The organism is Pantoea sp. AN62, assembly GCF_050432985.1.
GTDB classification, from domain to species: domain Bacteria; phylum Pseudomonadota; class Gammaproteobacteria; order Enterobacterales; family Enterobacteriaceae; genus Pantoea; species Pantoea brenneri.
Genome location: NZ_JBNPYB010000024.1, coordinates 1 through 55,999, shown reverse-complemented (window position 1 = coordinate 55,999; position 55,999 = coordinate 1). Strand labels below are relative to the sequence as shown.

Here is a 55,999-nt window from a genome sequence, read left to right as displayed (position 1 = left end):
GCCGGTCAACCGGGTCAGCGAGCTGCTACCCTGGCGCATCACACTGCCAACTGAATAACACATCCCCGTCAATACGGTTCTCGCTGTACGCTTACTTTTGTACTGACCGATCATGATTAAGTGACACCTCTTCGAAAAAGAGAGCGCGATGAGCGATTAATATATGGCTCGAAAGACAATTATGTTGGGCTTTTATGACCGCTGTCAGAGGTATTATCTTACCCGGACGGCAACAGGGTCGGAATGTCATCAGCGGCACTGTAACAAGCTATCCGCCATCTTAAATATCTGCAGGTCCTTGCACCGAGTATGCACACCAACCGACAGAGTGATTTGACCCAAACTGGTGGATATTTTGCAAAACTATTAGCCTCTTATGACCGGTCTGCAGCCTGATATTGAGGAATTAGTGCGCTTTCATGGAATGCCTGCCGGGATCGCAAGTACGAACCCCCGGTACTGTTACACTGAATGTGCTCAGTCCTGTATCAGATTGTATTTTTCAGCAACTCAAGAACAACCCTTATTTTATCATTGTCACGTTTGTAGTACGTCCAGGGACCGATGCGCTGAGAAGTAACAAGTTGTGCCCGTTGAAGAGCTGAGAGGTAAAGAGAAACGGTAGACTGTGAGAGCCCGACCTTTTCCTGAATGATACTGACACACACACCGAACTCGTCCGCATCAGCATAAGGCTGATGGAAGTGTATTTTCGGTTCCTTGAGCATATGCAGAATTTTTCTTCTAACAGGGTTTCCCAGCGCCTTAATCACGTCATTCAAATCAATATCAGGCATAAACTCTGTCACTTGTCGCATTGAGGAATTGCAATGTTACGATACTTCTCTACGTTAAGCATCAGCTTTTGAAAAGCTGATGCTCATAAGAATGGTTAGCCAAAGGCGGGATAATCTGTGTAGCCTTTTGCCGTTCCACCATACATGGTTGTTGGATCGACCGGATTCAGTGGCCATTCATGATAAAGGCGCTGCGGTAAATCCGGATTAGCTATGAACGGGCGGCCAAATCCGATAATGTCTCCCCAGCCAGCACCGATAATCCGTTCGGCTTTTTCTTGCGTATATCGCCCGGCATACATAATTACACCGCTGAATAACTTACGGACTTCAGCTCTGAATGCTTCAGGCAATTCGGGAGCATCATCCCAGTCGGCTTCAGCAAGAGAAATATAGGCTATTCCGATTTCTTCAAGAATTTTAACGGCTTCGGTATAGGTTTCATGGGGATCATCTTCCACCAGGCCAAGATAGACCCTTACTTCATCCGTGGTCTGAAAGAGCGGAGCAAAACGGACTCCCACACGGTCTTTACCGACCACATCAGCGACAGCCTGCGTCACTTCGCGCAGAAACCGCAGCCGGTTATGTAATGAGCCACCATATTCATCCTCTCTTTTGTTGCTATGGGATGACATGAACTGGTTAACCAGGTATCCATTTGCACAGTGAATTTCCACACCGTCAAAACCGGCATCAAGGGCGTTCTGAGCTGCCCCGGCGTACATCCTGACAATCTCACTAATTTCCTCTTTTTCCAGTGCGCGGGGGCAGGAAGCGGTAGCCAGCGCACCCTCTCCCGGCCCGGTTTCGATGAATACCTTAACGTTTTCCCCTGCCGGTATCGCCGACGGAGCGACAGGCGAGGCGTTACATGGCTGCAGGGAGTTATGGGATACTCTTCCGACATGCCAGAGCTGGGCAAAAATGATGCCTTCTTTTTCATGCACTGCCCGCGTCACTTTCTTCCAGCCTTCCACTTGCCGTGAGCTGTAGATCCCCGGGGTCCACGCATAACCCTGCCCACGAGGTTCGATTTGTGTTCCTTCGGTCACCATAAACCCGGCACTGCTGCGCTGTGCGTAATATTCAGCCATCAGTTCGTTCGGAATATCACCCGGTTGTGAGCTCCGTGAGCGGGTTAAAGGCGGAAGTACAACACGATTCTTCAGGGTGTAGGGACCTAGTCTGGTGGGAGAGAACAGGTTTTTCGTCTTCATTACATATCCTGATATAGCGAATTTTCAATATCACTGAAACGCCATGTCTCAGCATTTACGACCTGGCATGTCGTCGTTCGGCCGATGTAGCCGCAGAACCACGACACTTTATTCCACATATTGAGATTTACCAATATCTAGATTTATAAAAATTATGATCGGATGAGCGGAACGGGGGGGTTGCCTGATGGCTCACAGAATCGGCATCATGAACCTAAATGGTTCTGATAATGTTATCGGAGATCCTGAACGGGAACGGTATGCGTCACGATTTTAATGACTATGTTGCATTCATGGCAGTAGCACAGGAGTGCAGTTTTTCACGGGCTGCTGTCCGCCTCGGGATCTCGGCATCCACGCTTTCACACACGATACGTCGTCTCGAGGAGCGCGTTGGCATGCCGTTACTTATGCGTACAACCAGGCGGGTGGCTGTCACCGAAGCCGGTAAACAATTATTACTGACGCTTGAACCCGGTCTTGCGCGCATTGAAGCGGGCGTGACAGCTCTTCAGAGACTGCGCCATACACCGGCTGGGCTGGTCAGACTTACGGTATCAGATCACATGATTCATGAATGTCTCTGGCCACGATTGTCACCGTTACTAAAAAAATATTCGGATATCAAGGTGGAAATGTCGCAGCAGAACGGTTTTGTCGACATTGTTGAGGGCAATTTTGATGCCGGAGTCCGAATTGGTGATGACATATTAAAGGATATGGTGGCCGTCCGAATCGCACCGGACATACGGTTTGTCGTCATTGGATCGTCCACCTATCTTGCAGAAAGAGGTCTGCCGCTACATCCCTCTCAGCTGGAAAAACATGACTGCATCAATATACGTCTGTCACCCACAGGCCCGCTGTATGGCTGGGAATTTGTCAGGCAGGGGGAGATTGTGAAAAAAGTGGACGGGCAGCTTACTTTTTCAAGCATTTATCCAATGCTTCAGGCAGTAAAAGATGGCTACGGCCTGGCCTACCTGCCGGAGTCTTCTGCCCTGGCGGGGATTGAGGCGGGACACTATTGTCGGGTGCTTGAGGACTGGTCAGAGGCTTTTCCCGCCGACATGATAATTCCAATAATGTCCATTACAGGCTCCGGTAAAGATAATACCGACACCTTACATGAGAAAGGCAAAAGCAATATAACCTGCTGTGCTCCGGATTTTAAGAATGAGCGGTTTACGTAGCAGGATGAGCAGTTCGAACCAGAAATTTCGTTACTATTGCTAAAGTAAAACCTGATGACCTCTAATCGTAACGGAGACCAATATGACTTCACAACTGAACTGGCAGGCCCCGGCTATCAATCGCAAAAAAGTAGGTGACATGACTGTGACCATGCTGAGTGATGGCTATCTGGACGTATCTTTTGAGCTGCTGTCTGGTATTGACGGCTCACGTGCCGAGGATTTACTGCAGAAGCGCGGTGTGCCAGCAGTACCCCGTATTAATATCAACGTCTACGTTATCCAGACGCCTGAGCGAACCATCCTGATTGACAGTGGTGCCGGAGGTATCAATGGCTGGGGCGGTCGGCTTCAGGTAGCCCTGGCCGCGGCAGGCATTGACCCGCTTCAGATTGATACCCTTCTCCTGACTCACGCGCATCCTGACCATATCGGCGGGCTTGCAGGCCCCCTGCAGACTCCCGTTTTCCGCAATGTTCAGCAGTTGTTTGTGCATGAGAAAGAACTCGCTTTCTGGCGTGATGAAACCATTTCCGCTGGCGCGCCTGACGCATTCAAGCCGTTCTTTGAAGTAGCAAGGAACGCCTTCAGCGCTTATGACGACAAACTGGTGCCATTCCGCGAGGAAGCGATTTTACCAGGTATTCAGACTGTACCGCTGTTCGGCCATACACCAGGACATACCGGTTATCTGCTGGGTGATGAAAAAGAGTCGCTGCTCATCTGGGGTGATATTGTTCACTTCCCGCACATTCAGGTTGCTCAGCCTGACGTTACTATCGCGTTCGACAGCGATCCTGCGGCGGCGGCGGCCATCCGTAGCAAAGTGCTTGACCGCGCAGCGAGCGATAACCTGGCTGTCAGTGGTATGCACTTCAACCTGCCTACTACCGGTAAGGTTATCCGTGAAGGTAACAGCTTCGCACTGAATTACGACCTGTGGTCACCCGCAGTCTGATCACCTTCCTTCCCGGTGCACACAATAGTGACCGGGAAGATCCCCTTTCATATCGCCCGACAAGAACCCACCTGCAATACTATGAATATCACTGCCTCACAAAAAAATGGCTCATTACTCTTGCGCCCTGGCTTTTTGTATTCCTCTGGAGTCAGGGTTTGTCGCAGCCAAATTTACCGTGCAGTACAGCGCGCCGTTTCATCTTTTATTCCTGCGTGGCGCATTTTCCTGTCTGGTCCTTCTGCTGCTTACACTGGGGTTCAGGGCCCGTTTTCCGTCCGGCAGAGGAATGGTTCGCAACCTGATTGTCGGACTTTTCCTGCAGAGCTTCTTTCTGGGCGGATGCTTTTATGCCATCCATCGTGGCATGCCGTCAGGCATTGTGGCGCTCATCACCGGCCTGCAGCCGGTACTGACTGCAATACTGGTTTCACTCATGCACCGTCAGTCCCTGCATCCCCGGAAATGGCTGGGTATTGCGATTGGCTTTGCGGGCGTTTTCCTGGTGCTCTCGCCAGGCCAGCATAGTTTTGCACTGGATCCTGTGGCTTTTGGGTCGGTCATGCTGGGGTTATTTGGCGTAACGATCGGAGCGCTTTATCAGCGCCGTGCTCAGGGAGATGGACATATCTTTGCGAACACGTTTTTACAGTACGTCACTTTGACAATATCGATGGGTGCAATTAGCCTGATGTTCGAATCTGCTCCGACGCAGTGGAGCTTATCATTTGCGCTGGGTCTGGGCTGGCTGGTTATTGGCGTATCGGTTCTGGCGATTATGTTGCTGATTTTTATGATACGAAGCGGTGAAGCAACCAAAGTCGCTACTTACTTTTACCTGGTTCCCATTCTCACGGCAGCTGAAGCGTGGTTGCTGTTTGGAGAGGCCATTACATTGCCCATGCTTGTGGGTATGGCAATAACTATAATCGGCCTGATTTTTGTCATCCGGGAATAGACAACCGCACGCGTCGCTGTATGCTTTTGTATATGGCGACGTATAATAGCGGTCAAAGTCAAATTCCGGATGAATATGCAAACAGTCAGCTTTTCCGATTCTCCCGTTGATGATCTCCTCGCTGAGCTTCTTACCCTGGCACGCTCCCGTTTTCCACTTCCCTGCGATTGCCTTCGCGCAGAACAGACGCATCAGGTAAAGAAGTTCGAGGTGGAAGGTGCGACCCTTTCCTTCCCGCTGGAAGGAGAATTCCGGTATCGTGAAAATGAGAAATGGCACCGGGTGATCCCGGGCGAGATTATGGTCGTCCCGAATGCCCGTAGCATCGATATAGAATATGCCCCTTCAGAACAAAGTGGTGAGTTTGTTGCCCTGAGCGTGGTGCTCGCGGAGGAACAGCTTGAAGCAGCCAGGCTGTTACTTGCCGCACCACCACCACAGGACACCGGCAGCATCGCAGCCATTTCCGTATCAGCTCTTCTTTCACCCCTTAACCGCTGGACAGCCGCAATGCGGGAAGGGAAGCGTCCGCTTTCCCTGCACGCCATGGTTGAAGTGGTGCTCTGGCTTTATGGCATGGGATACCATGCTTTGCTGCGAGCCCGGCAGCCAAGTCTGGCCATGAAAATCCGTCAGATGGTAGCGGACAAACCGGCTCATCCCTGGAGTGCTGCTGAAATTGAAGATCTGACGGGACTCAGTGGCCCCACGCTTCGGCGCCACCTGGCCAGTGAGTCAACCAGCTTACGCTCAGTTATCGCCGATGCATGTATCGCGGAGGCTCTCCGCCTGCTGATGACATCGACGCTGCCGGTAAAAACGGTCGCGGGGCGGGTGGGTTACAATTCACTATCGAGCTTCAGCAAGCAGTTTTCTGAACGCTATGGAATCGAACCTTCAGGGTTCCGCTGACTTCAGTTCGTTCAAGGTACACATTGCGTCCCTCGCACTTCAGTAACTTGCGTGGATCTTTCGAATATAACGGAAGATATTGGCCGGCATTGCGTGTAACCGGTTCAGGAGTTCTCATCGTGACGGGAGAGCTAAATCGGTACGGCTGTTGTTCTCAGCTATAAGAACAACTGAGTATCTGACCAGCTGTCTGGTGCTGGCAGCAGCATGCAGTGCAATCGGTCAGGCTCAAAGGAACTGACCTGATGTCAGGTTATAATTTCGGACACATCATAACCCCAGAAGGAGACAACTGTGGTTCATGTTTTCATTATCGGTGGTGCAGGCAAAATCGGCCAGCGTCTGTGCAGGATCCTTTCAGGTAGGGGGCATGCTGTTCGTGCCCTCTACCGTAAGCCAGAGCAGCAGGCATTGCTAGGCGAGCTGGGTGCTGAGCCCGTCAGTGGGAGCCTGACAGAGCTGGATGCAGCTGCGCTGGCGATGCACTTTGCAGGTAGTGATACAGTGGTGTTTACTGCCGGTGCCGGCGGTAAGGGGGGACAGGAGATGACCAATGCGGTCGACGGCGAAGGGCTGAAAAAGTCGGTAGCTGCCGCCCTCAGTGCCGGTGTGTCTCGCTTTCTGCTCGTTTCTGCATTCCCGGAGTCCGCACGGGGAGAAACCACTTCTGAATCATTCGAAAATTATATGCGTGTTAAAAAAATGGCCGATGTGGAACTAGCACAAAGCGAGCTTGACTGGGTGATCCTGCGCCCCGGCGCGCTGCAGGATAAGACTGGTACGGGTTATGTACGTGCCGGCCTGGCCATCCCGTATGGTAACGTGCCCCGTGATGACGTGGCGGCTACGCTGGCTGAACTCATTGAGCAACCTGCCGTCAGCCGCGTCATCATTGAGCTGACGTCTGGCGATGCTCCTGTCCGTGAAGCCATACAGAAGCTGGCGGGCCGATAAAAGGCAGCGCACGTACCAGCAGGCTGCAGGCCCCCAGGCGTTTACAATAAACTTTCCAGCCAGTCGGTAAACGCCCGTACTTTTCGGGAGAGATGGCGGTGCGGATACAGAAGTTACAGTTTGCGATTCGGGGACGTATTATCTGGCAGAACCTCTACCAACAGCCCGCGATCGAGATAAGGCTGCAAAAAAATATTCATGCCCTGTAGTATTCCCAGCCCCGCCAGGCCTGCTGCAATGTAGGCTTCTGAGTTATCCACGACAAGCCTGCCTGGAAGTTCAATTTCGGTGGAGCCCTCTGACGTCCCGAATGTCCAGGGCATAACTTGTCTGTTGCTGCTGTTAATCCAGTTGACGGCCTGATGCTGCTGCAACTCGTCCATTGTTTCCGGGGTGCCGTGTTGATCAAGATACGCAGGACTGGCGCAGGTCGTCATTTTAACGGTTCCCACCTCCTTTGCGATATAGTCGCCATCGTCCAGCTCCCCCACCCTCAGTATGCAGTCCAGGCCATCATGCAGCATATTCCGTCGGCGGTCTGAGCTGCTCAGGATAATTTCAATTCCGGGATGCTGGCGATAAAAATCAGGCAGGTTGGGTATAACAAGTAAAGCCGCAAACGCGACAGGCATATCTATGAGCGAATAGCGGGCGTCAAAATGATAGCGACAGGAAAGTTCTGCCATATTAAACATAACAACCCTTGGGCGCACCGCCGCAGGCGCCCTCAGCACGTTTCTGCGGCCTCCCGCCTGTTTCCGGCACCTTTCAAACGCCCCTGATGATTTCTGCGCGTCTGCATGGCTATGCAGTGAGATCTGCTCTCCACCGATTAGTGCATGCAGATTTTGGAAACGTCCAATTCTGGCACGAAGCGGTCACCCCGGCGGGGTGCAGTCCGCTGTCAGCGAAAACGGACATTGAGCCAATCAAATAATCTGTGCCAGAATTTGTCATTGAGGCTAGTACTTTCGAGTAGATCTATTTCCCGCCCGTACTCTTAAACTCATCTATCTCATCCTTCTACGACTTATTACCGGGAATATAAAACCCCGCCGAAGCGGGTTTGGTAATTTGAGTTTTTCTCAGGCGGCCATCTTTCTGCATTGTTCGGCGCAGTGATGACAAGCGCTTGAGCAATCCTGACAATGGTCATGTTCATGCTTTCCACACTCGTCACCGCACTTCTGACAAACATCAGCGCAAAGACGGCAAAGATCCTGGGCAGACCCGCTATTTAGTGTCATGAATTGAGCTGCAAGACGGCAGATATTTGCACACTGCATATCCAGTTTTATGCACTCGCGCATCATCTCCAGATTCTCTTCGTCGAGACACGAAGCCGCACAGTTATCACATGCCGTTGCACATAGATAACAGGCTTCGATGCATTTTTTGTATTCGTCTAACATAATTTCTCCTTAGCTAAGGTTACGTATTAAGCATGGAAGAGATAACTGATTATTCAAATTTTGAATTAGTTAATTACCTTTTCAGCATTTCATATCATTGATTCAAAGTGCATCTCTAGGGTTACCTAATTCACCTATGTCTACTTCTGGCACAATGCAGAAATGAGATAGATTTACTTTATCCGCTTCTCGCTCAAAGCTGTCCGAAATCCCTTGCCTGCTTAAAAAAACCGGATTAACGTGTGATGTTTTTACGTTTTCCAGGCAGCCTTCATCGGTAAGTACCTGTCTTACAGACTTCAATGCACTTAGTTAAGAAACATCCTAATCGTCCTTTCGCCGATCGCGAGATCTGTTATGGCAGCTAAACTCGATTGATACCCCAATCCGCGGGGCAGCATTTCCTTTCCGCACGCAAGAAGGAGAAGATCATGAAAGCAGTAATTTACAACGGTCCTTATGATGTAAAAGTAAAAGACGTACCGGATGCGAAAATTGTCCGCCCCACGGATGTACTCGTCCGCATCACCACCACCAACATTTGTGGGTCGGACTTGCACATGTATGAGGGCCGGACCAGCTTTGAACAGGGACGGATTCTGGGTCACGAAAACCTGGGTGAAGTGGTCGAAATTGGCTCAGGCGTTGAACGTATTAAGGTGGGCGACTATGTTTGTCTGCCGTTTAACGTGGGATGTGGTTTTTGCGAAAACTGTGAAAAAGGTCTGACCGGCTTTTGTCTCACTACCAATCCGGGTACGGCAGGCGCAGCTTATGGTTTTGCTGAAATGGGTCCCTGGGAGGGAGGTCAGGCGGAACTTCTTCGGGTGCCATTTGCCGACTTTAACTGCCTTGTTCTTCCCCCTGATGCGGCAGAAAAAGAAGATGATTATGTGATGCTCTCTGACATTTTTCCTACCGGCTGGCATGCAACAGAACTTGCCGGATTGAAGCCTGGTGAAAGCGTGGCCATTTATGGCGCGGGGCCGGTCGGTTTGATGGCAGCTCATTCGGCGATCATTAAAGGTGCTTCACAGGTGTTTGTGGTTGATACGCACACAGACCGGTTGGCTCTGGCTGAAAAAATGGGGGCGACGGGCATCAATGCTACTGGCGATGAAGCTGTACAAAAAATTCTCGACCTGACGGATGGACGCGGTACGGATTGTGGCTGCGAATGTGTTGGCTATCAGTGCTGTAACAAACATGGCCATGAAGATAACTCTGTTACCATGAACAGTCTTGTTGCGTCGACGAAAGCAACCGGGGGAATTGGTGTGGTTGGCGTCTTTATTCCTCAGGATCCGGGGGCTGAATCGGAGCTTGCCAGAGAGGGTAAGATGCCATTTGATTTTGGGAGTTTCTGGTTTAAAGGACAGGCAATCCGTACCGGCCAGGCGAACGTTAAGGCCTATAACCGTCAGCTGTCTCGCCTCATCCATCACGATAAAGCCAGTCCGGGCAAAATAATTTCTCATCGTCTTTCGCTTGAAGAGGCTCCTGCCGGATATAAGCACTTCGATGAGCGGGATGAAGGATGGACGAAGGTTATCCTTAAGCCTTAAATAGAGTTATCCGGTATGAGAAAGCAAAAACCGGGAAAGAATGTATGACTTTTGACAGGGTGCAATAAAATATCCTGTCAGGGCGTTATTATTCATACTTTCAGCTGCCAGGCGCTTCCATATCCAGACTTGTTCCCTGATTTTGCCGACGAGATAGCAAAATTAATACATTCAGGAGGAGGCATCTGCGGTTGATCTGTTCCGTATTTATTAACGCCCTGTGCTGTAAGTATTGTCTGCCTCTACCACATAGCAGACATGTGCGCAGGAACGGTCCGCTATGAGCGAAAAGCGGACTTCCGGTCCTTGCGCAAACTCCCGTTCCGAGAAGTTGCAGTTCACAAATCACCTGTTAAAGAAGGTATGGTAGCCCACAGCATTAATTTTGCTTCCATCTTCAGTCAGACTGGCCGGTACCGGCTTCCGATAAGTTTCGTCGGCTGAGGCCCGCTAAAGTAGAGAGGTCAAAAAATAACCTTGACGTACAATAATTTTCGATATCCAAACTGACCCCTAATTAGGTGGACACCTGATGACTGACTTAAAATTTCTATCACGCCAGCGTTACACATCCGCAGTCGCATCTTGCGGGGTTCAGCGGGGTGTTGCAGGCGGACGTGCACGTGCGGACGCCCTCTGACACCACGACCGAAGCGCTGTGCCGTATCGGCGAGCTGTATGGCATCGAGGCGGGCATCCGGGGCAAAAGCGCGGCGGAACGGCTGGCCATTCGGCAGGAAAAAGCGGTACCGCTGCTGACCGCGCTGGAGGGCTGGCTGCGTGAAAAGCAGAAAACGCTGTCACGGCACTCGGAGCTGTCGAAGGCGTTCGCGTACGCGCTGAACCAGTGGGATGCGCTGAAATTATACCTGCGGGAGATTACTGATACAGAACACGCCGGGAATGTGCCGCCATTGACGCAATGACGACACAGCCCTTTTTAACCGTTCCGTGAGAGTTCCCTGGCAATATACTGTGCGGTACGGCTTTCTTTGACCTGCGATACCTGTTCGGGAGTTCCTGCGGCAACCAGGCGTCCTCCCTCATGTCCCGCTCCAGGACCGATGTCGATAACCTGGTCTGCCTGAGTAACCGCCCGCATATCGTGTTCAATCATTATCACCGTATTTTCTGCATCAACAAGCCGCTGCAGCTGCACAAGGAGGCGGTCGGCGTCTGAAGCATGCAGGCCGGTTGTCGGTTCATCTAGGATATACAACGTGTGGCCACGTTGGCTACGTTGTAGTTCGGTTGCCAGCTTGATCCTTTGCGCCTCCCCTCCGGATAACTCGGTTGCTGGTTGTCCCAGACGCAGGTAGCCCAGACCAATTTCACTCAGCAGACGGAGGGGACGAGCCACTGGTTCTTCAGTCGCAAAGAACTGACTGGCTTCATCCACCGTCATATGCAGGACCTCCGCGATATTTTTGTCCTGCCAGCAGATCCTGAGAGTATCCCGGTTATACCGCGCGCCATGGCAGGTCGGGCACGGTGCATACACGCTCGGCATAAACAACAGCTCCACGCTGACGAATCCTTCACCTTCACAGGTTGCACAGCGGCCTTTTGCCACATTGAAAGAGAATTGACCCGCATCGTAATGATGGAGTTTGGCGTCAGTCGTTCCGGCAAAGAGCTTACGAACAGGATCAAACAACCCGGTATATGTCGCCAGGTTTGAACGGGGGGTCCTGCCTATCGGTTTCTGGTCAACCTGAACCAGACGCTTTACCAGTCCGGTATCACCGGTCAGGGTACCGTACGTTTTCTCCGTTACGGATGGCCCCTCAGCGTCGCTGGCTTCGGAAAGCACGTCTTCTGGCTCACCGCCAAGTGAAGAAAGCACCAGTTCCGGTAAGGCCTGGGCAATCAGACTGGATTTACCGGAGCCAGAGACTCCCGTCACGGCTGTCAGCACACCCAGAGGAATATCAACATCGATCCACTTAAGATTGTGGCGATGGATCCCCTGCAGTTTCAGCCACCCGGATGGGATACGGGCAAAAGATTGTGGTGGCCGGACTTCATCAAATAAATAACGCGCGGTACGAGATTGGGTGACGGCTTTCAGATCTTCAGGAATACCACTGTAGAGAACATGTCCTCCCTGTTCACCAGCCGACGGTCCCACATCAACAAGCCATTGCGCCCGTCGCATCAGGTTAAGATCATGTTCAACGACAAACACCGAGTTGCCGGCATCACGAAGGTTCTCAAGCGCATCGTAAAGCGCTTTACTGTCTGAGGGGTGCAGACCCGCAGACGGTTCATCAAGAACATAGACCACACCAAACAGCATCGAACTGAGTTGCGTGGCAAGACGCAGTCGCTGAAGCTCTCCTGCAGATAGAGTTGGGGTTGCTCTGTCCAGCGTAAGATAACCCAGCCCCAGCTTCTGCAACTGATACAACCGGGCCATGACACCACCGGTCAGCCGTTGTGCCGCCAGTCGTTTCTCTTCCGATAACGCCGATGTCCGGCAGACATCGGCGTTATCGGAATGGACCGCTTTTCCGGATGCAGCACGCTCTGTCAGATCCCGACGGGTGATATCCCTGTCGGCATCTGCGCCGGCGTGGTGGGCACTGAAATCCCCCCGGGAGATTGGAAGGAGCAATTCCGCCAGCTGGTCTAAGGGCATCTGCATAAATTCACCAATGTCCACACCGGCAAAGGTGACGGACAATGATTCTGACTTCAGTCTTTTCCCGTGACAGACCGGACACAGCTTGCCTTCCATAAAACGGGAGACTCGTTTTCTCATCAACGCGCTTTGCGTGCTGGCGAAGGTATGTAGCACATAACGACGTGCCCCGGTGAAGGTCCCCATATAACCCGGCGTCATTTTTTTCCTGACGGCTTCGCGCGTATCTTCCGGACTCAGTCCCGGGAAAACCGGTACAGTGGGGGTGTCTTCGGTAAAAAGGATCCACTGACGGTCTTCCGCTGGCAGATTTTTCCAGGGAGTGTCGATGTCATACCCCAGCGTCACCAGAATATCCCGCAGATTCTGTCCGTGCCAGGCCGGGGGCCAGGAAGCAATAGCCTTTTCACGGATACTAAGTGAGGGATCGGGCACCATCAGTGTTTCAGTTACCTCATAGATATGGCCCAGACCATGGCAAGAAGGGCATGCCCCCTGCGGCGTGTTGGGAGAAAAATCCTCGGCATACAGCATCGGTTGTCCGGCAGGATAAGCGCCCGCCCGTGAGTACATCATTCGCACCAGACTGGATAAGGTGGTCACGCTGCCGACAGAGGAGCGCGCGTTACTGGCACCGCGTTGTTGCTGAAGCGCAACGGCTGGCGGCAGTCCGTCAATGGCATCCACATCCGGAACCCCGACCTGATCAATGAGGCGACGAGCGTAGGGGGCAACCGATTCAAAGTAGCGCCGTTGCGCCTCAGCATAAATGGTGCCAAAGGCCAGTGAAGACTTACCCGAGCCTGACACACCCGAAAAAACAACCAATGCGTTGCGCGGAATGGAAACATCCACCTCTTTAAGGTTGTTCTCGCGAGCACCGCGAATCACAACTGAATTGTTGTCGTCAGTCAGGATGGGATGATAACCGAAAAGTTTCTTTGCCATAGAATTTCCTGTGCTAGGTGTGTCCGCTCTTAATAAGGCCACCTCTTGTGACGGTATCTGGTGTGCCGGACCGCTCGATCAGAAAGCCCGTCGAAAAAAGCGTTTGTGTGACTGGAAACAGATTGCTGAAGCTGGGCCCGGTGGTACCATGTGGGACACCGCTGAAGTTTCAGCGGTACCCTGCGGATCCGCCTTCTGTATGAGAACTGGCTGGCGGCGTACCCGGGACCGGAGATTTGGCTCCCGTGATAATGCGGGCTCCCCGGTACGCGACGCTGTGGTTCCAGACCCAGCTGATGGCGACACTCAGGCGGTTTCGGGTACCAATTAAAAAATACAGATGAATAATGCACGTGATTTCATATGTCATTTCCTTTCATTACAGTTTTAGACCCCATCAGACATCTGCCTGGCAGAGTTAACGGAGATAGGAGCGGACTATCGAAATGGTGTCGTCGATTGACCTCTTCTGCGACTCATTTCGTTTGCCCGTATCGGGGAATTCCTCCCGAAGATAGCTTTCCAGAACAACCGCCATCAGGTCGTTAACGGCTCCCTGGACTGACCCCGCCCCGGTAGACGATCCTGCCCTATAGTTTGAGTATAGGAGGAGCGTATGGGCACACCACGATTTACACCTGAATTTAAGGAAGAAGCCGTCCGTCAGATAACGGAACGCGGTTATTCCGTCGCCTAAGTATCTGAGCGTCTGGGCGTCTCTGCACACCGCCTCTACAAGTGGCTACGGGCTATCAAACCTGATAACAGCGAGCAGCATGCCCGGGATTTACTGGAAGCTAAAAGCGAGATCCTGAAACTCCGGGCGCAGCTAAAACGCACCGAAGAAGAACGGGATATCCTGAAAAAGGCCGCGCGGTACTTTGCAAAGGAGCCCGACTGAAGTACCGCTTTATCAATGAGCACCGAACTGTATGGGGTGTGATGACGATGTGTCGGGTACTGAATGTCGCCCGGGCCGGGTTCTATGCGTGGCTGCATAACCCTGTCTCGGCGCGTGATAAAGATAACCAGCGCCTGCTGATGCTTATCCGCGACTCATATTCCCTGAGCGGAGGCGTATACGGTTACCGGCGGGTTCATGGCGATCTGAACGAAATCGGGGAAACCTGTGGTAGAAACCGGGTGGGTCGGATCATGCAACTGGACCGGATTAAAGCTGTGCGCGGCTATAAAGCGCCACGTCGTATCGCTGGCAGGCCTTCAGTCGTTGCTCCTAATCTCGTGCAGCGGCAGTTCACCGTTGTCCGGGCCACCCAGGTCTGGGTCACCGATATTACTTATATCCGCACCTGGCAGGGCTGGCTGTATCTGGCGGTGGTTATCGATCTCTTCGCCCGTAATGTGGTCGGCTGGTCGATGAAACCCACTCTCTCACGCGAACTGGCGCTCGACGCGCTGATGATGGCGGTCTGGCGCCGAAAACCAGACAGCGAGGTTATCGTACATAGCGATCAGGGCAGCCAGTACGGCAGTGACGACTGGCAGCGCTTCTACCGGGCCAATAACCTGGCGCCGAGCATGAGCCGGCGTGGCAACTGCTGGGATAATGCGGTGGCCGAATCGTTCTTCAGTTCGCTGAAAAAAGAACGGATCAGAAAACGCATATATAAAACCAGGGATCTGGCCCGGGCGGATCTTCGATTACATTGAAGTCTTCTATAACCGGTCCCGGCGCCACAGCCACCTCGGCGACGTCAGTCCGGAGGCCTTCGAACAGGCCTCGTCGTGAGGACAGGATTTGTCTACAGGCGTGGGGTCAGTCCAAACTATAGGGCAGGATCGTCTACCGGGGCGGGGTCAGTCCATCAACGGCTCGGAAGTGTCTAGATTATCCGTGGCGATTCAGTTACAGTACATCTCAGGTCTGCAGGGTTCAGGCCCTGTTCAGGCCTGAAAATTAAGCACATTTTCTGAGGCTGGAAATCAACTCATGCTGACAGCCTGAGCCTGTTGGCATGGTAAGCAATGTGCTCACCAATAAAGCTGGAAATGAAATAATAGCTGTGGTCGTATCCAGTATGATATCGGAACGACGCATTGAGGTTCATCTCATTGCATACTCTCTCAAGGATTTTGGTGCGCAGTTGCTCTTCATAAAAGGCGTCACTCAGCCCCTGATCAATGAAGATTTCTGGTAATTTTTCACCCTGTAAAATGAGGCTGACTGGATCGTAGGCTTCCCACGTTTTTCTGTTTTCACCCAGGTAAGCGCTAAATGCCTGTTGCCCCCATGGCACCTGAGAAGGCGATACTATCGGGGAAAATGCTGATACGCTCACATATTCACCAGGATTTCGCAGAGCCAGCACCAGAGCACCCAGCCCTCCCATAGAATGACCGGATATAGATTTTCTTGCCGTTGCAGGAAAATGATTCATGACGACATCCGGAAGCTCTCTGAGAATATAGTCATACATCCTGTAATGAACATTCCACGGCTGTTCCGTCGCGTTCAGATAAAAACCGGCCCCCTGGCCAAGATCGTAACTGTCGGCATCCGGGACATTATTACCCCGGGGACTGGTATCCGGGACAACAACGATGACGTTATGCCGGGCTGCATAATGCTGCATACCTGATTTGGTGATGAAATTCTGCTCAGTACAGGTCAGGCCCGACAACCAGTATAGTACCGGCAGTTTTTCTGTTACTGCTTTGGGAGGAAGATACACACCGAAATTCATTTCACAATTAAGGGATTGTGAATAATGCCGGTACACGTTTTGCCAGCCGCCAGAGCTGGCATGCTGCTCAATGAGTTCCATCAGCCGTTATCTCATGGTTATTTCCCCTGACCGAAGCCAGGGGAAGTATCTTTAAATCCGGACGTCAGATAAACGTATACGCCGTGATTTTGTTACCCGCCGGATCCCGCAGGTAGGCAGCATAGGCCCCGGGAAGGTGACCACGCGGGCCAGGTTGACCTTCATCAGCTCCACCGGCGGCAAGGCCGGCAGCATGGAAAGCATCAACCTCTTCCGGGGTGGCAGCAGCGAAGCCGACAGTCACCCCGTTAGCGGAAGGTGCTTCACCGTTGCCCGGACGGGCAATGATAAATGCCGGCTTTTCGCGGCCATAGAGTACCCAGCCGTTGCCAAACGGGCCGAGGTTATTGATACCAAGCGTGCCCAGGACGACATCGTAAAATGCGGAGGATTTCTCGACATCGGCTGCGCCAATGAACACATGAGAAAAGATGCCGTCACCAGAAATTACCGGAGTTGTCATTTTCCACTTCCTTCAGTTTGAGTTGATTAAAATTCTGATGGGATCAGTAATGAATCACTGTCCGGATAGATTTGCCTTCATGCATAAGCTCGAAGGCGTCATTGATTTCATCCAGTGTCATCGTATGGGTTACAAATGGCTCAAGGTCAATATCCCCCTTCATGGCATCCTCGACCATACCGGGGAGCTGAGTGCGGCCTTTTACTCCGCCAAACGCGGAACCTTTCCATACGCGCCCGGTGACCAGCTGGAAAGGACGGGTGGAAATCTCCTGTCCGGCCCCTGCGACACCAATGACAACGGACTGCCCCCACCCACGGTGAGCACTTTCCAGCGCTGCACGCATGACGTTAACGTTACCGATACATTCAAAGGTATGGTCAATACCCCACTTGTTGATATCCAGCAGAACATCTTTAATCGGTTTGTCATAATCATTCGGGTTAATGCAGTCAGTGGCCCCGAACTGACGGGCCAGGTCAAATTTTGTCGGATTAGTATCGATAGCGATAATACGTCCCGCTTTTGCCTGACGGGCCCCCTGTACCGCAGCCAGACCAATTGCCCCCAGACCAAAAATGGCAACTGAATCGCCCGGCTGCACTTTAGCCGTGTTATGGACGGCGCCAATACCGGTAGTCACGCCACAACCCAACAGGCAGACGTGTTCATGGTTCGCCTCCGGGTTAATTTTTGCCAGAGAAACCTCGGCCACAACGGTGTATTCACTGAATGTGGAACATCCCATGTAGTGGTAAAGAGGCTGACCGTTGTATGAAAAGCGAGTGGTCCCGTCAGGCATCAGTCCTTTGCCCTGAGTCTCGCGAACCGATACACAGAGGTTCGTTTTACCGGACTGGCAGAATTCACACTCCCCGCATTCAGCGGTGTAGAGCGGAATAACATGGTCACCCGGCTTCACACTGGTGACGCCTTCACCAACTTCAACGACGATACCGGCTCCCTCGTGGCCGAGAACCACCGGGAAAACGCCCTCAGGGTCATTCCCTGAGAGGGTAAAGGCATCGGTATGGCAGACACCTGTGTGGGTGTTTTTAATCAGCACCTCGCCTTTTTTAGGCGGAGCAACATCAATTTCAACAATCTCCAGGGGCTTCCCTGGTGCAAATGCAACAGCGGCACGTGATTTCATACGTAATATATCCTCAATGTAATAATGGCCTCACCTATTTAAGATAGGCACGAACCAGCTCAATCGTATCGTCAACTGATTTACTGACTTCATGACTGTAGCTGTCATTCTGGTCAAAGGTTTCCCGTATGTGGCTCTCCAGCACCTCTGCCATCAGTCCGTTAGCGGCGCCCCGGACGGCGGCGATTTGCTGGAGAACGGAACGGCATTCAGCGCCACTTTCAAGTGCTCTTTCCAGAGCATCAATCTGACCCCGGATACGGCGAACCCGGGTTAGGACCTTTTTTTTCTCTTCAGGAGTACTGGGCATTGCTTACCTCACTGCTCTGTATTTCTTATACTATAGGGGAGTATTACATTAAGATCAACACATACCCCACTATAGTATAATAAATATATCAGAGCACCGGTAATGACTCCAACTTACTGATAGTGTTTTATGTTCAGATAATGCCCGATGACTTTGTCATGCAGCTCCACCGATTTTGAGAACGACAGTGACTTCCTGCCCAGCCTTGCCAGATGCTGCCTCAGATTCAGGTTATGCCGCTCAATGCGCTGCGTATATCGCTTGCTGATAACGTGCAGTTCTCCCTTCAGGCGTGATTCATAAAGCGGCCAGCCATCCGTCATCCATACCACGACCTCAAAGGCCGACAGCAGGCCCAGAAGACGCTCCAGCGTGACCAACGTGCGTTCACCGAATACGTGCGCCACAACCGTCCTCCGTATCCTGTCATACGCGTAAAACAACCAGCGCTGGCGTGATTTAGCGCCGACGTAACCCCACTGTTCGTCCATTTCCGCGCAAACAATGACGTCACTGCCCGGTTGTATGCGTGAGTTTACCGACTGCGGCCTGAGTTTTTTAAGTGTCGTAAAATCGTGTTGAGGCCAACGCCCATAATGCGTGCACTGGCGCGACATCCGACGCCATTCATGGCCATATCAATAATTTTCTGGTGTGTACCGGGCTGAGAGACGGTGTAAGTGAACTGTAGCTGCCATGTTTTACGGCAGTGAGAGCAGAGATAGCGCTGATGTCCGGCAGTACTTTTACCGTTACGCACCACGCCTTCAGTAGCTGAACAGGAGGGACAGCTGATAGAAACAGAAGCCACTGGAGCACCTCAAAAACACCATCATACACTAAATCAGTAAGTTGGCACCATTACCCGAATTACCAGCGTCTGCTCTTGGCACGGAGCGGACCTATTTACTGAGCCGAAGGTCCGCTCAGACTAACTCATTAAAGCCTGGTTGTTTTATCGCATCATCAGCCGTGTTCTGAAGCATTAGCTATGTATCTTCAGGGATGCTGATTTTCCCTCTGCACCAGATAAACCAGAATACAGTTTGATGTCGGTCAAAAAAGACAGCTTTAAGTGCATGAAATGAATAATGTTTCTTGAATGCTGGCAAAGCACTGGGATAGTAGTGTTGATTATTAGACGATCGGTCAATATTATTTATTGACGACTTAATGACTGAACGGTAAACGCCCGGACAAACGAGGTGAACGTGTTTAAATCTTTATTAATCAACAAAACAGATGGACGCTATAGTGCGCAACTTGCTGAAATCGCTGAAAGTGAACTACCGCAGGGGGATGTGGAGGTCAATGTTGACTATTCATCCATCAACTACAAAGACGCACTGGCCATTACGGGCCGGGGCCCAATCGTCCGACGCTTTCCCATGGTGCCCGGCATTGATTTTACCGGTACAGTGTCCGCCAGTTCACATCCCGAATATCAGGCCGGAGATAAGGTTCTCCTGACCGGCTGGGGTGTTGGGGAAAAACACTGGGGCGGACTATCCGAAAAAGCACGGGTAAATGGAGACTGGCTGACGCCGCTCCCGGCTGGCGCTAACGGCAAACACGTAATGGCAATCGGAACAGCTGGGTTTACCGCGATGCTGTGCGTAGACGCACTTCTGAATCATGGTATTAAGCCTGAAGATGGTCCGGTACTTGTTACCGGTGCCAGCGGCGGCGTCGGGAGCATTGCGGCCATGATCCTTGCATCAATGGGGTACCGCGTTACGGCGTCTACTGGACGCCCGGAAGAGGCTGCCTGGCTCTATAAAACGGTCGGTGTGGACGAGATTATTAACCGTTCCGAGCTCTCCTGTCCCGGAAAACCGTTACAGAAAGAACGCTGGGCTGCCGCCATTGATACAGTCGGTAGCCATACGCTCTGCAATGTATGCGCCGGGGTGCGTTATGGCAGTATTGTTGCAGCCTGCGGCATGGCACAGGGGATGGAACTAATGGGGAATGTGGCTCCGTTTATCCTGCGTGGCGTCACGCTGAAAGGGATTGACAGTGTCATGTTCGCGAAGGAAAAAAGAGCGGCGATCTGGCAGCAGGCGGTACAGTATTTACCGGAGTCCAGACTGGATAGCCTGACCACCGTTTATCCGCTGAGTGATGCCATCAATGTGGCCGAAAAACTTCTGAGTGGCGGAATTCGTGGCCGGGCAGTAATTCAGTGTAGCTAATGAAGTGGAAGCCAGGCTCAGCCTGGGTTTGATAATTATTATCAGGGGCTGCGGCCCCTTTTTTACTTTTCAACAGCCGTGTCCTTAGAGGGCTGATAGCGTACTGACTTTTTGAAATAGCTCCAGAAGTCGTACACAGGCTGGGTTGAGCAATAAAGTTTGGCACGCATTACGGCACCCTCCCAACTGCTCCAGAAAATGGCCGCCAGTTGCGTATTATTCATATCGGAACGGATTTCGCCCGAAGATAACGCGTCGGACAGACAGCACGCCACAAGCGCCTGCCAGCGCTCAAGTATTTCGTGGAGCTGTTTGATAAAGGACAGTGGAAGACCCGGACTCTCCTGCATCATATTGCCAACCAGACAGCCCCGGGTGAAATTGTACTTTTTAATGCCGTCGCAGGCATCGTCGATGAAATTTTCCAGACGCATCATTGGTGTGAAGGATGATTCATACAGATGTTTTTGGAGTTTATGCACAAAGAAACTGTCATAGGCGCTCAGAACAGTCTGGGCATACTCTTCTTTGCTCTTGAAATAGTAATAAAATGAGCCTTTAGGAACACTGGCATTTTTGACAATGGCATCGACTCCCGTTGAAAGAAAACCATTCTGCGTGAGCAGTTCAAGCCCGCTTCGGATCAGGTCATTACGGGTATCTGTATAGGTACTCTCTGTTTTTCGTGGCCTGCCTCGCCCACGAATTTCGCCAGTCATGACTTTGCTCCTGCATTTTATTAACGGAAAAGAATAAGTGATTTTGCGCGGAGGCTTCAATCAGTTTATCCCCGGCGGTGACGAGGTGGCCACCTATGCCGACTGGACAGGGGACTGACTATTGCCATAACGCCATCGCAGGTTGCTTCAGTAAACCTGCTAATCCCGTACAATGGCGAATTCGCTATATCCGCTTCTCGCACTTAGCTGCCATAAATCGGCCAGGCAATCACAGGTCATTTCTGTCTCGCAAAGAAGGTGCCGTTTCTGCTTTGCGTTGACACCCCTAAATATTAGAATTAAAAGGAGAGAGTTACTGGAAAAAGGCAGCGGAGGCAGTGACAATCGTGGCTTGAAGCCACTACTCGATGGATGCGGACATGTAGTTGGCGTCATTCGACAAAACTAGCAAACTTCTAATAGTCACCATTTCTCCCGTCTGGCGGGAGTGCTGTCAAATGCCCCCCTCATCTCTGTGTGGGAAATGAAGGGTGAAGGGGAAATAGATGACAGCGTTATTTCTACGCCCAGAATACTGAATACCTTGTACAGACGATCAATACTGGCGCTAGCAGGGTTTGCTTCCAGGCGGGCATAGGTTTGCTGCGTTACGCCAAGCCTCTCAGACACATCTTTTTGCGTGAAGCCCTTGATTTTGCGAAACCCGATTAGCACAGGTCTGAGCTGGTTCAGCGTTTTTATCGGGAACTGATTATTCATAAGTGACCTGCCTCGCAGACTGAGTAGGGAGTACCGCCCTGTAATACAGCAGGTAAGGTGTATTTTGTGTTATACAGACTATAGGCTGTAAAACCTTTATTGAAAAGATGCTGATGTTCCAGGGGCATGCCGAGCATGGACGATTTTCTGCGGGGCGGTATTTCGCTACGGGGGAGATTGCGTTCGGGCAATGTACCGGTGTAAAAAACGTCAATTTTTCAAAACCGCTGTTATCGGGATAAGCTGAAAACTCCGAAGGCAGACACAGCCACGAATAATGTCAGACTTAAACTCTGTAGCTGTCTTCTTTTGCCTGTAAATAACGTCTAGTTTGACTCTGATGAAGGCTGTACCAGGCAGAGAACATGTCACTCTCGGGGCCGGATGATAAAATGTGTTCAACTGGCTGGGCAGGGTAATAGCGAAGAACGTTCTCTGAAATTCGATTCAGCTCAGCGTAACGTGCGCTGTAGGTATGTATAATCCATTGCATCAATTTTGCATCCGTATTATTCGCAGATTACACACAAGAAGCTTAACAATGGCTGAAAGAGTGAGCAGGGATATGTAACAAAAACAAGGGCTTCAAGATGAACTGGATAAAACCGGAGCAGAGCAAGCCCTGTTCCGGTTTGTCAGGCTTTGGAATTTCTTCCAGGCCCCTGCAGCTAGTCACAACAAACACATTAATGTTTTCATTGCTTCAATTCAATATTATTGTGTGAAAGGGATTCCATCGAAATCGGCTTATGCATGCTTAAAACTAAACTGCCCCGGCTGCAGTCATTTGGTTGCTGTGGGCTCTGTACTGTGTCTAATAGTGAAAGAATCTTACGTTATAACGAAGGAAATTGCTGAATGACTCTACGATTGCAGACGGAATCACCCGCTGACCAGGATATGTTTAGAGGCAGCAGTCATGAAAAAGTTGCAGAGAATGTGGCTCAGATCATCAGGACACCTGATGTCAATATTATTGGTCTGGAAGGTGAGCTGGGTTCAGGTAAGTCAACAATATTGAAGTTCCTGCAGAAAAAGCTTAAAGATGATTTTACGTTCATTAACTTTGATGCAGAACGTTACCATCATGGCTCAACTAAAAAAGCGCTTATCGATGTCATCCACCACGGGGTCAGCCTACAATGTCCGGGCTCCCGGGATGTGTTGGATAAGTATAAAAATCTGGCTCTGGGTAACATCGTTGAATACGACAAGAGGGTCAGCAGCAGGCTAAGCTGGTTGACCGTCGTTTTTATTTTACTGTCATTGCTTTCCGTGCAGATGCTTCGTTATGTGCTAACAGACCTTAATCAATATTTTACTAACAAGGAGTCATTATTAGGGTGGCTTTTTTATGTTGAGGTGGCCGCGTTTCTTTCTCCTGCCATTATGGTCGCAGGACTGGCATGCCTGCAGAACATGGAATGGTACAGAAAGAAAGGGTATTCGAGTATTGGTGATTTGTTCAAACGCAACAGTACTGACAGGATTGAAGAGACTTGGCTAGTTAATAAGGAGGTCGGAGCTATTGAGCTGGCTGAAGCTCTGCAGGGATTTACCTCCAAAGAGGTCATTTCCCATGGAGATCGCTTCATCCTTATCATTGATAATCTGGACCGAATCAGTGCAGACAAAGTGAAAGAGCTCTGGAGTGATATGGAGCTTATTGCCGGAGCCACTCATGAACACTTCAGGATAGTGGTGCCCTATTCGGCAAGACAGGTTTCAGCCTCACTTTCTGTGGCGGGTTTCAGCGGGCGTGAGTTTATTGCAAAGCGGATTCCTGTAAGTTTTCAGGTTCCTCCTCTTATTTCGGCAGGATGGCAGGAAGCGTTAAGGCAGTACTGGAAAGAAACAGTAAATGAGGATGCAGGGATAGCGTGCCGGGAAGCAACGGTGTTGCTTGAGCGCTGGAAACCCTCTGAGTATCCTCGTATCACACCGCGATTAATGAAGAAGTTTGTTAATGATATTCATATTCTGAACCTTACCGTTCCTGCAACAGAAGATCATCGCCATATTCTTATTGCTCTCTACTTACTGGTGGTCAGATACGGGGAGCGAGATATTAAAGTATTACTTCGCGATCCCAAAGCTAGTCAGACCGAACCCGGTATTGCTCCGGATGATTTTGACGAGATGCTCTCGCTAACTTATCAACAAATATCCCGAATTTTTAATAACGATACAGAAAGATGGAGCGAATTTCTGATGAGCATCCACTATCAGTCCACGGTGGAGCTTGCCAGGAGCGAGTTGCTTGATACGCCTCTTAAAGACGCGATTGGTGCTATAAATATCCCACGGCTTGAAGAACTGACGGCCTTGTGGGGTTTCGCTGAAGCATGGCAGCGAGTGGCACCACATATTCAGATGCGAGACTGGCTGGTTTCTTATAGCCGGATGGATGAGAAGTGTCAGGCTCTCGCCGAACCGCAACTCAAAGTCGCAGTGCAAATGCTGAATCAGAGTTATGCTGTTTCACTCAGAGAAAAGAATGATGAAGGTTTCGTATTGAGTCTGCAGAAACTGATGGCTGACGGGCGGATAAGCCTAGAGCCTTTCGTCGAAAGGCAAATATCGTTTATTGTGAGTAAACTTGATGAAATTCAGGATTCAGAAAAATTGGAGGCTGAATCCACGCAGACGTTGCTGCAGGAAGCTGATTCATACTCTGTTCTGGCCGGTGAATCACTACTGAATAAAATGGAGAATTTTGTAGATGGCGTATTTTATGTGGAATACCTTGTCAATAATGAAGAGACCTTGTCAAACCTGAAAATTGGCACACTAGATATCGGAAATCACGGTCGGGAGGAGATGTTACGCTATGGAGCTGAGCAACCTCAGATAGACCTTTTTAATCCGGGAATTATCCGGCATATCAATATTGCATCGAAGGCGGTACAGAACGTAATTGGAAAGAATGATGGTACAGGTGGGGCTCAGGTTAGCTCTGCAATAATGACGCTTAAAAATCGTCAGGTTGTTGAGGACGTTATCCATTTCAGAAAAATTGTTCTGAGCCCGGACTGGAATAATAATGTTTTAAATCAATATTATCTTAATAATACGGCGACGAGGAATCTCTTCCCTGCGGAATTTGCTGCACAGGCTGTTGCTCACATGGTGCTCCATGGTAACTATGCCGGTATCGAGTCGTACAGTGAACATATTGGTGAGGAACGGTTTGACCTGGCTTTGGCTGCATATCTTCGTTATCTACGTACTGCCGAGAGTATCTTTATAGCACTTAAGGATAAAAATGTTCTGCCGTACATCAAAAATGCTGTTGGCAGGATTGTTGATTTAGGTCTTCTGGTGAATATACCTGTCCTGAGCTTTGTTAAAGGTCAGTATGACGTCATCAAAGAAGCTACAAATGCAACCTCTCTTTTAATATTTGTGCGAGAGCGTCAAAAAGCACTGTCAGAGAAAATAATTGAGTCTGATGTGAATGCTATGGGTCCAGTATTTCTCCATGACGTATATCAGTCAGGTGAGCAGTTTGATATTTTGAAGAAAAAGCTGAACGCCCTGGCATGTGGAGTATTTAGTTCTTCTGAAAGGCTTATTGAGTGTTTTACGGTTCTTCCTGTGAACATGCGCTTTATCCTTGAACAAATGCAACTTCAGGGGCAGCATATCCGGATGGAAGGTAGTGTGGGTATCTTTGCATCATGGTTCCGTGATGCAGAGCCAGACGTTGTCACAAATGCCGAGAACATTCATTTCCTGTGGTCTTGCCTCGACGATACCCAGAGAGAGACTGTACTTGATGAGTTGCACGATGTCTTACTTGAAAGACATATTCGTATTGACAGCCGTATTGCGATTATTACCCGTTTTCATAATGAGTTGTCGTTTATTGAACCTGAGAAGGCCGTTGAACGCAGGGCTATTGCGGCGCTGTTTAGCGCTTCTGTTGATAATGTATTATTGTCTCAATGGCTTGACCGTCAGACGTTTTCATTTTCATCATGGTCTCCGGAGGACGCCCGTACGGCAACGAGTTGTATAATGAATAACTCGGAGATTTTTCCTCTCATCTGCAGGAATTCACAGTATATTAAAAACAGAATGTTACCAGAGAAAGCGGACGTTACAGAAGATAGTGATACGTTTCCGGACTGAGTTCGTTCTTTAAATCCTATACCTGAAGACCACAGCGGTGGTCTTTGGGAGTTTTTTTATTGCCTGATATACATTAAGCATGTTATATCTTGCTAAGAAATAATCATTCAGGGATTAATCATAACTACTGAAGTTATGTTGTGTTCTTTTCTTTTAAAAATAAATTATTCAGATTTATTTTCTATTGATTTAATGAGGTAGGGAATGACAGAAAGTGCTTTGCTTTTGCGAGAGGCATTTAATGAATCGGTTAACTATATGACATGGTCTTTTTATTCACTGATAACTGCTTACGTTTCGATGGCTTTTTATGATAGAGTTGAGGTTAAGACCCGAATAAATAATTATCTGAATAAGTTACTTTTCGTGATTGCTATGTCCGTTTTTATCCCAAATATGTACTTTGTTTCAATGGTGTTCAGTCAGAAGTTAGGCACCGCAGCTGGCGTTGCGTCATTCATTATTGGGCTACTTTTCATGATGTTAAACTCGGCGCCTGTAATTACTGGTATCGTACAGCAGCGCAAAGATTGAGTTTTATGAGTATAGTCAGTTGGGTTTTCATCTGTTTTATCAGACTTAGAAAAATGAAATCTTTCAATTCATTGATTTTAAACGCAAAAAAATTTCTAAATGATCAGAATTATAGGGTGCTCGCTTTGCGCAATGTGGCAGCGATATCCCCGACCAGCTCGGCGTCCGGCAGATAGCGGTTGTCGGTTTCGGCGGGCATCACGTCAATATGGATCAGGGTGGCGTTGCCGGTGTTCCACATTGCCGGTTCATATTCCACCGGGCTGTAACCGATGGTGATAATCAGATCGGCCTGTTGCAGCAGCCGGTCGCCCGCCTGGTTGTTGAACAATCCGACGCGTCCGGCAAAGCGGGAAAAATGTTCCTGTCGGACCGCGCCTGCCGCCTGATAGGTGCTGGTGACCGGAATATGGCTGCTGTTTAGCAGATGGTGAATCGCCTCGCTGTTTTCTGGCTGGCTCGCCATCAGGCCCAGCAGGATCACCGGGTTTTTCGCCGCGGCAATGGCCTGGCCGACGGTGTCGATCATCGCATCAGGCGCTGCGCCAAGCACCGGGCGGCCTTTGCTGCTGAGCGCCTTACCGGTGACCGGCTGATCAACGATATCCTGTGGCAGGCTGATGAACGCACCGCCGCCGCGGCCATGTTCGGCGTGGCGAAACGCATTCGACAGACATTCAGACAGCGCGGCCGGGTCGGTTACCTCAACCGCATATTTGGTGACCGGACGAAACATCGAAACGGTGTCCATGCTCTGGTGCACCTGCTTGGCGCTGTCAGAACGCTTCACGGCACCGCCAATCGCCACCACCGGATCGCCTTCGCTGGTGGCGGTTGCCATGCCGGTGATCAGGTTAGAACAGCCGGGACCGGAGGTGACCAGCGCGACGCCAGCGTTGCCGGTCAGCCGGCCCACCGCTGCCGCCATAAAGGCCGCATTGGCTTCATGGCGCACCGGGATGGTCTGAATCGAGGAATCCAGCAGCGAGTCGAAAACTTTATCGATTTTTGCGCCGGGAATACCGAACACGTGGCTCACGCCCTGTGCTTCAAGTTGCGCCACCACCAGGTCGGCACCGCAGGTCCAGAGTGTGTTATCGGTTGGGTTTTTCATCTTCATTCCTCTGTTTAGCTTTCAACTGCACGAATGGCGGCGTCAAGATTGGCGGGATTCAGGTTGGCATTAAGAAAATCGCTGTCCTGCGGCAAATCAACCACCAGCTTGCTGATGGCGCCAAAGGTCAGGGTGCCTTTTTCCAGCGCATAATCGAGAATGTGGCCGCCGCCTTCGCGATCGTCAGTAATGAAATGTTCGTGATAGCCCGCTACGTTGATGCCCTGCATATACTGCGGCGTGCGGAAGCCAATCAGCTCGCCGCCGCGCTGGCTGAAGGTAAAGGTCGGCTGATTGCCAAGCACTTCCGGCATCGAACGGTAAGGGCGGCACTGGCAGGGCACGGTGCGGGTCTCGACGCGGCTAAAGCGTCCGCTGATCCGCAATGCGCAGAACTGGTTATCAGAAGTGATTTCGCTGTCGATCACCCGGTGAATCTCTTCACGTGAGACCGGCCGTTCAAATTCGTACAGATGCTGCGGTTTGAAAAAAGTCATTACCGCAAACGGGGTTTTTTGTTCCGGATCGGCAGGGTGCGCCGTGCCGTCTGAATGCAGCTGATAAACCTGGCTGTCAAAGGCGATCAGTTCGCCATCCAGCCGGTTAAAGGTGCCCAGACCGAAATCCCCCTTGCGCAGCAGATCGGCAATCCGGGTGCTGCCATCGTAAACGCCGCTCAGCAGGGCGCTCATCAGTGAGGTCTGATAGATAACGCTTTCTGGTGCATCCTGTGCCAGTTTTCGCACGGTATGCTTTAGTTGATCCTCACAGGAACAATCAGTTACATAATTGCTCATTTGGTGCCTCATCAGTTAACCGTTAAGCCGTGTTAACCTAAGGTTGAACCGATTCAGTCGGTGGGTCCAATAGCAAAACCTGTTAACTTTGAGACGTTTTTGATATGGAACTTCGCCATCTGCGTTATTTCGTCGCCGTCGCCCAGACGCTTCACTTCACCCGGGCTGCTGAAATGCTCGGGATATCACAGCCGCCACTGAGTCAGCAGATCCTGCGGCTGGAGCAGGAGATCGGGACGCCGCTGCTGAAGCGGCTGACGCGCGGCGTTGAGCTTACCGAAGCGGGTGAGGCTTTCCTCGAAGAGGCACAGCAGATTGTCCAGCTGGCCGATCATGCGCTGGAAAATGCGCGAGGCATTGCCCGGGGGATCAGTGGACAGATGTCGCTGGGGTTTGCCAGTTCGGTGGCGTTTAATCCCCGCATATTTGCGCTGATCCGTCAGTTCACCGCGCGCTATCCGGCAATGGAGCTGCTGACGCGTGAAGAGAACATGGCGCTGCTGATGCAGGATTTACAGGAAGGCTTGCTGGATGCGGCGTTTATCCGCCTGCCGTGCGAGAGCAGCAAGGCGTTTAACCTGCGGGTGATTTCCACCGAGAAAATGCTGATCGCGCTGCCGCGCCAGCACCCACTCAGTCAGGCTCCGGCGGTGGCGCTGTCGGCACTGGCACAAGAAACGCTGGTGATCTTCCCGCGCGAGGTGGCACCCAGCCTGTATGAACTGATCGTCAGCGCCTGCCTGCGGGCCGGCTTTTCGCGCCAGGCTTTTCAGCAGGCACCGCAGATAACCTCTTCACTGGGAATGGTCGGTGCCGGATGCGGCATCGCGCTGGTGCCGGAGTCGATGCGCTGCGTTGATAATCCCCAAATCTGCTTCTGCGAAATCGAAAATAACACCTTATTCACCGACGTGGCATTCGCCTGGCGGCGCTACCATCCGTCAAAAGCGGTGCTGCATTTGCTGTCGATGCTGGCGGAAAAACCACCGGTCTGAGGCGAAGCGGCGTTGATAAGCGCAGGCTATTGAACTGAACACAATAACCGACTGGCTACGCGGGTCCGGGTTGCGAATAATCGAGCCATGACTACATACCGCGTAAGAGTCGGGTTTCACAACCCGTCAGCCCTGACATTCAGGCAACTGGATGAGATTCTGGAGCCGCAGCGATTCTGGAGAACAGCGTCCGCCAGCGGCAGGTTCCGCTATTTTATGGAGTATGAGTATCAATCTGACATCCGCGATCTCTGTTCAGTCTGCTCACTGGCCTACAGCCAGGCCTGTAAGGTCCGGAAGTGCCCGCTGATTCTGGTTGAAGTGATGAAGTAAGCCTGCTGGCCGATCCCGCCGCCGCGTGGCGGGATCGGCGTTCCTGACTGAATCAGCCCGGTTTTCTGTTCATTAACAGGCTCAGCGCGGCGGGCAGCACCGTCAGCGTGACCAGCGTGCCGCTTACCAGTCCGCCAATAATCGCGAACGCCATCGGTCCCCAGAAAACCTGATGCGAAATGGGGATCATGCCAAGGATCGCGGCACAGGCGGTCAGCAGAATTGGCCGGACGCGATGGTGTGCCGCCTGCCGGATCGCCTCATCAGCCGCCAGTCCGGCGCGGGTATTGGCGTCCACTTCACTGATCATGATCACCGCATTGCGGATGATAATACCGGCCAGCGCGATAATCCCGAGCAGGGCCACAAACCCCAGCGGGGTAGCCGCCGGCAACATGGCTAACACGATGCCCGGCAGGCCAAACGGTGCCATGCAGAGTGCCAGCAGCATGCTGGAAAAGCGCTGAAGCTGGATCATCAGCAGCACCAGCATGGCGCAGATCGTCACCGGCAGCAGCGCGAACACCGAACCGTTACCTTTGTCCGATTCCGCCACCACGCCACCTTCCTCAATACCGTATCCGGCGGGCAGGGTGGCACGCAGCGCGTCGACCTGCGGTGCGAGCTGCGCTGACACCGTTTCAGCACGCTGGCCCGGAGCGATATCGGTCTGCACGGTTATGTAAGCCAGCCGCTGACGTCGCCAGATCACCGGATCGTCGACGCCCCACTGCAGAGTTGCCACCTGACTCAGCGGAATTTTCTGCCCGCTGGCGGTGGTGAGCATCAGACCGGCCAGCACTGCCGTATCCTGCCGACCGGCATCATTGCCGCGCAGCACTACATCGATTAACCGGTTGCGGTCGCGCAGCGTGGTGACCACGCTGCCGGACATCACGGTATTCAGCGTGCGGGCAATGCTGTCGGATGAGACCCCGACCGCGCGGGCCGCGGTCTGATTGACCGCCAGGGTGATCGCCCGTTCCGGTTCGCCGGCGGTGAGATTGACCTCACGGGTGAGCGGCGAGCGGGCAATCACGGCCGCCAGCTGATCAGCAGCCTGACGCACCCGGGCATTATCCGTACCGGTAATGCGGTATTTGAGCGGCCAGCCGACCGGCGGACCAAGTTCGAGCGGCGAGACCCGGGTGGTGATGTCGCCGAAGCTGTTTGCCAGTCGTCTTTCGAGCCGCCTGCGCAGCCGATCGCGTGCCGCCAGATCTTTCGCCACCACCACCAGCTGGGCGGTATTTTCATTATCCAGCAGCACATCCATCGGCAGATAAAAGCGCACCGCACCGGATCCGATGTAGCTGGTAAAATTGGCGACGTCAGGGTCGTTATGGAGGCTCTGTTCCAGCCGTTCAGTGCGGCGCGCGGTTTCGGCCTGGGCGGCATTGGCGGGTAGCGTCAGGCTGACCAGCAGTTCGGGGCGATCGGAGGAGGGGAAAAATTCACCCTGCATAAACGTGGTGGCGTAAAGGCTGACGGCTAATACCGCCAGCGCTGCGCCGAGGGTAATGAACCGTCGCTGCAGGATCGCCGCCAGCAGCCGGTGGTAGGCACGCATCAGGATACCCGGCGGCCGGTGTGCCTTGATGCTGCCCACTGACAGCAGCCAGCTACCGGTCAGCGGTGAAAACAGAATGGCGACCACCCACGAGCAGAGCAGGGCCAGGGCGATCACCACAAACAGCGAGTAGCAATATTCGCCTGCGCTGGAGGCGGCGAATCCGACCGGAATGAAGCCGGCTATCATCACCAGCGTACCGGTCAGCATCGGGAAGGCGGTGGTTTTAAATGCATAGGTGGCGGCCTGCCATTTGCTGTCGCCCGCTTCCAGCCGCGCGACCATCGCTTCCACGGTAATCATGGCGTCATCCACCAGCAGTCCCAGCGCGATGATCAGCGCACCGAGTGAAATGCGTTGCAGCCCGATCCCGGCCAGCAGCATGCCGGTGAAAGTCATCGCCAGCACCAGCGGGATCGCTGCGGCCACCACCAGACCGGCCCGCAGCCCCAGTGACACAAACGAGACGGCCAGCACAATCACAATCGCCTCACCCAGCACCCGGACAAAGCCGCTGACTGCCGTTTTGACCACCGCAGACTGATCGGCCACCCGGGTCAGGGTAATGCCGTGCGGTAGCTGACTGGCTAATCGGGTCATCCGCCGATCCAGCTGCTGGCCAAAGTCGAGCATATTGCCGGTCGCGGCCATGGAAATAGCCAGTCCGATGGCCGGTACGCCGTTAACCCGAAATTCTGGCGCTGGCGGCTCGGCGGATTGCAGGCTGATGGTCGCCAGATCGGTCAGCGGAATAAAACGCTGGCCGATATGCAGCGTCACCGCCTGCAGGCTGGCGACCGAGGTCAGAGTCCCGCTCACCCGCAGTGCGATGTTTTCGCGATCGGTACGCAGGCTGCCGGCAGGCACTACGTCATTTTGCGACCTGAGCGCATCGCTGACCTGTTGTAAATCCAGCCCCATCCCATCCAGCCGGCGCGGAGAAAAGGCAATCACCACCTGCTGCTCCTGTACTCCGAGTAAGCGGGTTTTGCCGATGTCCGGCAGATCGGCCAGACTGCGCCGCAGATTATCGACCCGATCGCGCAGCTCCCGCGAGGTGAAGCCTTCGGCGGTAAAACCATAAATGGTGCCGAAGGTGTCATCAAATTCATCGTTGACGGCAGGCCCCTGTACGCCCTGCGGCAGCGAAGGCGCGATATCCTGCATTTTTTTACGCAGCTGATACCAGATGCCTGCTACCGCGGCAGGTGAGGTGTCATCGCGCAGATTGACATAAATCACCGTCTGCCCGGCCCGGGTTTCGCTCTCAACCGCGTCCAGTGACGGGATCTCCTGCACCTTTTTTTCCAGCACGTCGGTGACCAGCTGCACGGTAGTGTCCACGTCCGCGCCCGGCCATTGGGCGGAGATCACCGCCGTTTTGATGGTAAATGCCGGGTCTTCGTTACGCGACAGGTGCTCATAGCTCAGAACGCCTGCCGCCATCACCAGCAGCATGAAAAAGATCACCAGCTGCTGATGTGCCAGCGCCCAGCCTGACAGGTTAAAGCCGGATGAAGAGGCGTGCGCTTTCATGGCTGCTCCTGCTGTAACGCGACCTGTTCGCCCGGCTGCAGCGTACTGACGCCGGCGGTCACTACCTGCTCACCCGGCGCGATCCCGCCGCTGATGAAAATCTGATCCGCCGTGAAGCGGGCCAGTACCACCGGACGCAGCTGCAACCGCCGGGTCGGGCGATCCACCACCAGCAGCGCCGGCTTTTCACCGGCGCGGGTCAGGGCGATGGCGGGTAAGGCGATCACCGGCGGCTGACCATCGGGCAGGCTGACCATCACCGTGGCACCCAGCGCCATCGCGGGCGGTGGGTCAGTCAGGTTGAGCCGCAGTCGCCAGGTCCGGGTCTGCGGATCGGCCTGCGGACTGATGTCACGCACCCGGCCGCTGACCTGCACCTGCGGGTCGGCAAGCAGCGTCACCTTCAGCGGCGTGGCGTCGTCAGGCCGCAGCAGACCCGGCTCTGACAGATCAAACACCGCATCGCGGGCGTCGCCCGCCGCCAGCGTCATCACGCTTTGCCCGGCGCTGACGACCTGACCTGGCTGAACGTTGACGGCCGTGATCCGGCCAGCGGCAGGTGCCCTGAGCTGGGTCCAGCTGAGCTGATCTCCGGCATTTTTCAGCGCTGCTTCACTGCTGAGGCGACGGGATTGGGCGCTCTGAAAGTCCGCCTGCGCGCTGTCCAGCTGGCTGCGGGCGATAGCACCGCCTGGCATCAGCAACCGCATCCGGTGCAGATTGAGGGCGGCAACACGTTCGGCGGCGCGGGCGCTGTCCAGATCGGCCCGGGCGCTGCTCAACTGGTTTTGCGCCGGGTTGTCCTCAAGCATGGCCAGCGGCTGACCGGCTGTGACGCTGTCACCCAATTCGACCGTCCGGCGGATAACGCGGCCGTCGAGCCGGAAGGCCAGCGCCACCTCCTGATGGGCATGGATCTCACCGGTCAGGGAGGCAGAGGCATCATTGCTGAAGGGCGGCGCAACCACGGTGTTAACCGGCCGCAGCGGGGCAGCGGGCGGGGCGGAATTATCATCACGGCAGCCGGTGATGATCAGTACGCCCAGCAACACCAACACTATCGGGGCAAAGATGTGAACATTGAGCAGATGACGCCACAGCTGTCGGGCAGCATCCGGAAGTAAGTCTGTCATAACCGGGTTCCTGTAATGAGTTGTGCTCATTGAACCCGGCTTGTGTCCAGAATCCTTCGATGAACCGTCAAGAAACGGTCAAGTTGCGCCGATTCAGCTCACCGGCAGGGTCATACCGATTAACAGACCGCCTCCGGCGGGCAGGCTGGCGTGGAGGGTACCGCCGTGCGCGTCGACTATCGCTTTGGCGATCGATAAGCCGAGGCCGCTGCCGCCGGAGTGGCGGGCACGTGACGAATCTGCCCGGGTAAAGCGATCAAACAGCGTCGGCAGGAAATTAAGATCCACTGCCTGGCCGTAATCGCGGAAGGTCAGAACCGTGGCGCGATCGCTCTGGCTGGCGTGGATCTCCAGCCGTCCGCCCTCCGCGCCGTAGCGCAGGGCGTTTTCGCAGATGATGGTCACCACCTGACCCAGACGAAACGGATCGGCAGTCAGGTAAAGATCCTGCGCCGGCGTCACGCTGATGGCGACACCCGCTTCCCGCGCCTGTGGCATCAGCCAGCCGGTCCGCTCCCGCAGCAGTTCACTGAGATTAAAGCGATCGCGGTTCAGGGTCAGCTGGCCGGCATCCGCCAGTGACAACAGATGCAGCTCATCGGTCAGACGACTGAGCTGCGTCAGCTGTTTCATAATCATCGCCAGCTGCTGCGGCTCAGGCTGGAACACGCCGTCGAGAATCCCCTGTAACCGGCCGATAGCGGCCGTCAGCGGCGATCGCAGTTCGTGCGCCATCGCAACGTGCGAGGCACGCAGTTCGCGCTCGTAGCGCGCCAGCTGTTGCGTCATCTGGTTGAAGTCTTCGGTGAAGCGCACCAGCTCCTGCGGTGCCTCTTTCACCAGCGCTGCCGATCGACCAAATTCCCCTTTTGAGACTGCACGCGCCGCCGTTGCCAGTTGGCTGAACTGCGCAGACAGCGGACGGGCGAAACGCAGCGCCATCAGCACCATAAACGGGATCGTCCCCACCACCAGCACGATCACCGTAAGCCAGTCTGACGAAGCCAGCGACGGATCAGAAAAGTTGATGCCCCACCACTGATCGATAATTTGATGGAAGCGGGCCGGATCGCTGGCGGGATGTTGCCGCAGCTGGGTGAACTCTTCCAGCACCGCGGGCGGCATACGGTAATAGACCCAGAATGCCTGTACCGCGAATCGCAGCCACATGCAGATGGCGATCAGCACAACGCTGCCTATCGCCAGAAACAGCACCCGCAGGCAGATCCAGCGCCAGAGTGAAGGATGAGAAGTGTTTTTCATGGTTGTCTGAACCGGTAGCCCACGCTGCGTACCGCCGGTAACACGTCGGTAATACCCGCCACTTCCAGCTTGCGCCGCAGGTTATAGACGTGGGTATCCACCACCCGCTCCAGCGCATCGCTTTCCGGCAGGCAGTGCTCCAGCAGGAACAGGCGGGTAAACGGGCGGGTTGGCGCACGCATCATCGTTACCAGCAGAGAAAACTCGGTTGGGGTCAGATCGAGGCGGCGGGGTTCGGCACCGTCATGCTTTACCACGGCGATCAGCGCCAGCGGATCGACCTCTAACCCGGCCCAGCGTAAGGTTTCCGGCTGCGGTGTTGGGTTCTGACTGCGGCGTAATACCGCCTGAACCCGTGCCACCACTTCGCCTGGGTTGTAGGGCTTAACGACATAGTCGTCCGCGCCATAGCGCAGCGCACCGATGCGGTCCGGTGCATCGCCCATCGCGGTGACCATAATCACCGGCGTGTCGTCGCGCCGCCGCAGCGCCGCCAGCACTTCGGTGCCGTTCATGCCGGGCAGCATGATATCCAGCAGGATCAGATCGGGCTGCCAGCGTCGGGCCGCATCCAGACCGCTCAGGCCATCTCCGGCAATCATAACGTCATAATTTTCACGTTTCAGATAGGCCTCAAGCACGCCGGCCGCATCCGCATCATCTTCAATAATCAGTACACGTTTTGACTGCATTTTCGCACCACCTTGACTGTTTCTTCATAAATCCCTGGCCGTTCATTGATACGTGCCTCGCATACTCCGGCCAGAAACGCGGCACTGACCCCCTCAGTTCCGCAACGTGATGTGATGATGAGGAAAGGTGATGATAACCGGAAAAATAAAGCTTCACATGGTCTGTTTTTCGCTGAGCATAAGCGCAGCGGCAGCCATGGCCGATCAGGGTACAACGCCCGCGCCCAGCCTGACGCTGGGCATCGCGGGTATCAATGCGCCGCGCTACAGCGGGGCGGATAAACGCCACTGGCAGTTAATGCCGCTGATTCAGGCGCGTGACGGCGCCTTCTTTCTCGATACGCAAAAGGGTGTCGGTTATGACCTGCAGGCGGATAACGGTCTCTATCTTGAACATACGCTGGGTTACGGGCTGGGGCGGGCTGATAGCAACTCTTCGTGGCGTGACGGCGATGATCGACTCAAAGGCATGGGCAAGATTGACGCCACGGTTAATACGTCCCTGGCGGTGGGCTGGTCGATCACATCCTGGCTGACGGTAGAAGGCAAGGCGACCCTGCCATTGAGCGACAGTCAGGGCGTGCAGTATCGCCCCTCTGTCACCCTTATTCCCTGGCAGACCGACAGCGACACGGTCGCCCTGCAGGCAGCAGGCCTGTTCGGCGATGGGCGTTACCTCAATACCTTTTATGGCGTTAACAGCCAGCAAAGTGCGCGCAGCGGTTTTGCACGCTATAACGCGGCCGGTGGATTTTACGGCACCGACACTAGCCTGACCTGGAGCCATCAGTTCACGCCGGCGTGGGCCGCCAGCGTGATCGGTGATTACACCTGGCTGGATAAACACGCCTCGGATAGCCCGATCGTTGCACGGCGCAACGGGGTCTCCGCCACCCTTGCACTGAGTTACACCTTCTGATGACGACATGGCGGGGAGGATGAGATGCGCAGCCATCGAACGCTGCTTGCCGCACTGCTGCTGTTGTATCTGCTGGTGTTTGGGCTGCTCGGACTGGCGATCAGCCTGTTTGATGCGCCGCGGGGATAATGCCCGATGAACAGATGGCGAAGCCTGCGGTGACGGGCGGCGTGCGCAGAGGGGCTGTGCCACGCCGCCAGTTTATAACGGTGTTTACCCGGCAGCACATCGGGCTGCCCGCTATCAGGCGCGCGGTTGCCGCTGATACAGATGAATAATCTCTTCAGACAGTTCGCGCGCCAGCATCGACGTCATTAAGTGATCCTGGGCGTGGACCATAATTAAGGTCATCGGCTGGCGGCCTTCACCGGCATCCTGTTCAATCAGCCGGGTTTGCATTTTATGCGCCTGGCGGGTGAAGGTATCGGCCTGCTGCAACAGTTCCCGCGCCTGCTCGATCTCCCCCTGACGCGCCGCCTGCAATGCTTCAAAGCAGAGACTGCGCGACTGGCCGGCATTAACAATAATCTCCATTACCGCCTCTTCCTGATCGATCATGATAAATTCTCCGGGTGGTTAAAACCGTTACGGGCCGAGGTCGCCGCAAACCATTCACCGCTTTTTTTCACCGTGCGCTGCTGAGTGGTGATATCCAGCTGAACAAAGCCATAACGGTTCTTATAGCCGTTACACCATGACCAGTTATCGATAAAGGTCCACATGTGATAACCGAGACACTGGCTGCCTTCGGCAATCGCCCGGTGAACCCATTTAAGGTGTTCGGCGACAAAGTCGATGCGGTATTGATCGTTGATCTGTCCGTCCTCAACAAAACGCTGTTCATTCTCTACGCCCATGCCGTTTTCTGAGATAAAGCAGCGTGGATTACCGTAATTCAGCCGCAGGTTGGTGAGAATGTCATAGATGCCGGGCTCATAGATTTCCCAGCCGCGGTAAGGGTTCATTTTCCGCCCTGGCATCTCATAGCTGTCAAAGAACCATTCCGGCATAAACGGCGCAGCGGGATTGATTGCGCTGTCGCGGCATTTTACACGACGGGGCTGATAATAATTGACCCCGAGCAGGTCGATGACGCCGTCGGCGATCAGCGCCTGATCCTCCGGCTGGGTTGGCGGTAGCTGGTCATACTGCCTGAGCAGCGCCACCAGATCCGCCGGAAATTCGCCGCGCAACACCGGGTCGAGAAAGCTGCGGTTAAACAGCAGATCGGCGTGATGCGCCGCAGTCAGATCGGCCGGGTTTTGCGAACGTGGATAAGAGGGCGTCAGATTAAGCACAATGCCGATTTCACCGGCAAACCGGCCGTCCCGGAAGGCGCGGACCGCCGAAGCATGGGCCAGTACGGTGTGATAAGCCACCGTTGCCGCCCGGCGGAAATCGACTACGTTGGGATAATGGAAGTCATACAGGTATCCGCCCTCAACCGGCACAATCGGCTCATTAAAGGTAAACCAGTGCTGCACCCGATCGCCGAACAGCTCAAAACAGAGGCGGGCGTAGCGAGTGAACGCTGCAACGACCTGACGATTCTCCCATCCGCCCAGCTGCTGCATCGCCATCGGCATATCAAAATGAAACAGGGTGATGAACGGCGTGACGCCCTGTGCCAGCAGTTCGTCAATCACATTGTTATAGAACGCCACCGCCTGCGGATTGACGTCGCCATTGCCGTCCGGGATCAGTCGCGACCAGCTGATTGAGGTGCGAAAACTGTTGTGATTCAGCTGCTTCAGCAAGGCGATATCTTCACGCCAGTGCTGGTAAAAGGTCGAGGTGTCAGCCGGGCCAATCTGCTGATGGAAACGCGATGGCTGTTGCGTATACCAGTGATCCCAGATGGTGGCGCTTTTGCCGCCGGTTAAGCTATCGCCTTCAGTTTGCAGGGCGGAACTGGCGCTGCCCCACCAGAAGTTATCGGGAAACGTGTAGTGCATGGTGCCTCTCTCCTGCGGGATTAGTGAGTACTGGCGCTTTCAGCCAGGGGGGCTTGCGACTGCGCCTTTTCCAGTTCGGTTTTCATCAGCGATCGTTCGTAGGCGCGCAGGAACGGCAGGTAGCACAGGGCGGAAAGCACCATACAGACCAGGCACATCACCACCGGACTGATGGCCCAGTTGGCTGCCCAGGATGCGCCAATCGGTGCGGGCGTGGTCCACGGCGTCAGCGAAACCACCTGTGCCAGCCAGCCGAGTCGGGTGGCGGTGTAGGCCAGCACGGCGTTCAGCATGGGTACGCAGACAAAGGGAATAAACATCAGCGGATTCATGATGATTGGCGCGCCAAACAGGATCGGTTCGTTGATATTAAAGAAGCTCGGCACGATACCCATTCTGCCGATGGTGCGCAGATGGGTGGCGCGGCTGCGCAGCAGCAGAAAAGCCAGCGGCAGGGTAGAACCGACACCGCCAATCAACAGGTAGTGATCCCAGAAGCCTTGCAGATAGATGTGCGGCAATACCGTGCCCGCCGCCAGTGCCGCCTGGTTAGCGGAGAGGTTAGCCATCCAGAACGGGTTCATAATGCCGGTCACAATCAGCGCACCGTGAATACCGGCGAACCAGAAGATCTGACACAGCAGCACCGACAGCAGAATCGCTGGCAATGAATCAGAGGCGGAGACCAGCGGTGCCAGCAGATGCATGATGGCCTGCGGAATGATCATCCCGGTTTTTGCCTCAATCAACAGATTGAGCGGATGCAGGGTGCCGATAATCACCACCACCGGGATCAAAATTTCAAACGATCGCGCCACCCCGGTCGGAACCTCTTTCGGCAGGCGGATAGTGATATTGTTGTGTTTCAGCCAGGCGTAAACGCGGGTGGCATAAATGGCGGTCAGCAACGCGGTAAAAATCCCCTGACCGGAAAGATATTCGGTAGAGATGGTGTGATTGGAGTAAGGTGCTGCCACCAGTAAAAAGGCCATAAAGGCCAGCAGGCCGGACATCACCGGATCCAGCGAGAACTGTCGTCCCAGGCTGGCGCCGATGCCTACCGAAATAAAGAAGGTCATCACCCCCATGCTGAGGTTAAACGGCAACATCAGCTGGTCACGGTAGGTGGCGGAAAAATCGAGCCAGGCCCGGGCCACACTGTTGGTGCTGGTGGCTGAGAATGGGGGAAAAATAAACACCAGCATAAAGGAGCCGATGATCATAAACGGCAGCGCGGCGGTAAAGCCGTCACGAATGGCGATGACATATTTTTGCTGGCCCAGCCGGCCGGCCAGCGGCGTAATCGATTGCTCGATCACCGCAATCATCGATTGATAAAGTGAGCTCATAGGGCCGCCTTTTCATTGGCAGCCGTAATCAGCGACAGCGCAAAGTCCAGTACCTTGTCACCCCGTTGCATGCCGTAATCCATCATATCGATCGGCTGTACCGGCACATTCTGGCCTGCCGCTTTGTCGGCCAGGCTTTTCAGCATGTATTTCACCTGCGGCCCGAGTAACACCACCTGATAGCGGGAAAACTGCTCATCAAACTCCGCCACGCCAAACGCTTTAATTTCAACTTCAAGCGCCCGTTGCGCGGCCGCTTCTTCCATTTTCCGCACCAGCATGCTGGTAGACATTCCTGCTGAACAACACAACATGATTCTGTACATGGTTACTGTTCCTCACCTTTGACACCAAAGTGAGGCTGATTGGATATCATATGGAAACCGGTTTCCATTGGCGGTGCTCAGAAGTGTGATGTCGGTCAATAAGCCGATGATGCGGGTTTTTTTTATTGGATTCCGGTCACAAAAATGGCTGTAATAGCGCAGCCTTTTCGGGCATTTGGAAAATCGGTTTCCATAGAATGCTGAAATGGCTATACTTTGCCCGGCGAACAAATGGGCAGTAAGCACAGGTTGGCTTTTTTTGGCATAGCGCCGTTTTCAGGGGAATAACATGTCTACTATCAACGATGTATCACGGTTAGCTGGGGTATCGAAAGCCACAGTTTCCCGGGTGTTGAGCGGTTCACGCGGCGTGAAAGAAGCCAGCCGGCTGGCGGTACTGAAGGCAGTCGAGGAATTGAATTACCGGCCTAACGTAATAGCTCAATCGTTATTCAGCCAGACTACCCACTGCATCGGCGTTATCTGTGCCCAGGAAAACGTAAACCAGATCACCGCCTGGCTTTTTGCGCTGGAAAAGCAGCTGCGCCAGCATCAGAAACATCTGCTGTTGCGCTTTGCCCGCAGCAAAAGTGAGGTTCTGACCGCGCTGGACGAGCTGAGTTGTGGCCTGTGCGATGATGTGCTGATCATCGGCGCGCGCTTTCCTCTTAACATCGATGATGAACATGTCATTCTGGTTGACTGTGCCGAAGCCGAAGGGCCGAACAGTATTCAGTTCGACCACGCGTTTGCCGCTGAGACGGCCTGCAATTTCCTGATCAATCAGGGCCGCCGGCAGATCGCCTTAATTCAGCCTGAGAACGGGGGCACCGCAGGGCAGCTATTACTGGGCTACAAGCTGGCGCTGGAAAACAATCTTCTGCCCTTTAACCGCAATCTGGTGATCACCGAAGCGGTCTCCTCGTCGGTGGCAATTCAGATGCTGCTGAATAATGCCAGCAGCCGGAGTTTTAATGCGCTGCTGGTGGCTAACGAGCAGGAAGCGCAAAACGCCATGGCGCAGCTGCAGGCGTTTAATAAAGCGGTGCCGAAGGACGTGATGGTATTCAGCCTGGCGGGATCGGTTAATTTACCCGGGTTACCGACCATTCCGGCTATTGAATATTCACTCGATCTGCTGGCATCACGCATTGTCGGCTGGTTAACCGCCACTACCCAACAGATGCTGGGTAGTTCGGTGTTACGCGGCGATTTAATCATTCCGGACTGGCGGCAGCGCTAAGAGAGCTCACTCTGCTGGCTTTGCAAAAAGTGATAGGCTGCGCCCAGCATGCCGGAGTCGTTGCCGTAGGTGGCGGTATCAATGCGGATATCGATTTGATATTTTTCCAGCTGCTGTGAAAGCTCCTGCAGAAAGGATTCGCGTTCGGTTATACCGCCGCCGATGAAAATGGTCTGCGGGTCAAACACGCTGAACAGGTTATATAAACCGGCGGCAAGATGCTGGTAAAAGGTATTAACCACTTTTTGTGCTAACTCATCACCTTGCTCAAAAGCATCGAACACATCTTTACCGCTGATATCATCGGCGGGCTGGCCGCTGAGCTGAGCGTAATTTTCGCGCAGCGCGGTCATGGTGCAACTCTGGGCCATGGTATGCGGCTCGATATTGCTGTCGGTCGGACGCGAGGTCAGCAGACAGCCAAATTCTCCGGCCCGATTGCGTCCCCCGCGGATCAGTGCGCCGTTACAGAACGCTGCGCCACCGAGTCCGGTGCCAATGGTTAACATCAGAAAATCATTCAGCTTTTTCGCTTTTCCCAGCCAGCGCTCTGCCAGCAATGCACAGTGCGCATCGTTTTCAACCGTAGCGGGCAGGCTGGTTTTTTCGGTCAGCCACTGGCTCAGATGAAACCGATCAAAGTCACGCACCGTCCCGCCCATCGCAATATAGCCGTTATCCGGATCGATATAACCCGGCGTGCTGACCGCAATGCCGCTGCAGGACGGGTTCTTCTTTAGCCAGCCGATAATCTGCTCCAGAATCTTATCCCGGTCATTATGGGAGATATCGCTACTGTCGCTCGCCAGAATATTTCCCTGACGATCGATTACGCCCATTTTTAATGAGGTCCCGCCAATATCGAAGGCTGCAATATTCATTCGCTTTCCCTGAGGTTATTGTGGTCGATCTAATTGTAGCGCTGAAATTTAACCGTAAGCGGCGACGGGCGGGCGATATTGTCAGGAAAGGTACAGAAGTATAAAGATAATCGTGCAGGCCCACCGGGGTCTGCATCGTCAGGCAGAGATCGGCAGGCGACCGGGGTTTCAGCACCCGATCTGTCGGGCGCGTAAGCGGTGAGGCGGGTCCCGAAACCGTTAAGCGTGGTAAGAGGACCCGCTGCCGTGCAACAGACAACCGCACGGCAGCGGGACCCGACTCAGTCAGACGTGGTTACCACTTACGCAGCAGGATGCTGGCATTTACCCCGCCAAATCCAAAGCCGTTCGACATCGCATAGGTCAGGTCCATCGGGCGGGCGTTCAGCGCCACCAGATCGAGGTTGCCCGCCGCTTCATCGGGATGATGCAGGTTGAGGGTCGGTGGAACGCATTGATGACGCAGCGCAAGCAGGGTAAATATTGCCTCTAACCCGCCCGCCGCGCCCAGCAGATGCCCGGTTGCTGATTTGGTCGAGGTAATGGCTACCGATGAATCGTCGCCAAATACCGAGCGAATTGCCGCGAGTTCACCGCGATCGCCGACCTGAGTCGAGGTGGCATGGGCGTTGATGTGCTGCACCGCTTCCGGCCCAATCCCGGCCTGGCGCAGGGCCAGTTTCATCGCCCGCGCGGCACCGCTGCCATTTTCCGGGCTGGCGGTCAGGTGGTAAGCATCGGCGCTGGTTCCGTAGCCAACCAGTTCTGCCAGTGGCGTAGCACCGCGCGCTTCGGCATGCGCCAGCGACTCAATCACCAGCAGGCCCGCGCCTTCAGCCATCACGAAACCGTTGCGGTCGCGATCAAACGGCCGCGAGGCGTGATGCGGATCATCGGCAAAGCCCACCGACAGCGCACGTGCGGCCGCAAAGCAGCCCAGCGTCACCCGATCCAGCGCTGCCTCCGTGCCACCACAGATAGCAATATCCGCTTCGCCGCTTCTGATCAGTCGGGCGGCATCACCGATCGCCTGCACGCCTGCTGCACAGGCGGTGACGGGGGCGCCAAGCGGCCCGGTAAATCCATGTTTGATCGAGACATGACCCGCCGCCATATTGGCGAGGAAGGAAGGGGCGGTGAAAGGGGAAAGCCGGCGCGGACCGCGAGCGTCAGTGGTACGCACTGCTTCAGCAATAGCGCCAAAGCCGCCTACGCCTGAGGCGATAATGGTGGCGGTGCGTTCGCGCGCGGCCTCATCTTCCGGCTGAGGATGCCAGCCCGCCTGCTTCAGCGCTTCGTCCGCCGCCAGCAGCGCAAACTCGATAAAGCGGGACATTTTTTTGCGTTCTTTAGGCAGGATAAAGGCTTCAGGATCGTACCCTGCCAGCGGATCTTCATCGACCGTTGGGACGCTACCGCCAACCGAAATGCCGGTGCCGGCACTCATCTCGTCGGACAGGCCACGAATCCCCGACTGACCTGCTGTTAAGCGTTGCCAGACCGTTTCCACGCCGCAGCCAAGAGGCGAGACGATGCCCATACCGGTAATGACAATGCGTTCAGACGCCGCTGAATGACTCATGTGTTTCCTCCTGTGGTCAGTCTGTGCTGTGGCAATTCATCTGCTACAGACGCGTGAGTTTTATCAATGCACGCTTTCAACCTTAGCGTGGATGAGGCAACCCTGCGCACCTGGCGCAGAGCGTCGCCTGCAGGCCATCAGGCTTAACGGGAAGAAAACCGGTGAGCGTAACGACAGCAATGACCTGATCGGCCGATCAAAGTCATCGCTATCTTTGATCAAGTGACCGATTTAGTCAATGGTCACAGTTCAGGGCGCCAGGCTGCGTAATACCAGTGCCGCCAGCTGAACTGAGGCCGCTTCTGCCTCATCGAGGTTATACTGCAGCAGCACCGGGCTGGCATAAGGTTTGATCACCCGATAGATGGCTTCTGCCGCTTCATCAGCCGGGGTTTTACGTTCAAATTCGCCCGCCTCTCTGCCCTGACGAAGAATCTGATGAATCAGGTTCAGCACACGTTCTTCATGCGCCTGGGCTGAGGGCCAGCGATCGCGCGAGGCCACTGCGGCGATGTCATACAGTTTACGATCGTGAAAAAACAGCTCGGTGCCGGTCACCGAAAGGGTACGAAACAGGCGGCGGAACTGTTCAGAAGCGCTGGGCGCATCGGCTATCGCCGCCTCCACCCGCTGCATAATCATCGTCAGCCGGCTGGAGCAGATCACTTCGCCAATCGCCTGTTTAGACTCAAAAAACTTGTAGATATAGGCTTTGGAGAAGCCAATTGCCCTGGCAAGATCAGAGACGGTGGTTTTCTCATAGCCGTAATGGGCAAAGTGCTGCATCGCGGCATCAACAATCTGGTCGCGCACGTTGTGCTCGGCAGGGCCGCGGACGCCGGCATCGGTATGCTGTTCTGACATTTTCACCGCCTGATAAGTGAAGTGGGTTATTCAGTGACCACTGGGTTAGATGGTCACATTTTAGGCCTTTTAGCCGGCAAAAGCCATGATTCCCGCTGTGTGGCGATGACCAGGCGGCTAACCTGCACGTGCCCTGACGCGGCAGGTTACTGGCGCAGGCTGTCGATCGGAATGTTCCACTGGTTCAGCTTGTTGTAGAGCGCAGTGCGTGAAATCCCCAGCAGCTTAGCCGACTGCCGCAGATTACCGCCCTGAGCGCGGATGGTCTGCAGTATGCAGGCCCGCTCATTATCCTGCAGCAGGCTGGTCACCTCGACGACGGCGGGGGAGGCGCTGGCAACAAATTCGGCGGGCAGATCGGTCAGCCCGATGGTGCTGCTCTGGCAGAGGTTGACGATCCGCTCGACCAGATTTTCCAGCTCACGGACGTTGCCCGGCCAGTGCCAGGCCTGCAGGCAGTGCATCGCCTCTGTCGTCACCTGCGGCGGGCGTTTGTTCAGTCGCTGACATAGCGCGCTGATAAAGGTATTCACCAGGTCGGGGATGTCGCTTCGACGATCCCGTAAGGCTGGAATGGTCAGCGAAATGACGTTGAGACGATAGAACAGGTCACGCCGGAAAGCCCCCTGTTCCACTGCGCTCTGTAGATCGCAGTGGGTGGCCGCCACGATGCGTACATCCACCTTAACCGGATGGGCAGCACCGATGCGCAACACCTCATTCTCCTGCAGTACGCGCAGCAGGCTGGTCTGTGGCTCGAGCGGCATTTCACCAATCTCATCGAGGAACAGGGTGCCGCCGTCGGCCAGCTCAAATTTTCCGGCTGAACCCCCCCGGCGCGAGCCGGTAAAGGCACCGTCAACGTAGCCGAACAGTTCGCTCTGCACCAGATCGCGCGGCAGTGCGCCACAGTTAACCGCCACGAATGACTCCTGTGACCGGCTGCTGGCGTTATGAATCGCCTGAGCAAACAGCTCCTTACCGGTGCCGCTTTCGCCGGTCAGCAGCACCGTGCTGTCGCTGCGGCTACTGGCTCGCGCATGCTGTATCGCCTGTTGCAGCGTGGGCGCATTGCCACGAATCATGTCAAAGGTATAACTGGCGCTGACCCCCAGCACCCGCCGGGTGATCGCCCGGATTCGCTGGTTTTCGCGCAACGATAAAATACGTCCGCCATCCGGTGCCAGCATCAGTGATACCAGGCAGGAGACGCTGCGTCGGCCATCCGGGCGAAACACCATCTCACGATCGTTACAGCAGGGAAGGGTGAGCAGCGATCCCGATTGCGGCTGCAGCAGCTGGTCGATCAGCGCACCGTCCGTCGCCATGCCGGCAAAAATCTGACGGGCGTAACGATTCAGGGTTTTGATACGGCCGTCGCGATCGCAGACCACCACGCCTTCATTCAGGGTTTCCAGAATCGACTGCTGCTCAGCCAGCAGGCGGCGCAGGGTCAGTTGCTGCCCAATCGCTTCGGCCGCCGCCTGCACCGTGCCCAGCGTGTGAACGTTGAAACTGTCAGGCGTTGCCGTCAGCGTCAGGACGCCGATCATCCGCCCGCTGGCATCACGAATCGGTGCCGCCGCGCACTGCTGGTTACGCTCGCGAAGGGCCATCTTCCAGTTCTCTCCGCTCAGCACATAGACCAGCCGCTGTTCGCGTAAACAGCGTGCGGTGCAGTTGGTGCCCAGCACCTCTTCACGCAGGATGCTGCCGACTGGCGTCAGATCGCTGCCGCAAAAGCTCAGCACCACGCCCTGCGCATCGGTCAGGTTGATGTGGCCATCCGGATTGTAGGCCAGCAGGTTCTCCATCACGCTGCGTGCCACCGCAATCAGTTCACTGTTCAGGCTGAGAATTGCGGCCACCTCGTCCGAGGCCGGCGCGCTGTAGCTGAACCGGGTCGGATCGATGCCGCGCTGCCGGGAGCGTGTCCAGGATTGCAGGATGCTGCTGCGGATCCAGTGCGGTTGTTCACCCGCCACAAAGGCCTGCCATCCCTGCGCAAGCAGCTGCTCCCAGCGTGCCGCATCGCTGCCTTCAGGCAGGCTGAAAATGGCGTCGCTCTCTTCTTTATTCGGCAATAAATCGTGCAGCGTGGGCATCTCTGCCTCCGGGTCAGAATGGAATGTCCATTTTAATGACATGTTAAGTTGACATGTAAATTTTATTTTCATCCGGCCGCGGTTATCTGAGAGGTCGTTCACATAAAACCCGGTTTAAAAACTGGCACCTGTTTTGCAATCTTCAGGCTAACGCTCACCGGTAAAAATTAACGGGAAAGTTAAGCTGTTATGCGTAAACATAATCTGAAGTTGCTGCTATTTATCTGTTCCATCGCCTCGCTCAGCGGGGTGATCCTTGGCTATGACGCGTCGGTTATTTCCGGGGTGATAGAGCCGTTAACCGAACATCTGTCTCTGTCGCCGTGGCAAAGCGGTTGGGCTGTTTCAAATGTGATCCTCGGTTGTGTGGCCGGTGCCTGGTGTGTTGGCGCACTCTCTGACCGGATCGGCCGTAAGCCGACGCTGGTGATCACCGCCCTGTTATTTACGCTGTCAGCGGTGGGTTCGGCGCTGGCCGATACCCTGACCCAGTTTGTGCTTTACCGATTGGTTGGCGGGCTGGCCGTTGGCATGGCCTCGGCGATTACGCCGCTCTATATTGCCGAGGTGTCACCAAAAGACTGGCGCGGCCGCATGCTTGGCCTGCAGCAGATGCTGATGGTGGGCGGTCAGGTTACGGTTTATGTGGTCAACTATCTTATCGCCCGCGGCATGACTCACAGCTGGATCGTCAGCGAAGGCTGGCGCTGGATGCTGGCATCCGGCGTGGTGCCCTGCCTGTTGTTTCTGGCGCTGGTGCCGTTTATGCCGGAATCGCCGCGCTGGTTAGCGCTGAACGGCAAGCGCGATCGGGCGCTGACGGTGCTGACCCGTTTGTCTACGCCACAGCATGCCGCCCGCCTGCTGGCAGAGATCAGTGCTTCCGCTGCCGATCAGCGCGACGGCGGTGCCCGGCCCGCGTTACTGCGTGATGCCCGGGCGCGCTACATCCTGCTGATTGGCTGCGCCATCGCCATCCTGCAGCAGATTTCCGGCATTAATATCCTGCTCTATTACGCACCGTCACTGCTGCAGAACATCTCCTCTGATACGCAAACGTCGCTGTTCCACAGCATTTTCCTTGGGGTAGCGCTGCTGGCCGGCGTGGCCTTCTGCCTCAACGCCGTTGATCGCTGGGGACGTACCCGCCTGCTGCGCTGGGGCGCGCTGGGCTGTGCCGTCTGTCTGATGGTGACCTCGTGGGCCTTTATTGCGCAAACCGGCGGGCTGCTGCCGGTGATCGGGCTGGTGGCCTTCGTGCTGATTTTCGGCATGTCGTGGAGCCTGGGAGCCTGGTTACTGATCTCAGAAATCTTTCCCAACCGCATCCGCGCCGTCGCTATGGGATACGCCTTCTCATCAATGTATCTGGCCAATTTCATTGTCACCCAGAGTTTCCCGATGATGAATCGCAACAGCCTGCTGATGGACCACTTCCACGGCGCGTTTCCGCTGATGCTGTGCGCCGTTGGCTGTCTGGTGGCCTTCTGGTTCGTGCAACGTTTTCTGCCGGAAACCCGCGGCGTCTCGCTGGAGCACATCGAGCCGCTGATGTTATCGAAATCCCGTCGCTTTGCCGCTGAGGCACAGCAGACATCCGGACCCTCTATCCAGCCTGACTGGGCAAACAATAAATAAACAGGAGCTGTTATGAATCATAAAACTGTGCGTGTGGGATTGATTGGCGCAGGCCGAATGGGCAGTTTTCATGCGGAGAATCTGGCGCTGCGGGTACCCGGTGCCCGCCTGACCGCCGTTGCGGATCTGCAGCCTGGTGCCGCGCAGCGCCTGGCCGATCGGCTGGGGATTGAGAAGGCCTATACCGACTTGCAGGCATTACTCAACGACAGTGAGATTGATGCGGTGGCCATTGCGACACCGGCCCGCACCCATGCTGATCTGGTGATTGCCGCCGCGCAGGCCGGTAAGCATGTCTTTTGTGAGAAACCGATGGCGGTGACGCTGGAGGAAGCTGACCGGGCAATTGCGGCCGCGAAAACGGCGGGCGTGGTTTTACAGGTCGGTTTCAATCGTCGCTTCAGTGCCGGTTTTGCCGCCGCCATCAGCGCAGTCAAAGCCGGTGAAAACGGCACTACCCAGCTAAGCCGCTCGGTGACCCGCGACCCCGCCTTACGCGATCCGGCCCCGATCCCGCAGTGGACCATCTTTCTGGAAACGCTGATCCACGACTTCGATACCTTGCTGCATTTCAACCCCGGTGCCCGACCGGTTGAAGTCTATGCGCTGGCGGATGCGCTGGTCCGTCCCGATTTTAAAGATAAGGGGCTGCTGGATACCTCAGTGGTGACCATCCGTTTCGATAACGGGGCGATTGCCACGGCCGAAGCCAATTTCCAGGCCGTCTACGGTTATGACGTGCGTGGTGAAGTGTTTGGCAGCAAAGGCATGCTGCAGGCCGGCAACATCAATCAGGATAACTGCGTCCGCTATCACGCCGACGGTATTGCGATAGCAACCTCACGGATGGATACCGATCTGCTGCGTGACGCCTACGTGGCGGAAATGACCGAGTTTGCGCATTGCATCCTGCACGGTGAGACACCACGCGCTACCGGCATTGATGCCCGCAATGCGCTGGAGATTGCGCTGGCCTGTATTGAGTCGGTGCAGCAGCGCAAGCCTGTCTTGCTGGGAGCACGCTAATGGCCGGTTATCAGTTATCTGTCTGTGCCGAGATGGTGTTTCTCGATATGCCGTTTATCCGCCGGGTTGAGCGTATTCATGCGCTGGGGTTTGGAGTCGAAATCTGGAACTGGGCCAATAAGGATATCGATGCGCTGGTGGCGACGGGTGCGCGCTTCACCTCAATGACCGGCTATCTGAGCGGTAACCTGACGGATGAGGATCAAATCGAGCCGCTACTGCAAAGTGCTGAAACGTCGCTGGCGATTGCGGAACGGCTTAACTGCCCGAGCCTGAATCTGCACGGCACCGGACTGGACGAGAATGGCCAGGCGATCAGGCCGGTGGAGAGAGTGACCGGGGCGATGTGGCTCAAAGCGGCAGATACGCTGCGCCGCCTCGCCGCGCTCGGTGAGCGGGCCGGACGCGTCTTTACCCTCGAGAACCTTAACCTGGCGGTTGACCATCCGGGCACCCCCTTTGCCCGCGCGGCGGATACGCTGGCGCTGGTCGAGGCGGTCAACAGTCCGGCGCTGAAGATGAATCTGGATCTCTATCACGCCCAGATTGGCGAAGGCAATCTGATTGAGCTGATCCGCCGATGTGGTCCGGCGATCGGAGAAATACAGGTCGCGGATGTGCCGGGACGGATGCAGCCTGGCACCGGCGAAATCAACTATCGTGCGATTGCCCGCGTGCTGGAGCAGGTCGGCTATCGCGGCGTCGTGGCGCTGGAAGGCTGGGCCGCCGGTGACAGCGAACAGGCACTGGCCCAGTTCCGCGATCATTTTACCGTGTAATCACCTCCCCGTCGGGTATTTGTCTGTTGCCCGACGGACTTATGATAATAAAAAACCCTACAGGATAAGATCATGAAAACCAGACTATTTGCGATGTTCCTCGGCATGCTGATCAGCGTGTCAGCCGGTGCTAAAACGCCCAAAATCGGCGTGGCACTGGCAAACTTTGACCTTAATTTTGTCTCGATCCTGCGCACCCAGATGATTGGGGAAATCAGCGCGCTGAAGATGGACGGGCAGTTCGTTGATGCCAAAGGCGATGTTGCGCTACAGGTACAACAGGTTGAGGATTTCATTAACCAGGGCGTGGATGCCATTATTCTCAACCCGGTGGATACGCAGGGCGTGTTACCGATGATTAAAGCGGCCCGGTCAGCAGGCATTCCGTTGGTGTTTGTTAACCGCAAGCCGGAAGTTAAGCTGCCGGAAAATATGGCTTATGTCGGCTCAGATTCTGCGCTGGGCGGTGAAATGCAGATGGAAGCGCTGGCAAAGAGGATGAACTATCGCGGTAACGTCGCCATCCTGATGGGCGCGCTGTCGAACGAAGAGGCGCGGGAGCGCACGCGCGCAGTAGAAGCGGTCATCGCAAAGTACCAGCAGATGGCGGTTATTGAAAAGCAGACCGCACGCTGGCAGCGTAATGAAGCGGTGGATGTGGTGTCGGGCTGGTTGCTCAACCAGCGTCCGATTGATGCGATTGCCGCTAATAACGATGAAATGGCTATCGGGGCGATTATGGCGCTGAATCAGGCTAAAAACAGCCATATCCTGGTAGCCGGCATTGATGGCACTCCGGATGGTCAGCAGTTCGTGAAAACCGGCAAAATGGCGCTGACCATTTTTCAGGATGCAAAAGGACAGGCGACGGGCGCGGTAAAAGTGGCGAAGGCGCTGCTGGATAAACAGAAAGTGGATGAGATTAACTGGGTCCCTTATAAAACCATTACGCACGACAATTATACGCAATTTGCGGCGGCCAGTGCGCAATAGAGTCTGGCCGTTTACCGATTTTTATCTGTTTATCCCCCGCGCCAGGCATGTTGATATTTTGTCTGGCGCGCTGGCTTACCCATTCCGGCGTGGCGTGTTAATCAGACCATCCGGCTATTTCAGCATAATGCGGCAGCCGTCAGCTGGCGTTATGCTGACTGAAGCCGTGTCTGACCTGTTTACCTGCCGGTGTTTCTGAGGCGTGATAACAGCGGTACAGCCGGAAGCATAAAAAAAAAGCCGCTTAAAAGCGGCAAAATTCATGACAGGCATGAAACAACTGAAAAACAAAAATAAACCAATATTACCCGGCGTGATGCCGGATAACCGTTAATCGTACGTTCTGAAACTGTTTAAGGTGTCAGTGAAGCACTGCATCTCTTTGTCAGTAATCGGTGACGATTTCGAGAGGGTGAAAATAAGTAAATCATCCATATCTAAGGTGAAGATAGCCTGTTTCTGGTACTGGCGATGATTATCAGGACGTAAAAAATCATAACTGATGAGCAGGCCAGTCGCGATGTTATCGCCTAATGTGATGCTCTCACCCGGTGCCTGCTGCCAGTCTTTAACCTGTTTACTTAACAGTCCAAGCTGGCTCTCAATATACTCTTCGGTGCAGTTATGATTGCCTAATACATCGCGTGACAGCGTAATCGGCGGCAAAACCGATCGCTTATCCATCAGCGTATTAAGCGTTCGTTCTGTATAGCCTTCCGGAAGCGTAATCATACCTTCACTAAATTTACATATCTGTTTGTTCATTTTCTTTTTCCATTTTGCTTTCATTGTCTGCGGGTGAAAATAACTGGTCGGCAGTCATTTCGCTGAATTTACCGTTGTTCAGCATAACGATTCGGTCTGCACTGCGGATGGTTTCCGGGCGGTGCGCAATAATAATGCGCGTGATGTTCATCCGCTTGATGGCGTTATTTATCTGCTTTTCATTATAAATATCCAGGTGGCTGGTCGCTTCATCCAGCACCAGAATCTTCGGCTCCCGATAGAGTGCCCTGGCAAGTAAAATACGTTGTAACTGACCGCCGGACAGGAAAGATCCCATATCGCCAACCAGGCTTTGATAATTCATCGGCATTTTCATGATGTCGCCATGAATTTGAGCCAGACGCGCAACCCGGGTAATTTTTGCATGGTCAGGTTCATTATCAAAAAAGCTGATATTTTCACTGATCGAACCAGAAAACAGAATATCATCCTGCATCACACAGCCAATACGGTTGCGGTGATGCTGTAAGCCGGTCTTGGTTATATCCATGCCGCCAACGGTGATGACGCCACTCTCCGGATGCAATAAACCGAGAATAATTTTCGCCAGCGTGGTTTTACCCTGACCAGACGGACCGACAATCGCCACGCTTTCACCGGCTTTGATTGTCAGGCTGATATCGTCAATAACCCAGGGTTCGGTGGTTGCATAGCGAAAGCAAATATGCTCCAGTGCGATATCCTGAGGGATCTCGGGTTCGTCGCTGTGATCGAGCAGACTCGGGCTGGCCTCTTCGCAGGGTTCTGTCTCCGACAGTACGATGTCGGCCAGACGCTCGCCGTGCATGCGCAACATGCGAAAATCAATAATTGCATTGATTAAACCCGCCCCGCGGCTCATGAACTGGTCAGAGAAACTGATGAACGCGGTGAGCATACCGGCAGAAAAGTTGCCATCCAGCACCTGCAATGCCGCCAGCCACACCAGCACCACCCGACCCACTGAGGTCAGTATTCCCTGCGCCGATCCAAACAGGATATTGAGCTTCTGCATCACGATCCCTTTATTGGTACTCTCCACCAAAAAATTCATGTAGGCAGAGAGACGCGGGATCTGCTTGTTGTTAGTTTTAACCGCCTGGATACCGCGTAGCGTTTCCAGCAACGACGACTGGGTGCGCGCTGAGCTGATGATCTGCTCCTCATTAGCACGGCGCACCGGATCATAGGCCAGGAAGCGCAATAATCCATAAGCAACGAACAGGGCGATCACTAACCAGGCCAGTTTGGCATTGTAGATAAACAGCATCATGACGGTGACGATCGACATGACCCCATCCAGCACGGTGCTGATAAAACGCGAGGTCAGGGTACTCTGAATGGTATTCAGTGAACCGTAGCGTGACAGGATGTCGCCGACGTGACGTGACTCAAACCAGTCGAGCGGCAGCTTCAACATATGCTGGCAGACGTTGACCGTCCACTGCACGCTAAGCTGGCTGGAGAACCAGCTCATCACCCAGGAGCGCAGGGCGGAAATCATTGTCTGGAACAGCGCAATCATAATGAAGCCCACCCCCAGCAGAGTAAGCAACGAATAATCGGCCGAGACCAGCACCATATCCATTACCCACTGCATAAAGAACGGGGATAACACGCCGAACAGCTCCAGCACTACCGACAGAATCAGCACCTGACAGAATGCCGATTTGACGCCGGTGACGCTGCCGACCAGTTTCATCATTGAGATGCTGGCTTTTTCTTCCTTCACTTCGAAGGTTGAAGAGGGAATCAGTTCTAACGCCACCCCGGTGAACGCTTTCGAGGCCTCGGCGAACGTCAGCTCGCGGATTCCGCGTGCGGGATCGTGCAGCGTGATCTTATTGCCGCGGACTTTTTTCAGTACCACAAAGTGGTTCAGTTCCCAGTGCAGAATACAGGGCATGCGCAGCTTAGACAGCTCTTCAAGATCGACCCGCAGCGCGCGCGAACTCATATTCAGCTGTTGTGCCATTGCAATCACATCGGCCAGCGTGGCGCCTTTGAGCGAGGTAGCAAACCGCCGGCGCAGGGTGATCATATCGATCTCATGCCCGTGGTAGTTGGCAACCATCCCCAGGCAGGCCAGCCCGCATTCGGTCGCTTGTGACTGGCGGATCATCGGCAGACGGTTAAACCATCTGAAATTAAGTTTATCTTTTAACAACACAGCACAGACCTTTTAATCAGAGCGAAATTTTGTGGCCGAGCGCGAATAACGGCTCCAGGACCCACTCGTACAGACGACGTTTGTCGACAATAAAATCGGCGTCCAGCGCCATACCGGGTTTCAGCGGTTCGTTTTGCAGGTAGGCTTTAATGGTCTGCTTATCCAGCGCCACCAGTACCCGGTACTGCTGTTCCTGGATATTGTTTTTCCCGGTTAAGGTTGAAACTTCCTGCGGGGTGAGGGCTGTGCGTGAGACTTCGATGACTTTGCCATATTGCTGACCGAACTTTTGATATGGGAAGGCTTTGTAACGCAGCACAACGCGTTGTCCGGCCTGGATAAAACCGATCGATTGGGTGTTTACCATGATGCGCGCCACCAGTTCACTGTCACTGGGAAGGATCGCCATGGCCGACTGGCCTGCACTCAGCATCTGACCGTTCTTGATCATAATCATGCCAACGTAGCCGCTTTTCGGCGCACGCAATTCAAACGAACGGCGCGCTTCATTTTCAACCTGTGACTGACGGTTGTCCGCCAGCTGTCGCTCTATATCGTTACGCTTTTTCGCGTCATCAAGCGGCTTCTCGTGCAGTTGCTGCTGCGCCTGCAGGATCTTCTGAGCAATATCCAGCAGCTGCCGTTGATACTCCTGGTAGCGGGCCTGACTGTCGAGCAAGGCCGACTCCTGCTCTTCCATTTGACGATTCGAGGCATAGCCCTGGTCATGCATCGCATTCAGCTTGGTTAGCTGCAAGCGCGCCAGCTCAACCTGTTTTCGGCGATGGGTCATCTGCAGCCGCAGCTGTTCTTGCTGTAATTTCAGGCTGTTGATGGTCTCTTTCAGCCCCTGCATTTCAACCTCATGCAGCTTGCTGAGGGTTTTTAGATCCTGCTGCAGACGTTCACGTTGTGCCGACAGGTTTTCAGCCACTACCTGGCGGGTCTGGCCAAATTGCGTCGAGACTTCTGATGACAACACCATCAGTACATCGCCTTTCTCGACCCGCTGGCCTTCTTTAACCGGAATATCGATAACCGTTGCGCTTACGGGCGGCGGGATGATCAACATGCCGTTTTTAGGTAATAACTCCCCGGTAGAGGACTCATATTTGGTATAGCTACCAAAAATAAAAAAGAGCGTTGTCGCAGCAGTAATGACGACCACGATGGAAATAACCAGCCATCGGTAGGGCGGACAATAAAGTGCGACGGTGCCCAGACTGCCGCGATTGGCAGCATCAAGTGCTTCCTGGCGAAAAAGTGACTGTTCCATTTAACTATTCATCGTAAGAGGGTGAAGGCTTTGTTGAATAAATCGAACTTTTGCTGAGTTGAAGGATCAGATCACGCATCCTCCCGACAACACAGACCATTCCGTGGCAAAGCAAAAGTT

Annotated in this window: 44 protein-coding genes and 4 pseudogenes; 19 read left to right on the top strand and 29 right to left on the bottom strand. The window is 54.1% G+C overall.

Going from position 1 to position 55,999, the window contains the following annotated elements:
• Positions 1 to 488 precede the first annotated feature (488 nt).
• Together FHW04_RS22075 and FHW04_RS22070 are read right to left on the bottom strand one after the other, a co-directional pair.
• The gene (locus FHW04_RS22075) at positions 489 to 797 is read right to left on the bottom strand and encodes an ArsR/SmtB family transcription factor (protein ID WP_032415288.1); all 309 of its coding nucleotides are present in this window, start codon (positions 795 to 797) and stop codon (positions 489 to 491) included.
• A 95-nt stretch (positions 798 to 892) separates the two neighbouring features.
• Positions 893 to 2,017: an alkene reductase gene (locus FHW04_RS22070; RefSeq protein ID WP_023279877.1), complete on the bottom strand. Its 1,125-nt coding sequence runs from the start codon at positions 2,015 to 2,017 to the stop codon at positions 893 to 895.
• Between the two features lie 260 nt (positions 2,018 to 2,277).
• On the opposite strand from FHW04_RS22070, the gene FHW04_RS22065 reads away from it, so the two are divergent.
• The 5 genes from FHW04_RS22065 to FHW04_RS22045 all read left to right on the top strand — a co-directional run bounded on the left by FHW04_RS22065 (position 2,278) and on the right by FHW04_RS22045 (position 6,992).
• On the top strand, positions 2,278 to 3,210 hold the full coding sequence (locus FHW04_RS22065) for a LysR family transcriptional regulator (RefSeq protein WP_158002126.1): 933 nt from the start codon (positions 2,278 to 2,280) through the stop codon (positions 3,208 to 3,210).
• An 82-nt stretch (positions 3,211 to 3,292) separates the two neighbouring features.
• Positions 3,293 to 4,168 (top strand): MBL fold metallo-hydrolase, encoded by an 876-nt coding sequence (locus FHW04_RS22060; RefSeq protein ID WP_017384065.1) that lies wholly within the window; start codon positions 3,293 to 3,295, stop codon positions 4,166 to 4,168.
• A 106-nt stretch (positions 4,169 to 4,274) separates the two neighbouring features.
• Positions 4,275 to 5,126, top strand: a complete 852-nt coding sequence (locus tag FHW04_RS22055) for a DMT family transporter (RefSeq protein WP_023279882.1) — start codon at positions 4,275 to 4,277, stop codon at positions 5,124 to 5,126.
• Between the two features lie 75 nt (positions 5,127 to 5,201).
• Positions 5,202 to 6,038 carry a helix-turn-helix transcriptional regulator gene (locus FHW04_RS22050; RefSeq protein WP_089562450.1) on the top strand — a complete coding sequence of 279 codons (837 nt, stop codon included), beginning with the start codon at positions 5,202 to 5,204 and terminating at the stop codon, positions 6,036 to 6,038.
• A gap of 294 nt (positions 6,039 to 6,332) precedes the next feature.
• A complete protein-coding gene (locus FHW04_RS22045) occupies positions 6,333 to 6,992 on the top strand; it encodes an SDR family oxidoreductase (protein ID WP_007897903.1) in 660 nt (219 codons plus the stop codon).
• 41 nt (positions 6,993 to 7,033) lie between these two features.
• Here the strand turns inward: FHW04_RS22045 and FHW04_RS22040 are convergent.
• Both FHW04_RS22040 and FHW04_RS22035 read right to left on the bottom strand, forming a co-directional pair.
• Positions 7,034 to 7,630: pseudogene (locus FHW04_RS22040) on the bottom strand (LysR substrate-binding domain-containing protein); the annotation flags it as partial.
• A gap of 447 nt (positions 7,631 to 8,077) precedes the next feature.
• Positions 8,078 to 8,404, bottom strand: coding sequence for a four-helix bundle copper-binding protein (locus FHW04_RS22035; RefSeq protein ID WP_022649401.1), 327 nt, complete (start codon positions 8,402 to 8,404; stop codon positions 8,078 to 8,080).
• A gap of 431 nt (positions 8,405 to 8,835) precedes the next feature.
• Here FHW04_RS22035 and FHW04_RS22030 point away from each other — a divergent pair, with 431 nt between their 5' ends.
• Both FHW04_RS22030 and FHW04_RS22025 read left to right on the top strand, forming a co-directional pair.
• Positions 8,836 to 9,969: a glutathione-independent formaldehyde dehydrogenase gene (locus tag FHW04_RS22030; protein ID WP_022651297.1), complete on the top strand. Its 1,134-nt coding sequence runs from the start codon at positions 8,836 to 8,838 to the stop codon at positions 9,967 to 9,969.
• Between the two features lie 569 nt (positions 9,970 to 10,538).
• Positions 10,539 to 10,838, top strand: a pseudogene (locus FHW04_RS22025) (IS66 family transposase); the annotation flags it as partial.
• 71 nt (positions 10,839 to 10,909) lie between these two features.
• On the opposite strand, the gene FHW04_RS22020 reads toward FHW04_RS22025, so the two are convergent.
• Positions 10,910 to 13,561 (bottom strand): excinuclease ABC subunit UvrA, encoded by a 2,652-nt coding sequence (locus tag FHW04_RS22020; protein ID WP_012561117.1) that lies wholly within the window; start codon positions 13,559 to 13,561, stop codon positions 10,910 to 10,912.
• A gap of 616 nt (positions 13,562 to 14,177) precedes the next feature.
• Here FHW04_RS22020 and FHW04_RS22015 point away from each other — a divergent pair.
• Positions 14,178 to 15,311, top strand: a pseudogene (locus tag FHW04_RS22015) (IS3 family transposase).
• Between the two features lie 199 nt (positions 15,312 to 15,510).
• Here the strand turns inward: FHW04_RS22015 and fghA are convergent.
• From fghA to FHW04_RS21990, 5 genes are all read right to left on the bottom strand, one after another.
• Positions 15,511 to 16,347 carry an S-formylglutathione hydrolase gene (gene fghA / locus FHW04_RS22010; protein WP_012561110.1) on the bottom strand — a complete coding sequence of 279 codons (837 nt, stop codon included), beginning with the start codon at positions 16,345 to 16,347 and terminating at the stop codon, positions 15,511 to 15,513.
• Between the two features lie 64 nt (positions 16,348 to 16,411).
• Complete coding sequence (locus tag FHW04_RS22005; RefSeq protein ID WP_012561111.1) at positions 16,412 to 16,810, bottom strand: VOC family protein; 399 nt, start codon at positions 16,808 to 16,810, stop codon at positions 16,412 to 16,414.
• Positions 16,811 to 16,853: 43 nt separating this feature from the next.
• Positions 16,854 to 17,963: an S-(hydroxymethyl)glutathione dehydrogenase gene (frmA, locus tag FHW04_RS22000; protein ID WP_017384070.1), complete on the bottom strand. Its 1,110-nt coding sequence runs from the start codon at positions 17,961 to 17,963 to the stop codon at positions 16,854 to 16,856.
• A gap of 34 nt (positions 17,964 to 17,997) precedes the next feature.
• Positions 17,998 to 18,273 (bottom strand): formaldehyde-responsive transcriptional repressor FrmR, encoded by a 276-nt coding sequence (gene frmR / locus FHW04_RS21995; protein WP_017384071.1) that lies wholly within the window; start codon positions 18,271 to 18,273, stop codon positions 17,998 to 18,000.
• 113 nt (positions 18,274 to 18,386) lie between these two features.
• A protein-coding gene (locus tag FHW04_RS21990; RefSeq protein WP_223195083.1) for an IS1 family transposase occupies positions 18,387 to 19,084 on the bottom strand; the annotation gives its coding sequence in 2 pieces (ribosomal slippage) (positions 18,387 to 18,835 and positions 18,835 to 19,084; 699 coding nt in all).
• Positions 19,085 to 19,484: 400 nt separating this feature from the next.
• On the opposite strand from FHW04_RS21990, the gene FHW04_RS21985 reads away from it, so the two are divergent.
• Entirely contained in the window at positions 19,485 to 20,468 is a 984-nt protein-coding gene (locus FHW04_RS21985; RefSeq protein WP_023280857.1) for an MDR family oxidoreductase, read from the top strand.
• A 62-nt stretch (positions 20,469 to 20,530) separates the two neighbouring features.
• Here FHW04_RS21985 and FHW04_RS21980 read toward each other — a convergent pair whose 3' ends face one another.
• The gene (locus FHW04_RS21980; RefSeq protein ID WP_023280966.1) at positions 20,531 to 21,187 is read right to left on the bottom strand and encodes a TetR/AcrR family transcriptional regulator; all 657 of its coding nucleotides are present in this window, start codon (positions 21,185 to 21,187) and stop codon (positions 20,531 to 20,533) included.
• 423 nt (positions 21,188 to 21,610) lie between these two features.
• Complete coding sequence (locus FHW04_RS21975; protein WP_017384073.1) at positions 21,611 to 21,907, bottom strand: helix-turn-helix transcriptional regulator; 297 nt, start codon at positions 21,905 to 21,907, stop codon at positions 21,611 to 21,613.
• Positions 21,908 to 22,765: 858 nt separating this feature from the next.
• Here FHW04_RS21975 and FHW04_RS21970 point away from each other — a divergent pair.
• Together FHW04_RS21970 and FHW04_RS21965 are read left to right on the top strand one after the other, a co-directional pair.
• A complete protein-coding gene (locus FHW04_RS21970; RefSeq protein ID WP_023314849.1) occupies positions 22,766 to 26,041 on the top strand; it encodes a P-loop NTPase fold protein in 3,276 nt (1,091 codons plus the stop codon).
• A gap of 204 nt (positions 26,042 to 26,245) precedes the next feature.
• Positions 26,246 to 26,575 (top strand): hypothetical protein, encoded by a 330-nt coding sequence (locus FHW04_RS21965; protein ID WP_000140246.1) that lies wholly within the window; start codon positions 26,246 to 26,248, stop codon positions 26,573 to 26,575.
• 124 nt (positions 26,576 to 26,699) lie between these two features.
• On the opposite strand, the pseudogene alsS reads toward FHW04_RS21965, so the two are convergent.
• Together alsS and budA are read right to left on the bottom strand one after the other, a co-directional pair.
• Positions 26,700 to 27,689 (bottom strand): annotated as a pseudogene (gene alsS / locus FHW04_RS21960) (acetolactate synthase AlsS); the annotation flags it as partial.
• 14 nt (positions 27,690 to 27,703) lie between these two features.
• Positions 27,704 to 28,486, bottom strand: coding sequence for an acetolactate decarboxylase (gene budA, locus FHW04_RS21955; protein WP_031378215.1), 783 nt, complete (start codon positions 28,484 to 28,486; stop codon positions 27,704 to 27,706).
• A 104-nt stretch (positions 28,487 to 28,590) separates the two neighbouring features.
• Here budA and FHW04_RS21950 point away from each other — a divergent pair, with 104 nt between their 5' ends.
• Complete coding sequence (locus FHW04_RS21950; protein WP_069729935.1) at positions 28,591 to 29,481, top strand: LysR family transcriptional regulator; 891 nt, start codon at positions 28,591 to 28,593, stop codon at positions 29,479 to 29,481.
• Positions 29,482 to 29,568: 87 nt separating this feature from the next.
• The gene (locus tag FHW04_RS21945; RefSeq protein WP_031378213.1) at positions 29,569 to 29,814 is read left to right on the top strand and encodes a hypothetical protein; all 246 of its coding nucleotides are present in this window, start codon (positions 29,569 to 29,571) and stop codon (positions 29,812 to 29,814) included.
• A 52-nt stretch (positions 29,815 to 29,866) separates the two neighbouring features.
• Here the strand turns inward: FHW04_RS21945 and FHW04_RS21940 are convergent, their stop codons facing one another.
• The 4 genes from FHW04_RS21940 to FHW04_RS21925 form a co-directional block, all read right to left on the bottom strand.
• Positions 29,867 to 32,920, bottom strand: a complete 3,054-nt coding sequence (locus tag FHW04_RS21940; RefSeq protein WP_069729933.1) for an efflux RND transporter permease subunit — start codon at positions 32,918 to 32,920, stop codon at positions 29,867 to 29,869.
• Entirely contained in the window at positions 32,917 to 34,053 is a 1,137-nt protein-coding gene (locus FHW04_RS21935; RefSeq protein ID WP_089562449.1) for an efflux RND transporter periplasmic adaptor subunit, read from the bottom strand. Before FHW04_RS21935 ends, FHW04_RS21940 begins: the two co-directional genes overlap by 4 nt.
• A 93-nt stretch (positions 34,054 to 34,146) precedes the next feature.
• Positions 34,147 to 35,316 (bottom strand): sensor histidine kinase, encoded by a 1,170-nt coding sequence (locus tag FHW04_RS21930; RefSeq protein ID WP_089562448.1) that lies wholly within the window; start codon positions 35,314 to 35,316, stop codon positions 34,147 to 34,149.
• Positions 35,313 to 36,008, bottom strand: coding sequence for a response regulator (locus FHW04_RS21925; protein WP_089562447.1), 696 nt, complete (start codon positions 36,006 to 36,008; stop codon positions 35,313 to 35,315). Before FHW04_RS21925 ends, FHW04_RS21930 begins: the two co-directional genes overlap by 4 nt.
• Before the next feature lie 130 nt (positions 36,009 to 36,138).
• Between FHW04_RS21925 and FHW04_RS21920 the strand changes: the two genes are divergently transcribed.
• The gene (locus tag FHW04_RS21920; RefSeq protein ID WP_089562446.1) at positions 36,139 to 36,927 is read left to right on the top strand and encodes a MipA/OmpV family protein; all 789 of its coding nucleotides are present in this window, start codon (positions 36,139 to 36,141) and stop codon (positions 36,925 to 36,927) included.
• A 243-nt stretch (positions 36,928 to 37,170) separates the two neighbouring features.
• On the opposite strand, the gene FHW04_RS21915 is transcribed toward FHW04_RS21920, so the two are convergent.
• Genes FHW04_RS21915 through FHW04_RS21900 form a run of 4 tightly spaced genes read right to left on the bottom strand, consistent with a single transcriptional unit; the run spans position 37,171 to position 40,557 of the window.
• Positions 37,171 to 37,485, bottom strand: coding sequence for a PTS lactose/cellobiose transporter subunit IIA (locus FHW04_RS21915; RefSeq protein WP_031378229.1), 315 nt, complete (start codon positions 37,483 to 37,485; stop codon positions 37,171 to 37,173).
• On the bottom strand, positions 37,482 to 38,882 hold the full coding sequence (locus FHW04_RS21910; RefSeq protein ID WP_089562445.1) for a glycoside hydrolase family 1 protein: 1,401 nt from the start codon (positions 38,880 to 38,882) through the stop codon (positions 37,482 to 37,484). Before FHW04_RS21910 ends, FHW04_RS21915 begins: the two co-directional genes overlap by 4 nt.
• Before the next feature lie 20 nt (positions 38,883 to 38,902).
• Positions 38,903 to 40,231, bottom strand: coding sequence for a PTS sugar transporter subunit IIC (locus FHW04_RS21905; RefSeq protein WP_046289444.1), 1,329 nt, complete (start codon positions 40,229 to 40,231; stop codon positions 38,903 to 38,905).
• Positions 40,228 to 40,557 (bottom strand): PTS sugar transporter subunit IIB, encoded by a 330-nt coding sequence (locus tag FHW04_RS21900; RefSeq protein WP_069729930.1) that lies wholly within the window; start codon positions 40,555 to 40,557, stop codon positions 40,228 to 40,230. The genes FHW04_RS21905 and FHW04_RS21900 overlap by 4 nt, the downstream gene beginning before the upstream one ends.
• Positions 40,558 to 40,846: 289 nt before the next feature.
• Here FHW04_RS21900 and FHW04_RS21895 point away from each other — a divergent pair, with 289 nt between their 5' ends.
• A complete protein-coding gene (locus FHW04_RS21895; RefSeq protein WP_046289445.1) occupies positions 40,847 to 41,800 on the top strand; it encodes a LacI family DNA-binding transcriptional regulator in 954 nt (317 codons plus the stop codon).
• On the opposite strand, the gene FHW04_RS21890 is transcribed toward FHW04_RS21895, so the two are convergent.
• The 4 genes from FHW04_RS21890 to FHW04_RS21875 all read right to left on the bottom strand — a co-directional run bounded on the left by FHW04_RS21890 (position 41,797) and on the right by FHW04_RS21875 (position 47,232).
• Complete coding sequence (locus tag FHW04_RS21890; RefSeq protein WP_089562444.1) at positions 41,797 to 42,681, bottom strand: ROK family protein; 885 nt, start codon at positions 42,679 to 42,681, stop codon at positions 41,797 to 41,799. The genes FHW04_RS21895 and FHW04_RS21890 overlap by 4 nt on opposite strands.
• Positions 42,682 to 42,976: 295 nt before the next feature.
• Entirely contained in the window at positions 42,977 to 44,263 is a 1,287-nt protein-coding gene (fabF, locus tag FHW04_RS21885) for a beta-ketoacyl-ACP synthase II (RefSeq protein ID WP_094106294.1), read from the bottom strand.
• Between the two features lie 249 nt (positions 44,264 to 44,512).
• Positions 44,513 to 45,127, bottom strand: coding sequence for a TetR/AcrR family transcriptional regulator (locus tag FHW04_RS21880; protein ID WP_031378225.1), 615 nt, complete (start codon positions 45,125 to 45,127; stop codon positions 44,513 to 44,515).
• A 146-nt stretch (positions 45,128 to 45,273) separates the two neighbouring features.
• Positions 45,274 to 47,232, bottom strand: a complete 1,959-nt coding sequence (locus FHW04_RS21875; protein ID WP_089562442.1) for a sigma-54-dependent Fis family transcriptional regulator — start codon at positions 47,230 to 47,232, stop codon at positions 45,274 to 45,276.
• A gap of 189 nt (positions 47,233 to 47,421) precedes the next feature.
• Here FHW04_RS21875 and FHW04_RS21870 point away from each other — a divergent pair, with 189 nt between their 5' ends.
• The 4 genes from FHW04_RS21870 (at position 47,422) to FHW04_RS21855 (ending at position 51,668) form a co-directional block, all read left to right on the top strand.
• Positions 47,422 to 48,870: a sugar porter family MFS transporter gene (locus FHW04_RS21870; RefSeq protein ID WP_046289388.1), complete on the top strand. Its 1,449-nt coding sequence runs from the start codon at positions 47,422 to 47,424 to the stop codon at positions 48,868 to 48,870.
• Between the two features lie 12 nt (positions 48,871 to 48,882).
• Positions 48,883 to 49,896 (top strand): Gfo/Idh/MocA family oxidoreductase, encoded by a 1,014-nt coding sequence (locus tag FHW04_RS21865; protein ID WP_089562441.1) that lies wholly within the window; start codon positions 48,883 to 48,885, stop codon positions 49,894 to 49,896.
• A complete protein-coding gene (locus tag FHW04_RS21860) occupies positions 49,896 to 50,675 on the top strand; it encodes a TIM barrel protein (protein WP_046289390.1) in 780 nt (259 codons plus the stop codon). Before FHW04_RS21865 ends, FHW04_RS21860 begins: the two co-directional genes overlap by 1 nt.
• 72 nt (positions 50,676 to 50,747) lie before the next feature.
• Complete coding sequence (locus tag FHW04_RS21855) at positions 50,748 to 51,668, top strand: substrate-binding domain-containing protein (RefSeq protein ID WP_089562440.1); 921 nt, start codon at positions 50,748 to 50,750, stop codon at positions 51,666 to 51,668.
• A 330-nt stretch (positions 51,669 to 51,998) separates the two neighbouring features.
• Here the strand turns inward: FHW04_RS21855 and FHW04_RS21850 are convergent, their stop codons facing one another.
• The 3 genes from FHW04_RS21850 to FHW04_RS21840 are packed head-to-tail and all read right to left on the bottom strand — an operon-like array spanning position 51,999 to position 55,879.
• Complete coding sequence (locus tag FHW04_RS21850; RefSeq protein WP_089562439.1) at positions 51,999 to 52,433, bottom strand: DcrB-related protein; 435 nt, start codon at positions 52,431 to 52,433, stop codon at positions 51,999 to 52,001.
• On the bottom strand, positions 52,414 to 54,603 hold the full coding sequence (locus FHW04_RS21845) for a peptidase domain-containing ABC transporter (protein WP_089562438.1): 2,190 nt from the start codon (positions 54,601 to 54,603) through the stop codon (positions 52,414 to 52,416). The genes FHW04_RS21850 and FHW04_RS21845 overlap by 20 nt, the downstream gene beginning before the upstream one ends.
• A gap of 16 nt (positions 54,604 to 54,619) precedes the next feature.
• Positions 54,620 to 55,879 (bottom strand): HlyD family secretion protein, encoded by a 1,260-nt coding sequence (locus FHW04_RS21840; protein WP_046289392.1) that lies wholly within the window; start codon positions 55,877 to 55,879, stop codon positions 54,620 to 54,622.
• Between the last annotated feature and the right edge of the window lie 120 nt (positions 55,880 to 55,999).

Coding starts and splice junctions, on each gene's coding strand:
- FHW04_RS22075 (WP_032415288.1), bottom strand. CDS start 797: ATGCCTGATATTGATTTGAATGACGTGATTAAGGCGCTGGGAAACCCT.
- FHW04_RS22070 (WP_023279877.1), bottom strand. CDS start 2,017: ATGAAGACGAAAAACCTGTTCTCTCCCACCAGACTAGGTCCCTACACC.
- FHW04_RS22065 (WP_158002126.1), top strand. CDS start 2,278: ATGCGTCACGATTTTAATGACTATGTTGCATTCATGGCAGTAGCACAG.
- FHW04_RS22060 (WP_017384065.1), top strand. CDS start 3,293: ATGACTTCACAACTGAACTGGCAGGCCCCGGCTATCAATCGCAAAAAA.
- FHW04_RS22055 (WP_023279882.1), top strand. CDS start 4,275: ATGGCTCATTACTCTTGCGCCCTGGCTTTTTGTATTCCTCTGGAGTCA.
- FHW04_RS22050 (WP_089562450.1), top strand. CDS start 5,202: ATGCAAACAGTCAGCTTTTCCGATTCTCCCGTTGATGATCTCCTCGCT.
- FHW04_RS22035 (WP_022649401.1), bottom strand. CDS start 8,404: ATGTTAGACGAATACAAAAAATGCATCGAAGCCTGTTATCTATGTGCA.
- FHW04_RS22030 (WP_022651297.1), top strand. CDS start 8,836: ATGAAAGCAGTAATTTACAACGGTCCTTATGATGTAAAAGTAAAAGAC.
- FHW04_RS22020 (WP_012561117.1), bottom strand. CDS start 13,561: ATGGCAAAGAAACTTTTCGGTTATCATCCCATCCTGACTGACGACAAC.
- fghA (WP_012561110.1), bottom strand. CDS start 16,347: ATGGAACTCATTGAGCAGCATGCCAGCTCTGGCGGCTGGCAAAACGTG.
- FHW04_RS22005 (WP_012561111.1), bottom strand. CDS start 16,810: ATGACAACTCCGGTAATTTCTGGTGACGGCATCTTTTCTCATGTGTTC.
- frmA (WP_017384070.1), bottom strand. CDS start 17,963: ATGAAATCACGTGCCGCTGTTGCATTTGCACCAGGGAAGCCCCTGGAG.
- frmR (WP_017384071.1), bottom strand. CDS start 18,273: ATGCCCAGTACTCCTGAAGAGAAAAAAAAGGTCCTAACCCGGGTTCGC.
- FHW04_RS21980 (WP_023280966.1), bottom strand. CDS start 21,187: ATGACTGGCGAAATTCGTGGGCGAGGCAGGCCACGAAAAACAGAGAGT.
- FHW04_RS21975 (WP_017384073.1), bottom strand. CDS start 21,907: ATGAATAATCAGTTCCCGATAAAAACGCTGAACCAGCTCAGACCTGTG.
- FHW04_RS21970 (WP_023314849.1), top strand. CDS start 22,766: ATGACTCTACGATTGCAGACGGAATCACCCGCTGACCAGGATATGTTT.
- FHW04_RS21965 (WP_000140246.1), top strand. CDS start 26,246: ATGACAGAAAGTGCTTTGCTTTTGCGAGAGGCATTTAATGAATCGGTT.
- budA (WP_031378215.1), bottom strand. CDS start 28,486: ATGAGCAATTATGTAACTGATTGTTCCTGTGAGGATCAACTAAAGCAT.
- FHW04_RS21950 (WP_069729935.1), top strand. CDS start 28,591: ATGGAACTTCGCCATCTGCGTTATTTCGTCGCCGTCGCCCAGACGCTT.
- FHW04_RS21945 (WP_031378213.1), top strand. CDS start 29,569: ATGACTACATACCGCGTAAGAGTCGGGTTTCACAACCCGTCAGCCCTG.
- FHW04_RS21940 (WP_069729933.1), bottom strand. CDS start 32,920: ATGAAAGCGCACGCCTCTTCATCCGGCTTTAACCTGTCAGGCTGGGCG.
- FHW04_RS21935 (WP_089562449.1), bottom strand. CDS start 34,053: ATGACAGACTTACTTCCGGATGCTGCCCGACAGCTGTGGCGTCATCTG.
- FHW04_RS21930 (WP_089562448.1), bottom strand. CDS start 35,316: ATGAAAAACACTTCTCATCCTTCACTCTGGCGCTGGATCTGCCTGCGG.
- FHW04_RS21925 (WP_089562447.1), bottom strand. CDS start 36,008: ATGCAGTCAAAACGTGTACTGATTATTGAAGATGATGCGGATGCGGCC.
- FHW04_RS21920 (WP_089562446.1), top strand. CDS start 36,139: ATGATAACCGGAAAAATAAAGCTTCACATGGTCTGTTTTTCGCTGAGC.
- FHW04_RS21915 (WP_031378229.1), bottom strand. CDS start 37,485: ATGATCGATCAGGAAGAGGCGGTAATGGAGATTATTGTTAATGCCGGC.
- FHW04_RS21910 (WP_089562445.1), bottom strand. CDS start 38,882: ATGCACTACACGTTTCCCGATAACTTCTGGTGGGGCAGCGCCAGTTCC.
- FHW04_RS21905 (WP_046289444.1), bottom strand. CDS start 40,231: ATGAGCTCACTTTATCAATCGATGATTGCGGTGATCGAGCAATCGATT.
- FHW04_RS21900 (WP_069729930.1), bottom strand. CDS start 40,557: ATGTACAGAATCATGTTGTGTTGTTCAGCAGGAATGTCTACCAGCATG.
- FHW04_RS21895 (WP_046289445.1), top strand. CDS start 40,847: ATGTCTACTATCAACGATGTATCACGGTTAGCTGGGGTATCGAAAGCC.
- FHW04_RS21890 (WP_089562444.1), bottom strand. CDS start 42,681: ATGAATATTGCAGCCTTCGATATTGGCGGGACCTCATTAAAAATGGGC.
- fabF (WP_094106294.1), bottom strand. CDS start 44,263: ATGAGTCATTCAGCGGCGTCTGAACGCATTGTCATTACCGGTATGGGC.
- FHW04_RS21880 (WP_031378225.1), bottom strand. CDS start 45,127: ATGTCAGAACAGCATACCGATGCCGGCGTCCGCGGCCCTGCCGAGCAC.
- FHW04_RS21875 (WP_089562442.1), bottom strand. CDS start 47,232: ATGCCCACGCTGCACGATTTATTGCCGAATAAAGAAGAGAGCGACGCC.
- FHW04_RS21870 (WP_046289388.1), top strand. CDS start 47,422: ATGCGTAAACATAATCTGAAGTTGCTGCTATTTATCTGTTCCATCGCC.
- FHW04_RS21865 (WP_089562441.1), top strand. CDS start 48,883: ATGAATCATAAAACTGTGCGTGTGGGATTGATTGGCGCAGGCCGAATG.
- FHW04_RS21860 (WP_046289390.1), top strand. CDS start 49,896: ATGGCCGGTTATCAGTTATCTGTCTGTGCCGAGATGGTGTTTCTCGAT.
- FHW04_RS21855 (WP_089562440.1), top strand. CDS start 50,748: ATGAAAACCAGACTATTTGCGATGTTCCTCGGCATGCTGATCAGCGTG.
- FHW04_RS21850 (WP_089562439.1), bottom strand. CDS start 52,433: ATGAACAAACAGATATGTAAATTTAGTGAAGGTATGATTACGCTTCCG.
- FHW04_RS21840 (WP_046289392.1), bottom strand. CDS start 55,879: ATGGAACAGTCACTTTTTCGCCAGGAAGCACTTGATGCTGCCAATCGC.